The following is a 56662-nucleotide window of genomic DNA, read 5'->3' as shown; positions in this document are numbered from 1 at the left end:
CGGGAGCGGCGGGCGTACGCCGCGCGCGGCGCCGAACTGGGGGCCGAGCGGGCGGCCGAGCGCGCGGTCGCCGAGGAACGGCTGCGCATCGCCCGCGAGTTGCACGACGTGGTCTCCCACACGCTGAGCCTCATCGGGGTGAAGGCCGGGGTGGCGGCGCACGTGGCCGATCAGCGTCCGGAGGAGGCGAGGGAGGCGCTGCGGGTCATCGAGGACACCAGCAGACGTGCCCTCGCGGAGATGCGACAGGCGCTCGGCGTGCTGCGGGACGATTCTTCCGGCCGGTCCCCGGTTCCCGGTCTCGCGGCGCTGCCGGAACTGGCGGAACGGGCGGCCGCCGCGGGCGTGGAGGTCGACCTGGACATGCGCGTGACGGGCGCCCTGCCGGAGACGCTGGAGCTCGCCGTCCACCGGATCGCGCGGGAGGCCCTCACTAACGTCGTACGGCACGCGGCTCCCGCCCGGTGCCGGGTCCTCGTCGAGCGGGACGCGGCCGAGGTGCGGATCGAGGTGACCGACGACGGCCCCGGCCGCCGGACGCTGCCGCCGGGACCGCCCGGGCACGGCCTGATCGGCATGCGCGAGCGCGCCCTGCTGTTCGGCGGCGAGTTCACGGCCGGGCCACACCCCGAGGGCGGCTTCCGGGTGCTCGCCCGCCTGCCCGTCCCCGATCCCGGGAACTCCGCCGTCGACGGGGAGGACCGGTGATCGCGCCCGAGCCGCCCGAGATGCCCGAGACGCCTGGGCCGATCCGGGTGCTGCTCGCCGACGACCAGGACCTGCTGCGCGGCAGCCTGCGCCTGCTGGTCGACAGCACGCCTGGGCTGGTCGCGGTCGGCGAGGCCGGGACCGGGACGGAGGCCGTCGAGCTGGCCCGGCGGAGGTGCCCCGACGTCGTGCTGATGGACGTGCGCATGCCCGGCCTGGACGGCATCGAGGCCACCCGGCGGATCTGCGCCGAGTCCACCGCCGTGAAGGTGCTGATCCTCACCACGTTCGACCTGGACGAGTACGTCTACGCGGGGCTGCGCGCGGGGGCCGGCGGCTTCCTGTTGAAGAACACCCCGCCCGCCGACCTGCTCGCGGCGATCCGCGTCATCGCGGCGGGGGAGGGGCTGCTGGCGCCGAGCGTCACCCGGCGGCTGATCGCCGAGTTCGCCCGGACCACCCCGGCGACCCTCGCCGGCCCGCGACGGGACGCGTCGCTGGACGGCCTCACCGGGCGGGAACGCGAGGTGCTCACCCTCGTCGCGCGCGGCCTGTCCAACCAGGAGATCGCCGCCGCGCTGCACGTGAGCACGGCCACGGTGAAGACCCACATCGGTCACCTGATCGCCAAGCTGGGCGCCCGGGACCGGGCCCAGCTCGTCATCGCGGCCTACGAGGGCGGGCTCGTCTCCGTGACCTCGCGGCGCCCGTGACAGGGTGGACCACGGTACGAGAGGCACGGTACGAGAGGAAGGGTGACCATGCCGGAAGTCTTCGATGTGATCGTGGTGGGTGCGGGACCGGCGGGGGAGGTCGTCGCGGGGCGGGTGGCGGCGGCCGGGCTGAGCACCGTCATCGTCGAGCGTGAACTGGCCGGTGGGGAGTGCTCCTACTGGGCCTGCATGCCGAGCAAGGCGCTGCTGCGGCCGGTCGACCTCGCGGGCGAGGTGAGCCGGGTCCCGGGGATGCGGCTCGACGGCCCGATCGACGCCGTCGCCGTGCTGGCCCACCGCGACACCGTGGTCTCGAACTACGACGACAGCGGGCAGGCGAGGTGGCTCGACTCCGCGAAGGTGACGCTCGTACGCGGCACCGGGCGGCTGACCGGCGCCCGGAGCGTCGAGGTCGCGACGGCCGACGGCGGCACGCGCACGCTCACGGCGAACCACGCCGTCGTGCTGGCCACCGGCAGCGGCGCGGTCATCCCCCCGGTCGCCGGGCTGGCCGCCGCGCGGCCGTGGACGAACCGTGAGGTGACCGCCGCGCGCGCCGTACCGGACCGGCTCGTGGTGATCGGCGGCGGCGTGGTCGCGTGCGAGATGGCGCAGGCCATGCGCGGGCTCGGGTCGCGGGAGGTGACCATGCTGGTCCGGGGTGGCGGGCTGCTCGACCGGGTGGAGCCCTTCGCCGGGAAGGCGGTGGCGCGGTCGCTGACCGAGCAGGGCGTCGACATCCGCCTGCGCGAGAGCGCCGAGAAGGTCGAGCGACCGGAGCCGGGCGGCGTGGTGACGGTGCGGCTGAAGGACGGAGACACGATCACGGCCGAAGAGATCCTGGTCGCCACCGGGCGCAGCCCCGCCACCGGCGATCTCGGGCTAGAGTCGGTGGGCCTGCCGGAGTCGGGTCCGGTGGGCGTGGACGACAGCATGCGGGCCACCGGCGTCGCCGACGGCTGGCTCTACGCGGTGGGAGACGTCAACGGGCAGGCCCTGCTCACGCACATGGGCAAGTATCAGGCGCGGATCGCCTCGGACGTGATCGTCGCCCGGGCCCGGGGCGAGGCGGACGACCGGCCCTCGATGCGTGACCGCGCGGACAGGGTCGGCGCCCCCCAGGTGATCTTCACCGATCCCCAGGTCTGCGCGGTGGGCCGCACCGAGGCGCAGGCCCGTGCCGAGGGCTTCGACGTACGGGTCGTCGAGTACGACATGGGTCAGGTGGCCGGTGGTTACCTGCTCGGCGACGGTTACGAAGGCAGGGCCAAGGCGGTGGTCGACGAGCGCCGCCGGGTGCTGCTCGGCGTGACCTTCGTGGCGCCCGGCGCGGCCGAGTTGCTGCACGCCGCGACGATCGCGGTCACCGCCGGGGTCACCCTGGACGACCTGTGGCACGCCGTGCCCTCCTACCCGACCGTGAGCGAGGTGTGGCTGCGCCTGCTGGAGGAGTACGGCCTGTGAGAGAGGCGGGTTGAGTGGCCGGGGCGTGTCCCCGGCCTTTTTCATGTCGGCCGCCGGTGATTGATTTGGGTTTTATGTCGGATATCGAATAAGCGGCCTGATGTGACAGCGGCGACTAATTCGGACTCCCTCATTCTGAGAGTGGCAAACACCTGGGAAAACATGAGGGCAGTCGTTTGTGTCGGCAGAACCGGGGAGATTTACCGGCTGGCAGGATGTCACGCGGTGACACCGGGGAGGAACGTCCTCGCCGAGCTGCAATCTCGATTTCTCGAGCATCGCTGTTTGAAAGGTACGGAAATGCGCAAGCGCACGAATCTCGTCAAGGGGCTGCTGGTCGGCGCGGTGCTGGCCGGAGGCGCGGCCATGGCCGCGCCGGCGACGGCCGCGGTGGTCGCTCCGCAGGCTCTGCCGACGTGTGACACGATCACGATCACGATCACGGCCACCGTCTGCCCGCCGAGCGCGACGCCGACGCCAACAGTGACGACCTTGGAGGCGCCGGCGCCGACGTCGCCCAGCCCGAACCCGACCTGCACGCCGACCTGCGCCACCTGCGGCGGCCCGTCGACCGTGACCTACGGGAGGCGCCTCCTCAACGTGGGGCTCCTCGTCGGCCTGGGCATCGGCATCGGCTGAGTGAGAAACCGGGATCGGCGATTGTGCGGCATGGCCGTCGCGGCGCCGGTCCCGGTAATCGGCCGGCGGAATCCCACCCCGGCCGGGCCGCCATTCCGGCTCCGCGTATCGGAGAAGCGGCGAGCGCGTGCGGTTGACCAGATCGCACCCGATGTCACCTGACCGGCCAGGAAATGGCTCGGACATCGTCACTGCGAGGAAGAAGAGTTGAAGAACTGCATGGGCATGCGTGTGGCGGTCAGAGTGGGCGCCGTGTTCACCGGAGGGTTCGTGGTTCTGGGCGCCGTCGTCGCCGCCGCTCCGGCTCAGGCGGCACCGGGGGACGGGGTGCCGATCACCGTGCGTCGACCCGTCGTCAGCGTCCATCCGGCCGCCCGTCACCCCCGCCACCCCCGGCACGTCAAGCGTGCGCACAAGCAGCGGCCGCCGGAGCGGCAGCGCCCCCATGAGCGTCAGCCCCAGCATCCGCGACCGGCTCTCCCCCCGGCGGTCACACCCACCACGCCGGGGCCGAACAATCCGGTCATCCCGCCCGGCAACCAGCCGGGCCCCGGCGGACCGGGCTACGGCCCCGGGTGGACCCTACCGCCCATGCAGAACCTGCCCGGGCCGGAGGACACGCCGATCTTCACGACGCCGGAGCGGCTTCCGGCGCCCGACGTCCCGCAGGACGTCGTCGTCGTACCCCCGGAGAAGAACGTCGTGGACGTTCCCCACAACCCGCATAACCCGGACGGCCCAGGGACGCCACACGACCCGCCGCCCAGCACGCCGCCGGCGACTCCGATCGACCCGCCGATCGACCCACCGCCCGGCACGCCGACCGGCACTCCGCCGAGCCACTGCGCCTGCACCACCTGCTGCGCCGTGGGCTCGGAGGACGACGCCCCCTTGCTGGGGATCACGCTCGGCCTGGGCGCCGGGCTGGGACTACCCCTGAGCCTGGGCGGCCTGCTGTAGCGAAGCAGCGTCCGTCCCAGGGCACGACCTCACCCGGCCGCGGCCACCGGTTCAGCCCGGCCGGGTGACCACGGCGGGCCGGCGCGGGTCCTCGACGCGGACCACCACGTCGGCGGCCCGCGCCGGGCCCGTCTCGCGTTCGTACCGTTCGTAGGCGGGCAGCGTCCAGTGCTCCTCGGGCGGCGTGCGGCGCGCCAGCGCGGCCGGCGACAGGGACAGGTGGACGGCCAGGTCGAACGGCAGGCCGCGGCCGAGCAGCAGCGCGCCGTCCACCAGCGCCACCCCGCCCGGCGGCAGCGTGACGTAGCCGGCCCGGGTGGCCCGGTCCCGCGCGCTGTCCCACAGCGAGGGCAGCACCCGGCCCGTGCCGCCCGGCTCCAGCGGTCCCAGCACCTCGCGGACGAGGCCGGCCGCGTCCAGCCATTCGTCGTAGAACACGTCGGGGTCGGTCCGGCCGAACTCCAGCCGCAGCGAGGCGGGGCGCAGGAAGCCCGACGCGGGCGCCCGCAGCACCTCCCGGCCGCGCAGGCGCAGCGGGCCGGCCAGGGCGTCGGCCAGCCGTCCCGGCCCGGCCGCCGGGGCGCCGTCCACCGCGACGCGCACCCACGCGTCGCGCGGCCGGGCCGCGATCAGGTCGGCCAGTTCCTCCACGAGCAGGGACGGGGAGACGGGACGGGCACGCACCCGTCCATCATCCGCCACCTCCGTCACCACCGGCGGCGCGCGGGTAACGGCGGCCCAGCGCCGCCACCGCCTCCGACAGCTCGGGCGGGTCCAGCACCCGGAAGTCCACGCCGAGCAGGCCCAGGTGCAGGGCGAGCATCTCGAAGGTGTCCGCGCCCACATCGAGCAGGCACGACGTCTCGTCGACCGGCGTGAGGCCGCCGGGGACGCCGGGCCACCGCCTCCGGATCTCGTCCGCCGAGGCGTCGAGCCGTACGCGGGCCCGGTGGCGCCACAGGGCCGTGCCGACCTGGCGCAGCACGTGGGCGCCGACGTCGGGGTGCGGGAACCGCCTGGGCCGGAACCGCGGGCCCGTCGGCGGCCGCGGTTCGACCCGGTCGGCCCGGAACGTCCGCCAGTCGGCGCGGTCCACGTCCCAGGCCACCAGATACCAGCGCCGCCGCAGGTGCACGACGCGGTGCGGCTCGACGAGACGCCGTGACCGCCCGCCCCCGTGGTCGAGATAGTCGAAACGGAGCCGTTCGGCGTCCCGGCAGGCTCCGGCGAGCAGGGCGAGGACCTCGGCGTCGACCGTCGGGCCGGAGCCGCCGACGTCGAGGGTGAAGGACTGGATGGCGTTGACCCGCCGGCGCAGCCGCGCGGGCAGGAGCCGTTCGAGTTTGGCGAACGCGCGCAGGGCGCTCTCCTCGATGCCGGTGACACCGCCTCCGGCGGCGGTCCGCAGGCCGACCGCGACGGCCACCGCCTCCTCGTCGTCGAGCAGCAGCGGCGGCAGGGCGGCGCCGACCCCGAGCCGGTAGCCGCCGCCCACGCCGGGGGTCGCCGACACCGGATACTCCAGGGCGCGCAGGCGCTCGACGTCGGCGCGGACCGTGCGGGTGGTCACGCCGAGCCGGTCGGCCAGCTCGGGGCCGCTCCAGTGCGGCCGGGTCTGCAGGAGGGACAGCAGGCGGAGCAGCCGCGCCGCGGTATCGCGCATGATCCGATTGTCGCGCGCATCGCGGAAGGAACCCGTCCGCGATATGCGCGAGCCTGCCCGCATGACCACGAACCAGATCGAGCCCTTCCCCGTCGAGTCCTTCCATATCGAGATCTCCGACGACGACCTCGCCGACCTGCGCGCCCGCCTCGCCGGGGCCCGCCTGGGCGCGCAGATCCCCGGAACCGGCTGGGAGCGCGGCGTCCCGCTCGACCACCTCCGGCGGCTCGTCGCGCGCTGGCTGGAGCTCGACTGGCGCGCCGCCGAGGCCCGGCTGAACGCGTTTCCGCAGGTGCGCACCGTGATCGACGGACAGCCGGTGCACGCGTTCCACGTCCGCTCCCCGGAGCCGGACGCGTTGCCGCTCCTGCTCGCCCATGGATACCCGAGCCTGCCCGTGGAGTTCCTCGGCATCGCGGGCCCGCTCACCGACCCCGCGGCGTACGGCGGCGACCCCCGGGACGCGTTCCACCTCGTGGTGCCGTCGCTGCCGGGGTTCGGGTTCTCCACGCCCGTGAACGAGCCCGGCTGGGACCTCGGCCGGTCCGCCCGCGCGTTCGCCGAGCTCATGCGCCGCCTCGGCTACGACAGGTACGGCACGCACGGCGGCGACATGGGCGCGGGCCTCGTGGGCATGCTCGCGGCGTTCGACGCCGCGCACGTCGCCGGGGTCCACATCAGCAGCGACGTGCAGGTCGCCGTCGCGATGTCCGACGGGTACGTGCCGGTCGACGTCGGCAGGCTCAGCGCCGCGCAGCGGGCCCGCTACGACGCGTTCCGCGAGGCGCAGCGGGACGGCAAGGGCTACCTCGCGATCCAGTCCACCAAGCCCCAGACGATCGGGTACGCCCTGACCGACTCGCCCGCCGGGCAGCTCGCCTGGATCGCCGAGAAGTTCGAGGCGTGGACCGACCAGCGGAAGCTGAGCCCGGGTGACGCGGTGGACGTCGACCTGCTGCTCACCCTCGTGAGCCTCTACTGGTTCACCCGGTCGGGCGCGTCGGCGGCGCACGCGATCTACGAGAACTCCCATCCCCTGCCCGGCGCGCCCAACCCGTGGGCCGGGGCGGGCGCGCCCTCGGCGCCGGTCGGCTGGGCGGTGTTCGGCGGGCTCGACGACATCGTGCCCACCCTCTACAACCCCGGCGGAGAGATCGCCCACTGGTCGCAGTTCGACGAGGGAGGTCACTTCCCGGCGATGGAGACGCCCGGGCTGCTCGTCGCGGACCTGCGCGCCTTCTACCGCGGCCTGCGCGGCGCGACGGTCAGCGGTTGAGCCTGCGGCCGGAGATCTGCTCGGGGGCCATCACGATGAAGTGGTCGCGGGTCCCGGGCACCCACGGCGACAGCGGCAGCGTGGCCAGGCGGTCGATCTCCTCGGGTTCCGACACCGCGCGGGCGTGCCCCACCGCGGTCACCGACCAGCCCGTACGGAACGTCGCGTCGAACTCATCGGCCTCGAAGGCGACGACGGCGTTCCGCGCCGCCGCGGCGAGCTTGGAGCCCGCGGCGGTGCGGATGACGATGTTCCCGTCGAGCAGGCAGAAGTTGACGGGCTGGACGGCGGGGAGGGCCCGGTCGGTGAAGACGATCCTGCCGATGGGGGTGGAGGCCAGCAGGTCCAGACATTCCCCTCCGGTGAGAATCTCAAGGCCGGCCGAGTCGAGCTTCATGTCTGCAAGCCTGCGTGATCGGCCCGCCGGCGGGTTAGGGACGAAGGTCCCGTAATCGCCGTCGATCGGCCTCCCGCCCCGCTCCCTCGGAGCGCGGGAGTGCCGGCCCCGGGGCGTCATCCCCGGGGGTGCAGGCGGCGGAGGGCGTCGCGGATCCTGCCGCCGAGCGGCGCTCGCCGCCGGGGCTGCGCCTCCCGGGCGTCCCGCAGTTCGGCGAGGGCCGTCACCGCGTCCGGACGCTTGGCGGGCGTGGGGTCGCGCATCCGCCGTACGAGGTCCATGACCTCCGGGGCGACGCCCGCGGCGGCCGGCTCGGCGTCCATGCCGGGCATGGGGAGCTCGCCGGTCAGCAGCTGGAAGGCGATGACCCCCGCCGAGTAGACGTCCGAGGCGGGGGTCATCCGTTCGGGCCGCGCCCGGCACTCGGGGGCGACGTAGTGGACGTCGAGGATGTTGGGGAGCTCGTTGGCGACGGTGTGCTTGCGCGGGCCGGGCTTGGCGTAGTCGAAGCCGGTCAGCATGGCGTTTCCGTCGTCCGCGACGAGCACGCAGGCGGGGGTGAGCGCCCGGTGGATGACCTTGTTGGCGTGGACGTGGGCGAGGCCGTCCAGCATGCCCTCCAGCACGGCGAGCTTGGCGCCGACGTCCAGCCCGCGCCCGGTCAGATGCAGGTGCAGGGCCTGCCCGTGGACGTCGTCGAGCACGAGCACGAACCGGCTCTCGTCGTCGATGGCGAAGAAGTCCCGCGAGCGTACGACGCAGGGATGCGGCGGGATCTTGGCGAGCGCCTGGTAGGCGTTGGCGATGCGGCGCTGTTCGGCGACCCGCCGCTGCTGCTCGGCCATCGGGTCGGCGCGGTAGACCCGCAGCAGAACGGTCCCGCTGGTCGGCGCGGTCGCGTTGACGGCGCGATACTCGGTGACGCGGCTGTCGCCGCCGAGCTGCTCCTCGACCTCCCAGTTGCCGAACCGCGGCGGGGCGGTGGGCCGGCGCACGGTCCCGTTCAGCGCCTCGATGATCGCGGTCCGGTACGGCGCGGCGTCCCGGCTGCACCCGTGCCTGACCCGGCCCACGTCGCTGAGCATGGGGACGAGCCCGGCGATCGTCGTGACGTGCCGGGCGTCGCGCCCGCTGTGGTCGACGAGGACGGCTCCCGGGGCGGTCAGCACCACGACGTTGTCGACGTACAACCGTTCGAGCTCGCGGTGCTCGTCGATCAGCAGGCCCTTCAGCGCCCGCGCGGTGCCGCGCAGCTTGGCCACCGGCGAGCCGAACGCCTCGCGGTGCTGGGGGAACCACCGGTTGCCCGACACCTCGAACCGGCCCCGGGCGCCCTTCACGTCGATCACGACGAGCGAGTGGCCGGTCAGCACGACCACGTCCACCTCGAACAGGTCGGCGCCGCGCGGCACCTCGATGTTGTGCAGCAGCAGCCAGTCGTCAGGGGCGTTGTCCCGCAGGTGGGCGATGACCCGTCGCTCGGCGTCATTGACGGGGCGTCCGCCACCGACGATCTGAGCCATCTCCGCTGTTCCGCCTCTCTGACCACTATGAGAACTTAATCCTCCTAGGTAGCGGTATTCCCGCGCCACCACTGATTCCCCCGCATTGTCCCAGGGGAAATCTGGAGCTCCCGCATCCCCGAGGCAGACGGACGCATGATCGCGACTCTGCCGGGGATGGGGCTATCGCGACCTTTGGGGCGGTTTGTCGCGAAGGGTGTCAGGAAACGGAGAGCCTCATGCGAGTTGTCGTGGTTGGCGCGAGCGGGAACGTCGGGACCAGCGTGCTCACCGCCCTGGAGGCCGAGCCGAGCGTGACCTCGATCGTCGGAGTGGCCCGGCGCATGCCGGACTGGCGCCCGGCGAAGACCGAGTGGCGGACGGCCGACGTCTTCCGCGACGACCTCGGCCCGATCCTCACCGGGGCCGACGCCGTGGTCCACCTCGCCTGGCTGTTCCAGCCCACCCACGATCCCGTCACCACCTGGAACTCCAATGTGATCGGCAGCATGCGCGTCTTCGCCGCGGCGGCCCGGGCCGGGGTGTCGGTCCTCGTCCACTCGTCGTCCGTCGGGGCGTACTCACCGGGGCCGAAGGACCCGCCCGTCGACGAGGCGTGGCCGACCCACGGCTGGCCGAACGCCGCCTACGCCCGCGAGAAGGCGTACGTCGAGCGGGTGCTCGACATCTTCGAACGCGACCATCCGGCCATCCGGGTGGTGCGGATGCGCCCCGGCTTCATCTTCAAGGAGGAGGCGGCGACCGAGCAGCGGCGGCTGTTCGCCGGGCCGTTCCTGCCGCAGCGGCTGGTGCGGCCGGGGACGATCCCGTTCGTGCCGGACATGCCCCGCCTGCGGTTCCAGGCGCTGCACTCGCTGGACGCCGGCGAGGCGTTCCGCCTGGCGCTCACCCGCGATGTGCGGGGCGCGTTCAACCTCGCCGCCGACCCGGTCGTCGACCCCGCCGTGCTCGCGGACCTCCTCGGCGCCCGGCGCGTGCCGGTGCCGGCCACGCTCGTGCGTACGGCGGTGGCGGCGGGCTGGCACCTGCGGCTGATCCCGGCCTCGCCCGGCCTGGTGGAGATGGCCCTGCAGATCCCGATCATGGACATCACCCGCGCTCGCGAGGAGCTGGGCTGGCAGCCGCGCCACAGCGCGGTGGACGCGCTGCGCGCCGTGCTGGAGGGCATGCGGCGCGGCGCGGGCATGGGCACCCCGCCGCTCGCGCCCGACTCGGGCCGGGAACGGATCAAGGAAGTGACGACGGGCGTGGGCATCCGGCCCTGAACCCGTGTCCGGGAGGAGTCGCGATGGCGCTGCTCGACCCCGACTGCGTACGACGGCTGCTGGAGTCGGCCGACCCGGACGTCGCTCTGGTCTTCGTCCGGGGCGAGTGCCTGGTGCTGCCGCTCGACCAGATCGACGAGCGGCACCGGCCGCTGGTGATCGCGCGCCGCGCGGACCTGCCCGAGGCCGCCGGCGACCGGCCCGTCACCGAGGAGCGGGTCGAGACGCTGACCCGGTGCCTGGAGAACGTCGCCCGCGACCTCGGCGGGTGAGGTGTGGCGGCTGACGGCCGGGTTCGGCTCGCTTCCGGCTTGCCGGGGGTGCCCGGGTGTGCGTGACCACTCCGTCACATTCGGTAACATCGTCTCTGGAGCCTCCGTGCGCTTCCGGGGAGAACTCCGCGGCCGCTGTGTGCCGCCCCGGATTGCCGCCTGCCGCCGACCTCGGAGACAAATGACGGCGTGTCGCGAGCTGGTCCAAATTTCCGGAAAGAGCCGCGGACAAATCAGACAGCGAAGCGCGCTTTCTGGGACTTATCGGGGCGAAGACACCTCGCAAACTGTGACACGATCGTCACCCTTCGTATGGAACCTCAATTGCCCTGCGTGAGCATTGCGTGCACGCTGGGTCACCTGTGACCTTCGGGGAAAGGTCCGGGGGTCGCTTCCCGGACAGCGCATATGGGGGAGGGTGCCCCGATGAGTGCTATCAGACCCCGCGAGAGCGGGGAAAGCCGTCAGGAAGTCCGGTTCCACGACCCGGAGATCGGCTCGTGGGTCGGCGAGGTGGCCAGAGCGGTCCGGGACGTCGTCGACAGCACGCCCCGGACCATCCGCCTCTGCGTCCTGATCGCGGTCGCCGCCGCGTCATGGGCGTTCCTCAGGTAGCCGTCCAGCGTCCCTGGAGGAGGTGGTGGCGGGACCCAGGTTATGGCGCTCGGTCCGTCGCGTCGGCCCGGTTTACGGGATCGAGAGGATAACCAGGGTCAACGCGGGACCGGCCGAAGGCCCGGCCGCCGGTTCAGATCGGGCGGACGTTCCCTCGTACGGGAGCGGCGCCCGCTCCGGCGGCCGGGCCGCCGGTGTCGAGATGCCCGGTGTCGAGATTCATGGACAGCCGGATCGTCGACCGGCCGGGCACCTGCTCGATCGTCACCGAATCGCACAACTCGCCCATGAGCCACAGGCCGAAGCCCCGGACGCTCCGGCCGGTGGGCCGCCGGCCGGGCACGGCCGCGGGGGACAGGGTGCCCACCTCGTCGGCCACCTCGACGGCGAGCACGGCGCCGTCGGTGGACATCGCCAGCGTGCCCGCTCCGCCGCCGTGTTCGAGCACGTTGATCGCGGCCTCGTTGGCGGCGATGACGAGATCGTCCAGCCGGGCGCCGGCGAGTCCCGCCTGACCGGCGAACCGCTGGATGTCGTCGCGTAACGTCGCGAGGTCATCCGTTATCGGCCACTGCCGATGGTGGTCCACCACCTGTCCTCCTCGACGCCGCCCTGCCACGCCCTCACCGGGCTCTGCCGCTCAGTCTCACCTCGGCGTCACCGAGGCTACCTCTTTGTGACCCCTTCGATGCCCCTACCTGCCCTACTCGGATCCCGGCCGGGCGTTCAGCGCGCCGACGGCCTCCGCGAGATCCGGCTCGACGGTGAACGCGTGGATCAGCCCGGTCGTCCGGAAGATGCGCGCCAGCCGGGAGTTCAGGCCCGCCAGCGTCACCCCGCCGTCCCGCTCCTGCAGAAGCCTGCGTACGGACAGCAGGATCCGGATCCCGGTGGAGTCGCAGAAGTCCAGCGGGCTGAGGTCGAGGAGCAACTCGCGGTGGCCCTCGCCGACGGCCGCCGTGAGCTCCTCACGCAGCCGGTCGGCGTTGGTGTAGTCCAACGCGCCGTGGAGCGCCATGACCAGGACGTGGTCGGGGACGTGCGCGGGCACGGGGGTCACTACGACGGCGGCGGTCACTGGCACACCTCGGCGGGCTGCTGGCCTCGAACGTGGACATCGAACGTGGACATCGAACGTGGACATCGAACGTGGGCAACGGACTTGGGACTGGTTGACTGGGCGGCCTCGGTCAGGCGGTCAGTCTAGTGGGGCGGCACGCTCGGGCAGGGCCGTACGCACACGCGTCAAGAAACGGCATTTGTGGTTTTTCGCGGCATCGTTGGGGGGAATGGGGGACTGATTCACTGGACCCTCCTCCGAGAAAGACCACCGATGCCAGACGTGACAAGGGAGGGCCAGTTCGACACCGTTCACGGCTCTTCCCCCGTCACCCGGGCACCCGTGGACCCGGCGGCGCTCACACTCGGCGTCGAGGAGGAGTTCCTTCTCCTGGACCCCGGCACCGGACGGGTCGTCCCGGCGGCCGAGGAGGTGCACGCACGGCTGGCCGGGCCCGGGGCGGACCGGCTGGTGTTCGAACTGACGCGGTTCCAACTGGAGAGCAACAGCGCCGTGCACACCGAACTGCGTGCTCTGCACGGCGACCTGGTGGAGTCGCGACGCGCCGCCGCCCGCGCCGCCGCGGACGCGGGCCTGGGGCTGGCCGCGTGCGGCACGGCCCTGGACGGCAACCTCGGCGTGCCGCCCCTGTCGTCGTGCCCCCGCTACCACGCGATGCTCCGCGAGTTCGGGGCCGTGATGGAGGGCCAGGGGGTCTGCGGCTGCCACGTCCACGTCGGGCTCGGGGACCGCGAGGAGGCGCTCCGGGTCAGCAACCACCTGCGGCCCTGGCTTCCCGTCCTGCAGGCCCTGACGGCCAACTCGCCGATCGCGGACGGCAGGGACACCGGCCACGCGAGCTGGCGGGCGATGGTCATGGGCCGGTGGCCGAGCGCGGAGCCGCCGCCGTACTTCCGCTCGCGCCGGCACTACGAGAGCCTCGTCGCCGGGATGCTGACCGGGGGCACGATCCTCGACCGGGGGATGATCTACTGGCTGGCCCGCCTCTCCGACCATGTGCCGACGCTGGAGATCCGCGCGGCGGACGTGTGCCCGACCGCCGCCGAGACCGCGACGCTGGCCGGGCTCGTGCGGGGTCTCGTCGCCACCGCGCTCCGCGACGTACGGGCCGGTGTGCCCGCCCCCGATGTGGAGGACACCCTCCTGCGCGCGGCCTTCTGGCGCGCGGCGCACGACGGAGTGGAGGGCGAGGCGTACGACCTGCTCGCCGGCGCCCGCGTGCCCGGCTGGCACCTGGTGGACCGCATGCTGGAGCACGTGCGGCCGATGCTGGAGGAGAACGGCGACTGGGCGCCGCTCACCGTCCAGCTCGACCGTCTGCGGCGGTACGGATCGGGGGCCGTGCGGCAGCGGGCCGCCTTCGGGCGCGGCCGTCCGCGCGAGGTCGCCGAGATGCTCCTGGCGGAGACCGTCAGCTCCCGCTGGGCCTAGCTTTCGTCAGGACTGTCACTCCGCGACCACCCGGAGCGTCTTCAGCGTGGGGTCGCTCGCGTCCGGGATGTCCATGCCGCCGGCGAGCCCGGTGGTGAGGTAGCTCAGCACCGGCTCGGTGATGATCTCGCCGGGGCACAGGGCGGGCGCGCCCGGCGGGTACGGCGTGACCAGTTCGGCCGCGATCCGCCCCACCGCCTGACCGGTGGGCACGATCTCGACCCGGCCGAAGAACGCGTCCCTGGGGAGCATCGCGACCTCGAGCTCGAGCTCGCCCGGCTCGGGCACGTCGATCCTGGCCGCGGGCGGCAGGTCGCGGGCCGACGACAGCGTGCGCAGCGCGTCGAGCAGCACGCCGACCGTCTCGTCGTCGTCCGCGACGGTGATCTCGGCGCTGATTCTCCGATGGTCGCTCAGCGAGAAGTTGACGTGGCAGTGCTCGCGCAGCCAGTCGGAGGCGTGGTAGCCGTCGACGCCGAGGTCCGACACGTCAATCACGATCTTCAACGGGTCGACGTCGAACGCGCCGGTGTTCTCCTTGTCGAGCACCCAGAGCCCGTGCGTTTTGCCGATCTCGGCGCGGGCCGACGCCGCGAGCTCCAGCGCGCGGTCGAGCAGGCCTCTGCCGTGTTCCACCATCTGCCGGCGCCAGCCGTCGAGCGCCGCGTAGATCAGGGTGGAGGGGCTGGTCGTGCCGAGCAGGTCCTCGCGGGCCTTGAGGACGGCCGGGTCCACGCGGTCGCCCTGCAGGTGGAACACCGAGCTCTGCTCCAGCCCGTTGCCCATCTTGTGGACGCTCGTCACGCACAGGTCCGCCCCGATGTTCATGCCCCACTCGGGCAGGTCGTCGTGGAACGGCAGGTGGGCGCCCCAGGCCTCGTCCACGATGAACGTGCGGCCGAACCTGCGGCACACCTCGTTGATGCGGGCCAGGTCGGCGCAGGTGCCGTAGTCGACCGGGCTGGCGACGAGCAGGCCCTTGGCGTCGGGGGCGGCCCGGAACGCCTCCTCCACCGCCTCGGGGGTGGGCGGGTACGACATGTGGAGGTCGCCGTCCCAGTCTCCGTGGACCCACACCGGCTCGACGCCGCTCAGGATCAGCGCCGAGATGACCGACTTGTGGGCGTTGCGCGCCACCAGCAGGCGCTCGCCCGGACCGGCCACGGAGAGCATGGCGCTCTTGATCGACAGGGAGCTTCCGCAGGTGGAGAAGAACGCCTGCTCGGCACCGACCGCCTCCGCCATGAGTTGCTGGGCCTCTTCGAGCACCCCGTTGGACTGCAGCCGGTCGTCCAGGCCGTTCATGACCATCACGTCGTCGCGGAAGACGTCGCCGCCCATGATCTCCAGGACCCGCGGATCCACCCCACGGCCCTGCTTGTGTCCCGGAGGAGTGAAGCTGAGGTCTCCTCGCCTGCGGTAGGCGGCCAACGCCTCCAGCACGGGCACACGGGACTGGTCCATGGTGTCTCCCCCTGCACGGTCCGGTCGTTCCCTCGTCCGCGCGTACCCGGGCCCGACCGGCGCAAACGGCCGGTGGCGCGCGGTGGCAGGGGGGCCTGCGTACGAGAGCCCCCGCCCTCGGCGTGAGGGCGGGGGCGGGCGATCAGTGATCAGACTCCGGTGATCAGGGCTCTGCCGGTCAGACCATGGACACGTCGTGCGAGTCCGTCACCACCATGGCGGCGACGGCCTCGACGGGCGTGCCGTCGATCGAGAACGTGCCGCGCAGCCGGGTCGCCTCAAGGACGATCCTCAAGACGCCGTGAACTCCGGTGAGCCGCAGGCAACCGGCGGCCTTCTCGATGTCGTCCCGGGCGTCCAGCAGCGCTTCCAGGCCGCAGGAGTCGCAGAACCGCAGATCGGACGCGTCCACCACGATCTTCGCGCGACCCTGGTGGACGAGCTTCCTGATCACGCTCCGGAGACTGTCTCCGGTGGCGATGTCGAGTTCACCCCGCAGCACGACCAGGACGGCCGGCTGGTGATCGCTCACAGTGATCTCAAGCTGCTGCGTTGTCATATACGCGCCTTCATCCATATTTTTCGGGCGTACTGTCTTGAACGACGCTACCCGGAGGAGTGTCAGGTCCCAGTAATGTCCGGCAGTCGATGGCCTGCGAGTCCGTCCGGCAACCCCACTGGTGCGCCATATAGGGGCAAATAAGTAAAGAACAGGGGACTTATCCTGGTTGCTGTGGGGGGTCTCCCGCGCTACGGGGATCATGCAAAACCCCTGTTCCGTAAGGGTTTCCGTGACGTGAGCCGCTCGTCCGAGCCGGTGGCGCGGCGCAGCTTGGGGTCGGCGGGCCGATGCCTCGCCGCCGCCCGCCCTACCGGGGACTTGAGTCATTCAAACATACCAGCTAGCTGGATAAGCGGGCTATCCCTTATATCCCCCCTTAACGGATATTACGTTCAGGGGCTGCCCTTGGCATGACCATTACCGAATGGCGACCGGGAGCCGTGCTCCCGCGCCTCGCTTGATCGTGCTTGGCTCGCGCGTAGCCGGGTAGAGGGCGGTTCCCGGAGACGGGGGCACCCGGAGACACGGCGAGCGGGAGGATCGGCATGACGAACGAGATGACCGCGGGCAGGGGCGCGGCGCGGACCCTGGCGGCGAAGACGCCCGGCTGGATGGTCTGGTACGGCGAGCGCACCGGCAGCTTCTGGGCCGTCCCCCGGGTGACGACGCGGATCGTGGCCCGTCTGCTGGAGGCTCCCACGGCGGGCGACCTCGAAGAGGAGATCAGGAAGGCCGAGGGCCGGTCGCACCGCCAGGCCACCACCCCCGAGCAGCCGGCTCGCGAGCAGGCCGGGTCCGAGCAGCCGGCCCCCGAGCAGCCGGCGCCGGGCGGCCGGGTGCCGGATGACCGAGGCTCCGATGGGGACGCGCCGCGCCACCGGAGGCCCACCGCCGATCCCCAGGCTCCCCGAGTCCCCGTCACCCACTGACCCGCGCCCGGTACGCGCGACCGGGGATGCCGTGTCCCTGCCATACCCCTGGTCGCTCGGCGCGCTGTTCGGCCCACCCCGCTCGATGACCCTGTTGTCGTCGACGACCGCGGTACGCGTTCTGATGAACGGGCTTCGCCATACCGGATCGGATACCTGGATGAACTCTCCAGGCCGGTGACGCGTCTCTTGGGTGTGAAGAGATCGCGTCTGGCCGTCATCGCGGTGCTCGCGTCGTTGTGCGCCTGCGGCCCGTCTGGTGCCGGTCTGGTCTCCACTGTGGCCGGGACCGAGACGATCGTGTTGCCGCGGGCCGAGCAGCCCAGAGCGCACCGGCCCACCCTGGAGCGGCTCAAGCGAGAGGCGGCGTCGTCGGGCCGGCCCTTGGAGGAGGTCGTCAAGCGGTACGCGAGCCGGGTGGCTGCCACCTCGTCGCCCAAGCCGACGGACTTCGAGGGTTACGACCCCGCGGTGACCGACCCGGACGTGACGATCGACGGCATTCCCTACGCCGAGCTGGTCGACCTCGGGACCATCGCCAGATCGGAGGGCATCTCCTACGAGGAGGCCATCGACCGCTTCGGCTCACAGTCGTCCAACAGCCGGGTGATCGACAGACTGAATGCGGAGTTCCCCGACGAGATCTCCGGCGTCAGATACGTCGACGACCACCGGGGGCTGCGCGTCGGCTTCAAGGGTCCCATCCCGGCTCGTGCGATCGAGCTGGCTCGGACCCTCCCCATGGAGGTCACCCTGATCGGCGGCAAGGGATTCTCGGCCGCGGAGCTCCGGCGGGCCCAGGACACGGTCGTCTCCTGGCTCAGATCCCGTCCTGAGGTGGCCACGATGACGGCGCACCCAGATGACGAGACCGGGCAAGTCGAAGTCGCACTGCAGCCGAAGGTGATGCCGGGCGACGCGGAGGAGTTCACGCGTGGGCTTCAGCTGCCCCGGCTGGGCAATCCGTACATCACCGTTGAGGTCACACTCTCCGCCGAATCGGTCGCCGTTCGCCCGCTGTGAGGGTCACCGGCGCCACGCGGCGCGCCGCGGAATTGTGTCCGGGTGGATGGCCATCCCAGGGAATTAGGACCGGTCCAAAATTGACATGCGTCCGCAAACACGGTTGACATTGTCCGTAACGCCGGGGAATGACGGCCGGTGGCGCAACATTCAACTACTCGCGGGTACTACTTCTCCATCATGACCCCATCTGACCTGCGGAGATGCTGAAAATATCCAGATCCGCCGCCCAATACGCACCATTGTGGACGCATTTCCGGATGAGAATGACATAATGCGTGGGAGCGCTCCCGCGCTCGCGGCTGCATTCTTCGCAGCGCCCATACGGCACGCCTGCCCCAGGGGCATGGTGGAAGGAAGGTGCCGCGTCTCCATGACGGCATTCGGCGAAAGTCCTCCGTCCCGGCCGCGTCTCGACGGAAATCTTCCGGTGGACGTCGTCCGCGCCGGCTCCCGCCCCTGGGCGCCCCACGTGTGGTGGATGGCCCTGGTCGTCGGCGCCGCCGGCACCGGTTTCGTGTGGTTGGCCACGCCGCACACCAGGGAGATCCAGTCGCCCTGGCAGATGGTGGCCAAACTCCTCGCGTTCGCCTGCCTCTGTGTGGCGATCTCGGTCTTCCCCTGGGTGTCACCACGGCTGAACTGGCTGCTCTACGTCCCGTTCGTTCTCTTCACGGGTTATCTGATCCCGAGGATCAGCTGGTTCTACTACGGAGACGGCGCGCGGGCCCAGGGCGACAGCTTCTACACGCATCTGTATCTGCTGCTCTATCCGGGCATCGTGCTCACGGTCGCCGCCGCGTACCGGATCGGCGGGGGCACGCCGGGCCGCTGCCTGAAGATCATGGCGACCGGTGTCCTCATCGTGTTCTCCGGCTTCCTCGACATCATGTGGTTCGTCGCCAATCCCGTCGAGATCCCCGAGGTCATCGACGCGCCGCACATCAACCTGTTCACCGGGGGGCCGATCTCGTTCGGCGCGACGATCGTGTTCGCGCTCGTGCACGTCCCGGTCATCGTCGGGATCAACCTGCTTCCCCTGGACCGCTGGATCGGCCGTCTGCTCGGCGCGGACGACCGCTGATCCGCTCCCTCGTCTCCCCGCAATCCGATATATCCCGAGGAGGCCAGTGCTGTGGACATCTCCGTGGCCGCGCCCGCGTACAACGAGGCGGAGACCATCGCGGCCTCGGTCGGCGAGTGGCAGGAGTATCTGGAGAACAACCCCGCCGTCGGCGAGTGGGAGATCGTCGTCTGCGACGATGGCAGCGGTGACGCGACCGGCGAGATCCTCGCCGGTCTGCGGGCCCGGTGCCCGCGCCTCGTCGTCGTCACGCATCGGCCCAACCAGGGCGCGGGCGCGGCGATCGCCACCGCCATCGCCCACACCCGGCTCGACTGGGTCGTGCTGCTCGACTCCGACGGCCAGTTCCCGATCGCCAACCTCGACCGGATCATCCCGCGGATCGAGGCCGGGGAGGCCATGGCGTTCTCCGGCGCCCGGATCAGGAAGGCCGACGGCGCGGCGTACCGCTGGGGGTCGGCGGCCAGCGGCGCGGTCAGCAACCTGCTGCACGGCACCCGCTACCGCGACTTCAACTCGATTTTCAAGGTGGTGCACGGCCCGCTGTTCCGGGCCCTGCCCCTGGAGTCGGGCGGCATGAACTGCTCGACCGAGATCACCGCCCGGGTCGCCGAGATCGGCCACGAGTGGGTGGAGGTCCCCATCGAGCACCGCGAACGCGGCGGGGGACGGCGCGGCTGGCGGTTCTGGCGCGGTGCGCGCGACCGTGCCCTGTTCGTCGCCTATCTCGGGTTCCGCCACTGGCTGCTGCGCCGGGGGGTCCTGCGGCCGCCCGCCACCGGCGTCACCGGCGCCGTCGCGCCCGCGCCGGTCGCCGAGGAGGCCCGATGAGCGTCGCGGTCACCATGTTCAACGGCGGACGTGGAGCGGCCAGCATCGCGAGGGGCATGCTGAGCACTCCCGGCGTCGGTCTGTCGCTGGTGGTGAACGGCTACGACAACGGCCAGTCCACCGGCGCACTGCGGCGCTACCTGCCCGGGATGCTCGGGCCGTCGGACTTCCGCAAGAACCTGCTGCTCCACCTCGATCCCGCCGATCCGGCGCAGGCCGCGCTGACGACGGTGCTCGAACACCGCCTGCCGCCCGGGACCACGCCCGCCGGGCTGACCGAGGTCATCGACGCCGTCGCGGCGCGGCGCGGCCGGTTCGCCGCGCTGCCGGAGGAGGCGTCCGCGCTCGTCGCGGGGCACCTGCGCGCCTTCGCCCGGCGGCTCGCCGCCGCCCCGCACGGGTTCGACCTCGCCGACTGCGCGCTCGGCAACCTCGTGTTCGCCGGGGCGTACCTGCGGCTCGGCCGCGACTTCAACGCCGCCGTCGACGCCTGCGCCCGGGCGTTCGGCTCGCCCGTACGGCTGCTCAACGTGACCAACGGGGAGAACGCGTTCCTCGTCGCGCTGCGGCGGGACGGCACGCTGCTGGCCGACGAGGCCGACATCGTCGCGCCCCGGGACCAGCGGCGGCCGCAGGCGGCGATCACCGATCTGTTCCTGCTGCCCGAGCCGGTCGGCGGGCGGCGGCGGGCCCAACTGGAGGCGTCGCCTCCCGAATGGGCGAGGGACGATCTGCTCCGGGAGCGCGCCGAGGTCACGCCGAACCCGCGGGCGCTGGAGGCGATCATGACCGCCGACCTCATCGTGTACGGCCCGGGAACGCCGCACTCCTCGCTGCTGCCCAGCTATCTCACCCCCGGCGTGGCGGACGCCGTGGCGCGGAGCCGGGCCGCGGCGAAGGTCTTCGTCGTCAACACCCGCGACGACCACGACAGCCGGGGCCTGAGCGCGCCCGACCTCGTGGACCGCACGCTGACGTACCTCGGCGACCCCGGCAACCGGCGGCGCCTGGTGACCCACGTCCTCAGCCACCACGGTCCGGACGTTCCGGCGGTGCCACGCGGGGTGCTCGGGCGGGGCGAGTGGGCGGGGGCCCGCTGGCTCACCGCCGACCTGGAGGACCCCGGCCGCCCCGGCGCGCACCACGGGAGGCGTACGGCCGACGCGCTGCTCGCCATCAGGGACGAGGCGGCGCTGGCGGGGGCCCGGTGACCGATCTCCTGGCGGACGCCTGTGCCCGCCGCGTGTGGCTCTTCGACCTCGACGGCACCCTCGTCGACTCCTGCCCGGCCCACGAGGCGGCCTTCCGGCAGGCGATCGCCGAGGTCGCGCCCGGCCTGCTCGGCTCCTTCCGGTACGCCGATTACACCGGCGCGAGCACCCGTGAGGTGACGCTGCGCCTGCTGGGCGACACCGAGGAGGCGGCCCGGCTGGCCCGGCTCAAGCAGCGGCTCTACCGCGAGAACCTCGACACGGTGGCCGTGTTCCCCGGCGCGCGGCGGCTGCTCGCCCGCCTGACCGCCGCCGGCCGGGCGGCGTACGTGGTCACCGGCGGCAGCCGGGCCTCGGTCGAGCGGACGCTCGCGGCGCGGTCCCTCGACGCGTACTTCATCGACGTGCTCACCGGCGACGACCTCCCGGTGAGCAAGCCCGACCCGGCCTGCTACGCGTACGCCTGCGAGCACTGGGGGCTCGACCCCGGCGCGGTGGTCGTGCTGGAGGACTCCGCGCACGGCGTCGCGTCGGCGGTCGGCGCGGGCCTCGCGACCCTCCACGTCCACGTCGCCGAGCCGGCCCCCGGGGCGGTCGCGGCGCGCGACCTCGAGGAGATCGCCGCCCTGCTGGAGGCGGGCACGGGGACGAGCGCGGAGAGGGTCGCGGACACACACGTGGAGGTGAGCGGTGCGGGCTGAGCGGATCTGCGCGGTGATCCCGGCCGCCGGGCGGGGCACCCGCCTGGGGCTCGGCATTCCGAAGATCATGGTGGAGGTCGCCGAGGGCGTCACCGTGTGGCACGTGCTCCACCAGCGGCTCCGGCCGCACGTGGAGCACGTCCATGTCGTGATGTCCCCCGAGGGGGAGGGGCCGTTCCGCGCGCTCGCGGCGGCGGAGATCGCGGCCGGCGCGGTCTCGGTGAGCGTGCAGGAGGAGCCCACCGGCATGGGCGGGGCGATCTTCGGCGCGGCCCCGCACTGGAGCGGCCACGACGTGATCCTCGTGGTCTGGGGCGACCAGGCGAACCTGTCGCCGTCGACGGTCCGCCGGGTCGCCGAGACCCACGAGAAGGGCCTCACGCTGCCGCTCGTGCCGATGCCGGACCCGTACGTGGAGTACGAACTGGACGACCGGGGCGTGCTGACGCGGGTGCGGCAGTCCAGGGAGGGCGACGACTGCCGTCCCGGGGGGCTCGGCGACGTGGGCGTGTTCTGCCTCGACGTCGCCGGCCTGCACGAGGAGTGGACGCGCTACCTGGCGGAGGCGGCCGTGGGGGCGCGCACCGGGGAGGTCAACTTCCTGCCGTTCCTGCCGCACCTGTCGCGGGAGCGGGGCTGGCCGCTGACCGTGGTGCCGGTCGCCGATCCCGGCGAGGCGCGTGGCGTCAACACGGCCGACGACCTCGAGTTCGCCCGGAGGGCCTACCTGCGGTGGGCGCGCTGACGCAGCGGGCGGCCGCGCTGCTGGCCGCCCACCGCTGGGCCGCCGGGCCCACGCTGGTCAGCACCGTGGCCAGCGGCACGGCCGCCGCGACCACGCTCGTCATCGCCCGGGGCGCCGGCGCCGCGGCGTTCGGCCACTTCACCGTCGTCCTGTCGATCGCGTTGATCGTCACGGTCGGCATGCTGATGAGCGTCAACCTCGTCATGTTCCAGGAGCTGCCGCGGGCCGAGCCCGGCGAGCGGCCGGCCCTGGTGACCACGGCGCTGCTGTCGACGCTCGTGCTGGGCGCGGCCGTGTTCGCCGCCGGGCTGCTGGCCGCCGCGCCGCTGACCGCCGCGCTCGGCGTGGACGCCCGCACGCTGGCCTTCGCGCTCGCGCTGGCGTTGTCGATGACGCTCAACCAGCTCACCGAGAGCTTCCTGCGGGGGCTGAAGCGGTTCCGCCTCGTCGCGTGGCTCAAGCTCGCCGTGGCGGTCGCCTACCTGGGCACCGCCGTGTTCTGCCTGCTCGTCCTGGACGTGCGCGACGCGGAGCCGTACCTCGTCGCGCTGATCGGCACGAACCTCGTGTTCGCCGCGCTCTCCTTCGCCGGGTTCGAGGTCAGGCCGCGGCTCTGGTCGCGGGCGCTGGCCCGCTCGATGTACCGGCACGGCCTGTACGTCACCGCCATCGGCGCGCTCACCGCCGTGGCGTTCGGGGTCGATGTGATCTTCCTGAACCACTGGGCGCCCCGGGCCGACGTGGGCGTCTACTCCGTCTACAACGGCTTCCCCAAGCGGCTGCTGGGCGTGGTCTTCACCGACGGCGTCGGCCTGGTGCTGCTGCCCACGCTGGCGACCCTGGACAAGCCCGCGGTGATGCGGCGGATCGCCCGGCTCGGCCCGGCCGTCTTCGGGGCGACCGCGGTGTTCTCGTTCGCGGCGAGCACGGTCTTCTTCCTGCTGATGGGCGGGGAGTATCCGTACTCGCTCGGCCTGATGGCCCTGTCGGCGCTGGGGATCGGCGCGCACACGGTCTTCAACCTCTACCAGGTCGCGTTGACGATGGACGGGGTGCGGGGAGCCCGGGTGCTCATCGGCTGCCTGCTGGCCGGCACGCCGCTCGCGCTCGGCTGCCAGGCGGTGCTCATCGCCTGGCAGGGCCTGACCGGCGGGCTGGTGGCCTTCGCCCTGACCAATCTCATCCTCGTGGCCGTCGTGGTGGCCGCCTGCGCCCGGTTGTACCGGCCCGGCGGCACGCCGGCGGCCGTGACCGGCGTACGGGAGGCACGGCGATGAGGATCGCCTTCGTCATCAACCAGTTTCCGCCCAACATCACGGCGGGGCTCGGCCGGTACGCCGAGATGATCGCGCCGGACCTGTCGAGCGGCCACGACCTCGCCGTCCTCACCCTGAACGACGGCGGGCTGCCGGTGTGGGACCGGGCGGAGGGCGTCACGGTGTACCGGCCGCGCGGGCGGGTGCTCGCGTGGGTGCTCGGCGCGGTCGCCCGCGGGCGGCGGCTCAACCGCACCCGCGGCGCGGAGTTCCTCCTGCTCGCGCTGAGCGTCGTGGTGAGCAACTGGCGTTACTTCCTGCTGCTGCGGCGGCTGCCGCCCGCCCGGCGGCCGGACGTCGTCGCCGTCCACGACTCGACGAACTTCCTGTGCGGCCTGCTGAGCCACTATGTGCTGCGGCTCCCGGTGGTGTTCCACGTCCACACGACCGAGTACGGCGTGGCGCGGCAGCGCAGCATCACCGATCCGCTCGGCCTGTTCGCCGCGCTGGAGCGGTGGCTGGCGCGGATCTCCCGCCGGGTCGTGGTGGCCACCCCCGAGGTGCGCGAGCAGCTGCTCGCGGCGGGATGGGACCGGACGCCGATCGACGTCGTCCGACTGGGCGGCACGTACGAACGGGTGGTCGCCGCCCCCGGCTTCGACCGGGAGAGGCTGCGGCTGGGGGCGGCGGATCTCCGCGCCCGGCTCGGCATCGGCGCGCAGGACCCGGTGCTGCTGTTCGTCGGCCGGATCGAACGGCAGAAGGGCGTCTACGAACTGCTGGAGGCGATGCCCGCGATCGCCGCGGCCGTGCCCGGCCTGCGCCTGGTGATCGTGGGGGAGGGCGACGAGGACGGCGTGCGGCGCATCGCCGCCGGGTCGGGGCTCGGCGACCGGGTGCTGACCTCCGGCGGCTTTGTGGACGGCGAGGCCCTGCTGGAGCACTACGCGATGGCCGACGCCTGCGTCTTCCCCTCGCTGTTCGAGCCGTTCGGGCTGGTGGCGACCGAGGCGATGGCCCTCGCCCGCCCGGTGATCCTGGGCGACGGCTTCTCCCGGATCTTCCTCGGCGACCCCGCCGAGCCCGCCGTGCGGTTCGTACGGGCCGACGACCCCGGTGACATCGCCGAGGGGGTCGTCGAGGTCATGGGCGACGCGGACCTGCGCCGGGCGCTCGCCGAGCGGGGGGAGCGGCTGGTGCGCGAGACGCTGAGCTGGCGCCGCGCCGCCGACGAGACGCTCGCGGTGTACGCCGAGTCGGCGGGGAAGGACGGCGGCCGGTGATCTCCCTGGTGGTGCCCTGCTACAACGGCGCCAAGACCCTGCGGCTGTGCCTGGAGTCGGTGCTCGCGCAGACGCGGCGGCCCGGCGAGGTCGTCGTGGTGGACGACGCCTCCACCGACGGCTCGGCGGAGATCGCCGAGGAGCTCGGCTGCCGGGTCGTGCGCCTGCCGGAGAACCGGGGCGTCTCGGCCGCCCGGAACGCCGGGATCGACGCCACCACCGGCGATGTGATCTTCTTCCTCGACGCGGACGTGGCGCTGCGGCCCGACGCCGTGGCGGGCGCCATGGAGATCCTGGAGCGCGACCCGGAGGTCGGCTGTGTGCACGGCGTCTACGACGTCGAGCCGCTGATCGACGACGGCCCGGCCGAGTGGTACCGCATCCTGCACGCGGTCCACTGGCGGCGCCGCCACCTCGGAGAGGTCAACAGCGTCGTCTTCGCCCTCGCCGCGATCCGCCGCGACGTGCTGCTCGCCGCCGGCCGGTTCGACGAGCGGCTGCGCGACTGCGAGGACGTCGAATACAGCAGCAGGCTCGCCGTACGCAGCCGCATCGTGCTGACCGACACGGTCGTGGGCCGCCACGACGACGGCAGCCGCCTGCTGCCGATCCTCACCGAGCAGTGGCGGCGGGCCCTGCCGCTGATCCCGCTCGCCCTGGCCACCGCCCGGCGCGGCGCGGCCAAGCCCGAGCACGCCAACAGCCCGGCCGGCATCCTCTCCTGCGCACTCGCGCTCGCGTGCCTCGCGCTGGTGCTGCTGAGCGTGCCGTTCGGGCTGTTCCACCCGCTCGCGCCCGCGCTGCCCGCGGCGTTCGTCGCCGGGTTCGCGATCGCCGATCCCGTGCTGGTCGGGTTCGTCCGCCGGCAGCGCGGGGTGGCGTTCGCGGCCTACTTCATGGCCGTCCACCTCGCCGTACACGTCGTGCTGGTGACCGGCCTCGCGGCCGGCTCCCTGCGCCTGCTGTGCGGGAGCCGGACCGAGGCGGTGTGACGGGCCGGGCGTTGGAGATCAGGCGCAGCCGACGCGGCCGGCGCTCAGCGTGATGTCGTCCATCCAGAGGTCGTACGCCGAGGGGGTGGGGTTCGGCTGGTAGAGCTGCCAGCCGAGCTTCACCGTGTCGAACCTGGGGAAGACGAAGTCGACGTCGTTGCCGCCGTGCGAGCGGGTGGAGACGGTCAGGTCGGGCTGGGGGACGCCGTCGAACCACACGGAGATCTTGTTGTCGGAGGGGTCCATCCGCCACTCGACGCACTGCCAGACCCCGGCCTGGGAGGGCGCGGACTCGCGCCAGTTGGTCCAGTCGCCGGTGGGCCCGCCGTCCGCGCCGACGCCCCACAGGTCCTTGCGCAGCGTGGGGACGTACTGCCCGCCGAGCGGCCGGACGATCTCCGGGCCCGCGCCGGTGGCCTCGATCAGCGTGTAGTGCGCCCAGTCGGGCGCCGTGGGGAACGCCTTCACCCGCAGCCGGACCCGGCCGTAGAAGCCGTTGCCGGGTGCGGCGAAGTCGTCCACCCTGAGGAAGGCCCGGCCGTTGCCCTCGGTGTGGACGTGCAGCACCTTCTGGCCGCCCCCGGCGGGTTCGACGGTCAGCGTGCCGTGCTTGGTGTCGACGCCCCACTTGAGGCTGGCCGCGCCGCCGACGGGCAGCGACTGGAAGTCCTCGCAGAACAGGGCGGCCTTCTTCGCGCAGGTCGCCGGCCCGTGTCCAGCCGGCCCACCCCCGTCGTGTCCGCCTGAGGCGGAGGCGACCGAGGTCGCCGTCAGCGGCAGCAGCAGGGCCAGACCGGCGGCGGATAACAGACGTCTCACAACACGCTCCCTTTCCCGGTGACAACGGCAGAAGTAAGGTACGTCACTTGGGAGCGCTCCCATAGATGTCTGCCGAAGATCGATGAAAGCGGCGGATCGCGCGGATAATCTACGTGTGAAGGGACCTTCCCGGCGATTATTTCTCCAGTTCAGCGGGCTCGCCGTTCTCCTCACGGCCTGTGCTCCCCGCTCCGGGGTCGGTGCCGAGGAACTGACCGCGCTGGGCCGCCGCTGGCGGGAGGTCACGCTCGGCGCGGGGCTGTTCGATCCGGCGCGAGAGCCGTACCGGGCCCGGCTGGCGCGGCTGGGTGCGGCGGCCCGCCTGCACCGCGAGGCCATGACCCCCACCGGCCGGTCGCTCTGGCCGGATCTGCCCTTCCCGTCCCTCGGCGCCACCCCGGCGCGGCTGCGGGCCATGGCCCGCGCGTACGCGCTGCCCGGCACCGGGCTGACCGCCGAGCCGGGCCTCGGCTCGGCCGTGGCCACCGGGATCGAGCACTACGTGCGGCACGTGTACGCCGCGGACGCCGGCCAGACCGGCAACTGGTGGGACTGGCAGATCGGCGCGCCGAGGGCGCTCCTCGACGCGGCCGTGCTGGCCGGTCCGCACCTCACGGGCGGTCAGAACGCGGCGCTGTGCGAGGCTGTGGACAACTTCGTCCCCCCGGACCGCCTCGACGACTACGCGGGCAACAGCACCGGGGCCAACCGGGTGGACCTGTGCACGGTCACGCTGCTGCGGGCGATCGCCGGAGCGGACCCCGGCCGGGCCGCGCTCGCCGTCTCCGCGCTCTCGCCGGTCTTCCGGTACGTCACCGAGGGCGACGGGTTCTACCGGGACGGCTCGTTTATCCAGCACGGCTCGGTCCCCTACCAGGGCGGGTACGGCGCGGTGGCGCTGACCGGCCTCGCGACGCTGGCCGCGGTGCTGCGCGGCACGCGGTGGGAGATCGCCGACCCGGCCTTCCACAACGTTCTCGACGCGGTCGACAGGTCGTTCGCGCCGTTCGTCCACGACGGCGCGTGCCTGGACCTCGTACGGGGACGCGGCGTCGCCAGACGGCCGTACGGCGACCACGCGCGGGGCAGGGAGATCGCCGCCGCGATCCTGCTGCTGGCGGAGACGGCCCCGGCCGCCGACCGGGCCCGCTGGCGGGGCATGGTCAAGGGCTGGGCGGCGCGCGACACCGCGAAGCCCATGCTCCGGGCCGCCGAGGGCGATCAGGCGTTCCACGCGCGGCTCGCGGCCGTGCTGCGCGACGAGACGACACCGGAGGCGCCCGAGCCCTCCGGGCACCGCCTGTTCCCCAGGAGCGCCCGCGCCGTACACCGCCGGCCGGGCTGGTGCGCGGCGCTCAGCATGGCCTCCTCGCGGGTGGCGCACTACGAGCACGGCAACGGCGAGAACCCGCGCGGCTGGCACACGGGCGCCGGGATGCTCTACTGGTGGGGCCGGGGGCACGGCGACCAGTACTCCGACTCCTTCTGGTCCACCGTGGACCCCTACCGGCTGCCGGGAACCACCGTCTCAACGGTGCGCCTGCCCGACGGGGCGGGCGGCGCGTGGGGCGACACCCGCCCGCAGGCCGACTGGGTGGGCGGCGTCACCGACGGCGCGTACGCGGCCGTGGGCCAGCACCTGTACGGCCTGGAAAGCACCCTCGAGGCCTTCAAGTCGTGGTTCTTCCTCGATGACGCGGTCGTCTGCCTCGGCGCCGGGATCACCAGCCGGGACGGCGTGCCGGTCGAGACCGTGGTGGACAACCGCAGGACCGGCGCCGTGGACTCCCTCACCGTGGACGCAGCGGCGGGGTGGGCGCATCTGGACGGCCACGGCGGCTACGTCCTGCCCCCTGGCCAGCCGCTGCGGACGCTGCGCGAGACCCGTACGGCGGGCGGGGCGAGCCGGTCGTACGCCACGATCTGGCTGGACCACGGCGTGGACCCGGACGCGGCGGGCTACGTCTACCACCTCATGCCGGGGGCGAACCTGGCCGCGACGCGGGCCCGCGCCGCCGACCCCGGCTGGGCCCGCGTGCTCGCGAACACCTCCGGCCGGCAGGGGATCGCGGTGCCGTCGCTCGGGATCACCGCGGCCTGCTTCTGGGCCGGGGGACGGGCGGGCGACCTGGCCGCCTCCGATCCGTGCGCGGTCCTCGTACGGGACCTGGGCGACGGCACGGCGACGGTGACGGTCGCCGATCCCCGGTGTGTCCTTGACGGGCTGACCGTGACGTGGGACCACCCGGTGGCCGGGATCGTGGACGGCCATCCGATCCTGGCCAGTGCCCGGACGGGGGCGCGGCTCACGCTCGTCTTCGGCCGGCCGGCGGATCAGGCCGGGGCCTCCCACACGGTCACCGTACGGCTCGCGTGAGGCGCCGTTTCGACAGGCTGAGCAGGGGCGGGGCATCATGAGCGGTGTGTCCGTCCTCCCCGATGCCCTCGAAGACGCGCTGGAAGAGTCGCTCGGGCGCTTTCCCGTGCCGGAGCTGACGCGGAACGTCCAGACGCTCATCCGGCAGTACCGGGAGGGTTTCGACCGGAGTGTCCCCGCGCTGGGCTCCGAGGCCGCCGTCGCCGCGTACGCCGGCTACCGCATGCCGGCGACCTACAGCGCCGTGGCCGCGGCGCTGCGCCAGGTCGCCCTGCTCGCGCCCGGCTTCGCGCCGAGGACGCACGCCGACGTGGGGGGCGGGACGGGCAGCGCGGTGTGGGCCGCGAACGCGGTCTGGCCCGGCCTGACGGACGTCACCGTCCTCGAACAGTCCGCCTCCGCGATCGCCTTCGGCCGGCGGCTGGCCGCCCGCGCGTCCGCGGCGGCCGTACGGGAGGCCCGCTGGCGGCAGACGGTGCTCGACCGGGGGACGGCCGCGCCCGCGGCCGACCTGGTCACGATGTCGTACGTGCTGGGGGAGCTGTCACCCGCGGTCCGGGACGACGTGGTGCGGTCGCTGGCGCTGGAGTCGGCGCGGCACACGGGGATGCTGGTGATCATCGAGCCCGGCACGCCCGCCGGGTACGCCGGGATCGCCGCGGCCCGGAGGCTGCTGGCGGAGGCGGGCCTGCACATCGTCGCGCCCTGCCCGCACGACGGTGAGTGCCCGATCGTGGAGGGCCGCGACTGGTGCCACTTCGCGGTCCGGCTCAACCGCAGCGCCCTGCACCGCCGGGTCAAAGACGGAACGCTGAGCTTCGAGGACGAGAAGTTCTCCTACGTCGCGGCGTCGGCCCGGCCGTGGCCGCGCGCCGAGAGCCGGGTCGTGCGCCACCCGCTGAAGCGCAAGGGGCTGGTGACGCTGCGCCTGTGCACGAACGGCGACGGGCTCGCCGACCACCCCGTCTCGAAGCGGCAGGGGGAGGCCTACCGTGAGGCGCGTGACGTCGCCTGGGGCGACGCCTGGCCCCCGCCCGCCGTCTAGGACCCCATCCCTCAGGACCCGATCCCGTGGACCGTGGTGACCTGCACGAGGCCGGAGATGGTGAGCACCGGGGCGAGCAGGTCGTTGGCGACGAGCTCGATGCGCGGGGCGTGCGCGAACAGCACGGTCAGCCCGGCGCTGTCGAGGTACTCGACCGCGCTGAGGTCGACCAGCAGGGCGTTGCCGTCCACGGAGACGCCGGACAGCGCACCGGACAGCGCGGCGTCGAGCTCGCCCGCGTTGCTCATGTCGATCTCGCCGCTGACGGTGAGGACCGGGGTGCCGTCGGGACGGCGAGACGGAGCCATGGTCAGGGGAGTAGTCAACGGGGGATCCTCGCGTGCATGTCGACGGTGGTGCCGGCGGCACCGGGATGGATGGTGACGCGCTGCATCAGGGCGCGCATCAGGGCGACCCCGCGGCCGCGGTGCGTGTTGGCCTCCGGTCTCGGCGGTTTCCAGTTGCCGCTGTCGGCCACGGTCAGGTAGAGATCGCCCGCGGTGGCGACCGCCCGCAGCCGCACGGTGCGCCCGGGGGCGTCGCGGTGGCCGTGCTCGATCGCGTTGGCGCAGGCCTCGCCCGCCGCGACCAGGATGTTCTGGATCATCGCGGGGTTCAGCTCGCACCGGTTCAGCCAGTCGCGCAGGGCCGTGCGGACCGGGGCGAGCTGGCTCGACTCGGCGGGGAAGGCCACCTCCAGTGGCGCGGGCTGGCGGTACAGCAACAGCGCGACGTCGTCGCTGTATCCGGTGTCCGGCGCCATCCGGCGCATGACCTGTGTCGCGAGGTCCTCGATCGGGGCCGAGCGGCCGTCCTGCACGGCGGCGCTCGCCTGGTCGATGCCGGTGGTCAGCGCCCTCCGGCGGCGTTCGACGAGGCCGTCGGTGTAGAGCAGCAGCGTCGACCGCGCCGGCATCGTGCGCACGTCCTCGGGCCGGGGACGGCCGGGCCAGACCGCGAGCGGCGTGGAGCGCGCGCCCTCCAGCAGTTCGGTCCTGCCGTCGGAATGGGCGAGGATGCCCGGCAGGTGACCGGCGCTGGAATAGACGAGACGGCCGGTCGTGGTGTCGAGGACGCCGCAGAAGACGGTCGTGCACCGGGCGCCGGGCACCAGGGCGGCGAACTTGTCGAGGGCGGTCAGCACCTGGGCCGGCCCCGCCTCCTGCAGCAGCAGGGCCCGGCAGGCGCTGCGGAGCTGGCCCATGACGGCGGCGGCCTCCAGACCGCGCCCCACGCAGTCGCCCACCACGATGCCGATGCGCTCGTCCGGCAGCGGCACGATGTCGTACCAGTCGCCGCCCACCTCCAGCGGGCGGGTGGCCGGCTCGTACCGTACGGCGAAGCCGGCGGGCAGGTGGGAGGGGCCGAGGATGGCCCGCTGCAGGGCGACCGCGGCCTCACGCTGCTGGTCGAGCTGGTGCACCCGGTGCAGGCCCTGGCCCAGATGACCGGTCAGCAGCGCGAGCAGCGTCTGGTCCTCGGCCGTGAAGGGCCGGTTCTGGCCGAGATCTATCCACAGGGTGAGGATTCCGGCGGGATGCTCCAGGCTGACGCCCGCGCCGTCCGCCTCGCTCGCGAGCGGGCGCAACGGCGGGTAGCCGCGCAGCTCGGCGAGCCGGTCCCGCAGCTCCGCGGGCAGGTCGAGCCAGCCGGTCCCCTTCCCGGTCACAGCTTCGGGTCCGGCCTCGCTTACGGGGCCGGCGAGGAACAGCGTGGGTTCCGCCTCGTCATGCCACAGCGCGGCCGTCACGTGCCGGGCCCGCCAGACCTCGCGCAGCTCCGCGAGTGCCCCCGTCAGCGCGTCGGACACGCTGCCCGCCTCGGAGACGCGCACGCTGAGCGCGGCGAGCGCGGTCTCCCGCTGGACGAGATAGTGCTCGGCGGTGACGTCGCGCAGGGTGCCGACGATCCGGCGCTCGCCGGTGCCGGGGTCGGCGACGGCGACGAAGGTGGCCGCCACCCAGACCTGGTGCCCGTCGCCGTGGCGGAGCGGCACCACGCAGCTTCCGCTGCCGTGGCTCGTCACGCGCTGGTACGCCTCGGCGAGCCTCCGGTACGTCACCGGGTCGTCGGCCTCGGCCGGCAGCCAGGGATGACGCGGAAGATAGGGGAGCCCTTCGGGGCCGTACCCGACGATGTCGGCGAAGGCCGCGTTGACCTCGATGACCGCGCCGTTCTCGTCGGCGACGAAGAACGCCTCCTGCAACGACTCGATCATGGCGGCGTGCCACCGGAGGTGGTGGGCGCGCAACCGCGCCCGCTCCACGGTGGCCCGCACCCGCGCGAGCAGTTCGTCGGCGGAGAACGGCTTGACCAGGTAGTCGTCCGCGCCCGCGTCCAGCCCCTCGATGCCGGCCTCCTGTCCCGCGCGGGCCGACAGCAGCAGGACCGGGACCGCGGCGGTGCGGGGGTCGGCCCGCAGCGCCGCCACCAGCCGCAGGCCGTCCAGGCGGGGCATCATCACGTCGCTGACGACAAGGTCGGGAGCGTCGGCGCGGACGGCCTCCAGCGCGGCCTGGCCGTCGGTGACCACGTCGACCTCGTACGCGGGCCGCAGCAGGCGCCGCAGATAGTCCCGCATGTCGGCGTTGTCGTCGGCGACCAGGATCCGCGGCCGCGGCCCGTCCGCACGTGCCGGAAGGGCCTCGGTCTCGTCCTCCGGCGCCTCCGGTCCCTCGGGAAGCCAGCGCAGGGCCTCCTCCACGTACGGAGCGGCGGTGCTCGGCACAGTGTCCGTCGAGGCGGTGTCCGGGGGCGGTGCCGCGACCAGGCCGTCGGGCGGCAGATGCGCGGAGCCGAAGGGCAGGCGGATGGTGAACGCGGTGCCCTCGCCCTCGGCGCTGTCGGCGTCGATCGTGCCGCCGTGGAGGCCCACCAGCTCCTTGACCAACGCCAGCCCGATGCCGCTGCCCTCGTTCGACCGCGACCGCGCGCTGTCGACGCGGTGGAAGCGCTCGAACAACCGGGGCAGTTCGTGCCGGGGGATCCCGATCCCGGTGTCGCCGACGGTGACGACCGCGTGGCCGTCCTTCGCGCGCAGCGTGACCCGTACGGAGCCGTCGAAGGTGAACTTCAGGGCGTTGCTCAGCAGGTTGAGCACGACCTTCTCCCACATGCCCCGGTCGACGTACACCGGTTCGTCCAGGGGAGGACAGTCCACCTCGAAGGCGAGCCCGGCCTTCTCGACGGCCGAGCGGAAGACGCCGGCGAGGTCGGTGGTGACGGCGGCGAGGTCCACCGGTTCGTAGCGGGCCCGCATGCGGCCGGCCTCGATGCGGGAGAAGTCCAGCAGGGTGTTGACGAGCTTGCCCAGCCGCAGGCCGTTGCGGTGGACGACGTCGAGCTCGGCGCGCAGCCGGTCCGCGGGCACCCGCTCGCCGTCTCCGGCCAGCGCGGTGCGCAGCTCCTCCACCGGTCCCATGATCAGGGTCAGCGGGGTGCGGAACTCGTGGCTGACGTTGGAGAAGAACGCCGTCTTGGCCCGGTCGAGCTCGGTCAGCTCCTCGGCGCGGCGCTGCTGGAGCTGGTAGGCCACGGCCGCGTTGACGAGGGCGGCGGTCTGCCGGGCCACCAGCCCGAGGAACGACTCGTACGCCTCGTCGAGGGCCCGGCCCGCGCTGGCCGCGAGCACCATCACCCCGACCATCCCGCCGCCGGTCTCACCGGCCAGCGGCAGCACCACGGCCTGCGTGGGAGGGGTCTGCCAGCCGCCCGAGGGAAGCGCCCCGAACCGCTCCGCCACGTCCGTCAGCACGACGGGCTCCCCGGTGCGCAGCACCTCGTCGACCGGCCAGCCGCCGGGGCCGCCGGGCAGCGGGGAGACGTTCGCGTCGCGCGGGCTCGTCGCGGCCGGCGTCAGCTCGTCCGTGCCGGGACGGCGCAGGTAGATCGCCGAGAAGGGCACGTCGGCGCCCGACCGCTCCAGCGCCTCCGCGACGAGCCGGCACGCCTCGGCGACGCTGCGGGCGTGCCCGGCCTGGGCCCCGAGGTCCTGCAGCACCGCCAGGCGCCGCTCCCCGATGAACCGCTCGGTGGTGTCGCTGACCGCGGTGAACACTCCCCGTACGACGCCGTCGTCGTCGTGCAGCGGGCTGTAGGAGTACGTCCAGTACGTCTCCTCCCAGTAGCCGTGCCGGTTCATCGGCAGCAGCAGGTCCTCCGACCAGGTCGCCTCGCCGGAGTCCATCACCGAGCGCAGCATCGGGCCGATCGTGTGCCAGATCTCCGTCCAGACCTCGTCGCCCGGCTTGGCCAGGGCGGGGTGCTTGGACCCGAGCAGCGGCAGGTAGGCGTCGTTGTAGAGGAACCGCAGCTCCTCGCCCCACCACACGATCATGGGGAAACGGGAGGTGAGGCAGATCCGGCAGGCGGTGCGCAGGCTCGCGGGCCAGGTGCCCGGGTCTCCCATGGAGATCCCGGACCACGGATAGCCGCGCATCCGCCGCGCCATCTCGCTGCCGCCGGGGAACAGGAGCTCCATCGGCTGACCGTCCTCGGCGGACATCGGTCCCGTTGCTTGCTCGTCGCCCACGCGTCTTCTCCCTCGACGGCCGGGCCGCCGCGGGCCGGCCCGGGTCGTGCCGCCCTGTCGGGCGAGTCCGGCAGGTCAGGGAAGGAACAGTTCAATGGTTTCGTAGGATAGGGCAAACGTTTGACGGGTGACGCGGGCCCCCTCGGGGCGTGCCCCGGTGACAGGTGAGGAGCCCGAGGTCAGCACGGTCGAGGAAGCACCCGGCAGGCCCGCCGTGGCGGACTCCGACGAGGAGGAGCGCCGGCTGGAGGCCGTGCGCCGCTACGCGGCCCTGGAGACCGCGTCCGGCGGCGCGTTCGACCGGGTGGCCGCCCTGGCCGCGCGGATCTTCCAGGCGCCCTTCGCCACGGTGACGATCGTCGGGGACGACCTGGTCCGCGTGATCGCCGCGCACGGCCCGCCCGCGCGCCGCACGATCGGCGAAGTCTCGATCACGGAGCCCGTGATCGTCGAGTCCCCGATCGTCGGGACCCTGTGCGCCGCGGCCGTACGGCACGACGGCCCGCACGCCGTCCCCGACGCCCGGCTGCACCCGGGGGCGGCCGGCGACCCGGTGGTGCGTGGCGAGCCGGGGATCAGGTTCCACGCGGCGGCGCCGATCGTGACGCCCGACGGCGAGCCGCTGGGCAGCGTCAACGTCATGGACACCCGCCCGCGCGAGGCCGGCGATGAGGAGCTCGCCTGCCTGCGGGACCTGGCCGACCTCGTGATGGACGAGCTCCAGGTGCGGCTGGTCACGCAGCGCACGGTGGAGATCGAACGGCAACTCCGCGCGGGCGCGGAACGGCTGGCCCGCACGTTGCAGCGGACCCTGCTGCCGCCCGCGCTGCCCCGGGTGCCGGGCCTGCGCGCGGCCGCCGCCTATCACCCCGTCTCCGCCGACGAGGTCGGCGGAGACTTCTACGACCTGTTCCCCCTCGACGGCGACCGGTGGGGGTTCTTCCTGGGCGACGTCTGCGGCAAGGGAGCCGGGGCCGCCTCCCTCACCTCGCTGGTCCGCTACACCCTGCGCGCCGCGGCGGTGTACGACGCCGATCCGCACGCCGTGCTGGCCAATCTCGACGCGGTGCTGCAGCAGGAGCACGCGGGCGGCGACATGCCGGCGCCGTACTGCACCGCGGTCTTCGGGGTCCTGCAACCCGATGGCGACGGGTTCGGTGTCACGCTCGCCACCGGGGGTCACCCCCCGGCGCTCGCGGTGCGGGCGGACGGGGTGGTCGAACCCATCCACCCGGCCGGCGGGCAGTTGATCGGCATCCTCCGGAACCCGCACTTCGCCCGGGTCAGCGCCCGCCTGAACGCGGGGGACGCGTTGTTGCTCTACACTGACGGCCTCACCGAAGCCCGCACCGAGACCGGCTCGATGCTCGACGAGGACGGCCTGACGGCCTGCCTCGCCGCGGCCGGGCCGACGAGCGCCGACGCCCTGCTGGAGACGGTGCACGATCTGATCACGGCCCTGGGCGAGGGAGTGTCCGACGACACCGCGGTCCTCGCCCTGTCCGTCCCGCCCGCCACCCGATCATCGTCCTCCGGGAGCCAAGGTGCAGCATGATCACGGCCTGACCGTCACCCTTCAACCGGACGCCGCGGGGCCACGCGTGCTGGTGGTGACCGGCGATCTGGATCACCACACCACTCCCCGGCTGCGCGCTGCCCTGGAGGAGGTGCCCTTCGCTCCCGGCGTCGACCTGGTGATCGACCTGTCCGGCCTGACCTTCTGCGACTCGACGGGCATCGCCACGCTGGTGGCCGCACACCAGCGCGCGCACGACGCCGGTGGCGCCCTGCTCCTGGCGGGCCTGGAGCAGGACATCGCCCGGGTCTTCCACATCATGGGCCTGGACCAGCTGCTCGCCTTCTACGACTCCCCCGAGGAGGCCGTACGCGCGGTGAAGGACCGGCGCGAGTCGACGGCGTGACGTGACTCAGGAGGCCGCGGCGCCGATGACGACCGTGAGGTTCTGCCTGATGTCACAGTTCGTGACCCGGCGACAGAAGCCGTCCTCCACGTTGCTCGCGCCACCGGCGGTGCTGGCTCTGGTGTGCTGGTGACCACGGCTGTGGGTGGGGCTGTCCAGGAACACGACGTTCCGGTCGCGGGTGCCGTTCCCGATCGAGGCCGGGCCTCGTCCCCCCGGCGGATCCTGCGCGGCCCGGCCGGCCGCCGCCGCGGGGAGGGCGAGGAGGGCCTGCGTGATGACCGCGCCGGAGAGCAGCCCCGCGAGGAGCGGGACGCGGCGGCGCCCGCCGCGCGCTCCGCGGTATGACCGAGCCATTCGCCACCGTCCTGTGCACGCAATCCCGATCCGGGTCGGCCACAGCGTAATATCGGCGGTCGTCGAGCGGATTCCCCGGCGCGCGTCTTGTCATATTCTTGCCCATCGCGAATAGGCGACCGCGAACAAGCGGCCGATATCCGCCGGAGGACGGGCCGGATGCCGGGGAGCAGGGCCCGATCAGTGTCCTCCCAGCGTCACGTTTCCCCGGGTGGTGGGGAAACTCGTGTTGCTGCCCCAGATGTGCTGCGGGACGCCGCAGCCGGGCCGGTGCCTGCAGTTGGCGGCCTGCGTGTTCACCGCCGCGTCCACGCCCGCGACGACCTGCTGGACGCCGAAGGCGTTCCGCTGGCTGCCGGTCAGCAGGGAGGTGCGGTTGTTCAGGCCGTTGTTGATCACCCATCGCGTGCCCGATGCGTTGGCGTCGCCGCCACCGCCGCCCCAGCCCCGGCCCGCCGCCGCGGCGCTGCCCGGCGAGAGCGCGACGCCCGCGCTCGTGACCGCCAGCGCGCCCAGCGCCAGCAGGCGTGCCGCCGGGCCGATGAGCGCGTTTCGCGCCTTGTGACGAGCCATTGTCCTTTACGCCCTCTCGGTTCAGCATCCAGGTGGAATACACCGGGCATCTACCCCGTGGGGCCGCGCACGTCACCGCCGCATGGAAATGATTACCGCCGCACTGACCTCATGGCGGTCTTTTTGGCGTCACGTCGTCTTTTGGGGGATATACCCCCCGAAAATTCCTGCTCCGACGCCCATATTCTCTGGGTCGCCTCACAGCGGCGGAACCACCGCCGGCAGGCCGTGCTCTGGGCGTTGGAGACGCCGCCGACGCCGATCGTCTGCTGCTGGATGCCGCCGTTCCTCGCGCTGCCCACCGCCAGGTGGCTGGTGTTGTCGATGCCGTTGCCCACGCGGACCAGGGCGCGGTTGCCGTTGCGGTCGCCGCCGCCGGCCCGGAGCGCCACCGCGTCCGCGGCGGGCGGCGCGACGGACCAAGCGATCGCGATCGCCAGGACCGTCACGATCGCCAGGGCCAGGGGGACGAGAACCCGTACGGCGGCCGGCCGGTCACGCACGCCGTTCACCCGTCCGGGTGCGATCGCGACGACCGGCACGCGCGGTGCCCGGCGACGCGGAGGCGGACGCCTGCACCTTCTGCGTCAGCACGCAGTGGCGGACGTGCGGCTTGCACTGGCCGCCCTGCACGCTGCTCACCCCGCCGATCCCCGCGGAGAACTGGTACAGGACCCCGCTGATGCGGCTGCTGCCGATCGTCACCATGTTCCGGTTGTCGGAGCCGTTGCCCACGCGCACGACCGAGTCGTTCCCGTTGCCGTCGCCGGTCCCCGTGTGTTGACCGGCGGGCGTGCGGGACCAGGCGGAGGCGGCGGCCGTGCCCGCGCCGGTCACCAGGGCCGGCATCAGGGCCATCATCAGGGCCGGCGCGAGCGCGATCGCCACCGCGGCGGGCCGTACGACGGCACGGCGCGAGCGCACGCGAAGGGTGTCGGAGGTGGGAGTGATCGGCATCGCTGTGCCTCTACCCCGCCGACCGGCCCCCGTCTCCACTCTCGCCGAACCCGGGCCCGATGATTGCCACCCCTTGGCAGAACCGAGGACCTCGCGCGGCAGTGGTGCTTCGAGCACGCCTCACGCGACACGCTCGGCGGCGTCGCGAGCACGGTGCGCCCGACGGAACTGCCGTGCCGCGAGCACCGCCGGGGGCACGAACTCGACGTCGTCGTCACGGAGACCACGTCCTTCGCCGCCGACCGGATCACCGCGATCGGGGAGGCCAAGAGCACCGAGGCGCCGGTCGACGTACCTGAGCTGGAACGCCTGGAGCACCTGCGCGGGCTGCTGCCCGCCGGCAAGGTCGGCGCCCTACCGAAGCTGATCCTCTTCGCCCGGTCCGGGTTCTCGGCGGCGCTGGTGCGCCTCGCCGGCAGACGGCCCGACGTGGAGCTCGTCCACCTCGGCCGTCTGTACGGCGGAGACTGAGGGGCCGGGGCCCGCCGGGGGCGGCCCCCGGCGGGTTCTACTTGCCGAAACCGGCGGTCAGGCCGCTGAGCAGCTGACGACGGCCGACGGTGTAGAGGACCAGGATCGGCACGATGGTCAGCACCACGGAGGCGAGCACGGCGGGCACGTTCACGCCGTACGGCCCGCCCTGGAAGGCTGCCAGCCCCAGCGGCAGGGTGCGCTTGTCGGGGCTCTGGGTGAGGATCAGCGGCAGCAGGAACCCGTTCCAGACGTTCAGCGCGTTGTAGATCGACACCGTCACCACGGCCGGCCGGGTCAGCGGGAAGGCCAGGCGCCACAGTGTCATCCACTCGGTCGCGCCGTCCATCCGCATCGACTCGAAGAGCTCCTTGGGCACGTCCCGGATGAAGTTGGACAGCACCAGCACCGACAGCGGGATCGCGAAGGCGATCGACGGCAGGACCAGCGCCGTCAGCGAGTCGTAGAGGCTCAGCTTGATGATCAGCAGGTAGATCGGGATGACGGTCGCCTGCAGCGGGATGGCCAGGCCCATGAGGAAGAGCGAGTTCACCCCGCGGAGGAACCGGCTGGCTCTGCCGCTCCGGACGATCGCGTACGCCGCCATGAACGAGAACAGGACCGACGGGATCACCGTGCCGACGGCGACGAGGAGGCTGTTCAGGAAGTACAGCGGGAAGTCCATCTCGATGACGAGCCGGTAGTTGTCCAGCGTCGGATCGGAGGGCGGCAGCAGCGGGTTGGTCACGTAGTAGTTGCTCTGCGTCTTGAAGCTGGTGATCACGATCCAGTAGATCGGGACGATCACCACGGCCAGCCACAGCCAGCCGATGAGCCCGCCCAGCCAGTTGGGGCGCTGGCTGGGCGTTGCGGGGCGGCGTCCGCGCGAGTGGGCCGCGGTGGGGCGCTTCGCCGCCGCCGGCGTGTGGGTCGCGGTCACGGTCAGGCCCCTTCGAGCTGGCTGGCGTTGGGGTCGCGGCCGCCGAGCCGGCGCAGCAGCAGCGCCAGGGCGAGGCCGACGAGGACGAGGATGACGCCGATCACGCAGGCCGCTCCCATGAGGTTGGCCTGGAAGCCGCGCTTGTACATGTCCAGGGCGAGCGCGCGGGTGGCGTCGGAGGGACCGCCCTCGGTCAGCACGAAGATCAGGTCGAAGAAGGTCAGGGAGCCGACGATCATCAGCGTGGACGACGTGATGATCGTGTACTTGAGCTGCGGCAGGGTGATGTTGAAGAACATGCGGACCCGTCCCGCGCCGTCCAGCTCCGCGGCCTCGTACAGCGAGCGTGGGATCTGCCGTACGCCGCCCTGGTAGAGCAGCGAGTGGAACGGGATGAACTGCCACGACACCACGAAGATCACGACGCCGAGGGCCAGGCCGGGCTCGCCGAGCCAGTCCTGGGTGAGCAGGTCGATGTGCAGCCCCGCGCCGAGCCCGAAGTTGGGGTCGAGCAGCGCCTTGTAGGTGATCGCGATGGCCGCCGAGCTGAGCAGCAGCGGGATGAAGTACAGGACCGCGAGCAGTTCGCGGTAGCGCTGGTGTCCCGCGAGGAACACCCCGATCAGGATGCTGGCCGGGGTCTGGACCGCCCAGGAGAGCGCCGTGATCAGGAACGTCACCCACAGCGCGTGCGGCAGGCCGGGGTCGGACAGCACGGACTGCCAGCTCTCCAGCCCGGTCAGCTGGATCGTGCCGAGCGTGTCCCAGGACGTGAAGCTGAGCAGCAGCACCCCGATCAGCGGAATCACCGCGAAGGCCACGAAGGCCAGCAGGGCCGGAAGTGCCAGCCACGGCAGGACGCCGCCGCCGCGCGCCTTGGGCGCGGCGGCGGACGACGTCCGTCCGGTGGCGGTCGCGGACATGCTCACTTGCCGATGACCGCGTTCATGTTCGTGGCGAACTGCTGCGGCGAGATCGAGAGCTGGAACAGCTTGGCGATGTTGTCCAGCAGCACCTCGGCCGCGGTCGGGCTGAGCGCCTGGTCCCAGGACTGGGCGAACACCTTGGCCTTGCTCGAGACGCCGTAGATGAAGTTCAGGAACTCGGCGTCCTTGGACCCGGTGAACAGCTTGTCGGAGCCGTTGACGATCGGCACGCCGCCGGTGCCGACCCACTCCTTCTGCTCGGCCTCGTCGAGGACCCCGCTGGCGAAGAACTTCTTCGCGATCTCCTTCTGCTCGGGCGTCGCCTTGGAGGAGATCGACAGGTACTGGCCCGGGTTGCCGACGGTGTCGCTCGGGTCGCCCTTGCCGCCGTCGATCGGCGGGAAGTTCATGAAGCCGAGGCCTCCGCTGGAGACGAAGTCGCCGCCCTGCGCCTGCTGGATGCCGTACGACCAGCTGCCGTGCAGCATCATCGCGGCCTTGCCGGTGTAGAGCAGCGCCTGGTCGGCGTTCGAGTCGGCGGTGATCGAGGAGAAGCCCTTGATGAACCCGTTGGCCTTGATGAGCTCCTGCATCTTGGTCAGGGCCTCGATGGACGCGGGGTTGTTCCAGGCGTCCTTCTCGCCGTCGAAGACGGCCTGGAACACCTCGGAGCCGCCGGTGCGGTCGAAGAGGAACTCCAGCCACATCATGTTCGTCCAGCGGGACTGGCCGCCCAGCGAGAACGGCGCGATGCCCTGGGCGTTGAACTTCTTCACCAGGTCCAGGATGTCGCCGTACGACTGCGGCGGCTGCACCCCGACCTTCTCGAAGACCTTCTTGTTGTAGAACAGGACGATCGGCTGCACCGTCTCGCACGGCATCGCGTAGATCTTGCCGTCGATCGTCGCGGCGCCGAAGGCGCCGGGGAACAGCCGGTCCTTCACGGCGGCGTTCTCACCGAACCACGAGGTGAGGTCCTCGACCTGGCCGGCCTGCACGTAGCTGCGCAGACCGCCGCCGCCCCAGCCCCAGATGATGGTGGGCGCCTGGCCCGCGCCGATCGCGGTCTTGATCTTCGTCTTGTACGCGTCGTTCTGGATGACGTTGAAATCGATCTGGCCGTTGGGGTTGGCCTGGTTGAACCGCTTCACGGCCGCGGTCCGCGGCGCCTCACCGGGCGGGCCCGAGAGGAACCAGTAGCTGGCCTTGGCCCCGCCCCCGTTTCCGCCCGCGGCGGCGCCGCTCGCGGCACCGCCGCTCGGGGCCGGGCCGGACGTGCCACAGGCCGCCAGCGCGGCGCCCAGGGGAAGGCCCATCGAAAGGGAAAGGAAAGCACGGCGAGATGTAGACCTGGACTCCACGCTGTTCTCCGTACGTCGCATGCCGAGGCTGAGCGCGGCTCGCCGAACATCGGATGCGGTGGCCGGCGAACTGGATCAACATCGTGATCAGCACCGTGGGCGCCTCCGCCCCACTCCTCCTTGAAGTCAGGCCGTCGAAACATTTCGACACAAGCCGCGTGGCACGCCAATTTAGATAGGCGTTACCAACGTGTCAAGGCTCCTCTCACACCCTCGGCACAGGCGGGTTAGCCGTGTGTAGAGTACTTTCGCATGGGCGTCTAGCTGGTGATCTCGTGAAACATCCGTGTTTCAACAGATTCCGCGGCCAGGCCTCGAAATGTTTCGAAACTCTTTCTTGAGGAGAGCAGATGACGGCGCTCGACCGGACCCCCGCGACGGACCGGATCCTCCGGCCGTGGCAGGACCCCGCGCTTCCCGTGGCCGACCGGGTGGAGGCCCTCCTCGAGGAGATGACCCTTGAGGAGAAGATCGGGCAGCTCGGCAGCCGGTGGATCGGCAACGACATGCAGGACGAGCAGGTCGCCCAGCCGGAGGACGACACCGGCACGCACAACGTGGCGCCCATGCAGGACGTGTTCGCGGCCGCGGGGACGGTGCCGTTCGAGGAGTCGGTGCGCCACGGGCTCGGCCATCTGACGCGGGTGTTCGGCAGCACCCCGGTGACCGCGGCGGAGGGCGCCGCGGAGGTGGTGCGGCTGCAGCACGAGGTGGTGAAGCACTCCCGGCTGGGCATTCCGGCGCTGGTGCACGAGGAGTGCCTGACCGGTTTCACCACCTACGGCGCGACGGTCTACCCGACCGCCATCGCCTGGGGCGCGACGTTCGACCCCGGCCTGGTCGAGCGGATGGCCTCGGCCATCGGGCGGGACATGCGCGCCGTGGGCGTCCACCAGGGCCTGTCGCCCGTGCTCGACGTGGTGCGCGACTACCGCTGGGGGCGGGTCGAGGAGACCCTGGGCGAGGACCCGTACCTCGTCGCGATGCTCGGCTCGGCGTACGTGCGCGGCCTGGAGAAGGCGGGGGTCATCGCCACGCTCAAGCACTTCGCCGGATACTCCGCGTCCCGGGCGGCCCGCAACCACGGTCCCGTGCCGATGGGCCGGCGCGAGCTGATGGACATGATCCTGCCGACGTTCGAGACCGCGATCGCGGAGGGCGGCGCGCGCTCGGTCATGAACTCCTACTGCGACCTGGACGGCGTTCCCTCCGTCGCCGACCCGTGGCTGCTGACCGAGGTGCTGCGCGAGGAGTGGGGCTTCACCGGGACCGTCGTGTCGGACTACTGGGCGGTCGCGTTCCTGGCCACGATGCACCAGGTCGCGGCGGACGCCGAGGACGCGGGCGTGCAGGCGCTGAGCGCCGGGATCGACGTCGAGCTGCCCGACACGCTCGGCTTCGGCCAGCACCTGGCCGACCGGGTGCGGCGGGGCGAGCTGCCCGAGGCCCTGATCGACCGGGCCGCGCGCCGGCTGCTCACCCAGAAGATCGAGCTCGGCCTACTCGACCCCGACTGGACTCCGGAGAAGTCGGTGGCCGAGTCGGAGACGGTGGACCTGGACTCGGCCGGCAACCGGGAGCTGGCCAGGGAGCTGGCCGAGCGGTCCGTCGTCCTGCTCGACGCGGGCGCCGCGCTGCCGCTGCTCGGCGAGGGGCGCCCCGAGCTGCGCCGGGTGGCGGTGGTCGGGCCCTGCGCCGACGACCCGCGCACGTTCATGGGCTGCTACTCCTTCCCCAACCACGTGCTGCCCCGCTACCCCCGGCTCGGGCTCGGCGTGGAGGCACGCGACCTGCTCGACGCGTTGCGGGCCGAGCTGCCGGACGTCGAGATCGTCCACGAGCGGGGCTGCGACTGGCGGGACGCGGACCGCTCCGGCTTCGCGGACGCGACGCGGGCGGCCCGCGAGTCGGACCTGTGCGTGGCCGTCGTCGGCGACCTCGCCGGGATGTTCGGGCAGGGCACCTCGGGCGAGGGGTGCGACGCCGAGGACCTGCGGCTGCCCGGGGTCCAGGAGGACCTGTTGACCGAGCTGGCCGCTACCGGCACGCCGGTCGTCGTGGTGGTCGTCTCGGGCCGGCCGTACGCGCTGGGGGACGTGCACGACAACGCCGCCGCGCTCGTGCAGGCGTTCATGCCCGGGCAGGAGGGCGGGGCGGCGATCGCGGGCGTCCTGTCCGGCCGGGTGCAGCCGTGCGGGAAGCTGCCGGTGCAGATCCCCCGCAGCCACGGCGGCCAGCCCGGGACCTACCTCCAGCCGCCGCTCGGCGCCGACAGCCACGGCATCAGCAACCTCGACCCGAGCCCGCTGTTCCCGTTCGGCTACGGCGCCTCCTACACCACCTTCGAGATCGGCGAGCTGGAGATCAGCGCGACCGAGGTGCCCACGGACGGCGAGTTCACCGTGTCGGTGCGCGTGCGCAACACCGGCCCGCGCGCGGGCGAGGAGGTCGTCCAGCTCTACCTGCACGACCTGCTCGCCCAGGTCACCCGGCCGGTGCGGCAGCTCACCGGCTTCGCCAGGGTCCGGCTGGAGCCCGGCGAGAGCGCGCGGGCGACCTTCACCGTCCACACCGACCGCACCGCCTTCACCGGACGCGACCTGCGGCGGGTGGTCGAGCCCGGGGATCTCGACGTCCTCGTCGGCACGTCGGCGTCGGACCTGCCCTGCCGGGGCCGTGTGCGGCTGACCGGCCCGCTCCGCCACGTCGGCCGTGGCCGCCGGCTCGTCACCCCCGTGGAAGTGACCCCTGTGGGAGTGACCCCGGCGCCGGGGGCCGGCGCCACGCGACAGGGAGGATCAGATGGCGGCCAGTCGTAGACGGGCCACGCTGGCGACGGTCGCGGCCTCGGCGGGGGTCTCGGTCGCGACCGTGTCGAAGGTGCTGAACGGCCGCAGCGACGTCGCCCCGGCGACGCGTTCCCTGGTGCTGTCGCTGCTCGCGCAGCACGACTACGTCGCGCCGCCGCAGCGCCGGGGCGAGCCGGCCGCCTCCGACACGGTCGAGGTGGAGTTCGACGACGACCTCAACCCGTACTCGACCGAGATCGTCCAGGGCGCGGTGGAGGCCGGGGCCGAGCTCGACGCGTCGATCGTGGTGAGCATCCGGCGCTCCGCCGACCGCACGGGGGGATGGGCCCGCGGGCTGGTCGCGGCCGGGCGGCGGGCGCTGGTGGCCGTCACCGGCGAGCTGACCGGGGGGCAGCTCGGCGCCCTGTCCCGGGCGCGGCTGCCCCTTGTGGTGATCGATCCGCTGAACCTGCCGAGGACCCGGGTGACCAGCGTCGGCTCCACGAACTTCGCCGGAGGCCTGGCCGCCACGCAGCACCTGCTCGGGCTGGGCCACCGGCGCGTCGCCCACCTCGGCGGCCCGGCCACCGCGGCCTGCACCCAGGCCAGACTGCACGGTTACCGGGCCGCGATGGAGGCGGCGGGCGTCTCCGTACCCGCCGGGTATGTGCGGACGGCGCACTTCCACTACCAGGACGGGATCGAGGGCGGCGCGGCCCTGTTCGATCTCCCCGAGCCACCCACGGCGATCTTCGCCGGGTGCGACGAGATCGCGTTCGGGGTGCTGGAGGCCGCCAGGGCGCGCGGGCTGCGGGTGCCGGAGGACGTCAGCGTCGTGGGTTTCGACGACACCCAGATCGCCCGGATGGCCTCGCCGCCCCTCACGACCGTACGCCAGCCGCTGCGGGAGATGGGCGCCGTCGCGGTGCGTACGGCGCTGCGCCTGGCGGCGGGGGAACGGATCGAGTCGCACCACGTCGAGCTCGCCACCGAACTCGTGGTGCGCGGGTCGACCGCGCCCGTCGCGACCGTGGACACCCCCGCGGACGCCCCGGAAGACACCCCGGCGGACTCTCAGGTGGACTCCCCGGTGGACGCGGCCGCCCGCCGCTGAACCGCACGGCCGCAGGGGTGCGCCGCAGGGGTACGACAGGCGTCTCCGGGATGGGGCGTACGCGCCTCACCAGGACGAACGTAGGCTGAGACAGAAGGTCCGCCCGGGGGGACGGGTCGCCCCTGAGGCCACGCGATCGCTGGGGGGAGGCGGACATGCCCGATCAGCTGATGCCGCTTGCCACGCATTGGCGGCTGCACACGCACGACGCCGACGAGGCCCGGGTGCGGATCGGGGAGGCCATCGGTGCGCACGAGCTGCGACCCGTGGGGGCCGGCGCCCGGCTCGACGTCCGATTGCACGGGGTCCGGTTCGACTACTTCGGACTGTACGTCCTCGGCTACGGAGCGGAGGTGTCGATCACGCCGTCGATCGCGGAGGACTCCCTCTTCGTCGAGATCCCGTCTGTCGGAGCGGCCGAGGTGCGCCATGGCCGGGAGTCGATCCGATCCTCGCCCGAGCTCGCCGCCGTGATGTCGACTCACCCCAGGTCCATGCGGTGGTTGGCCGGGAACAGGCAGTACATCGTGCACTTCGATCGCGGGGCGCTCGAGGCTCACCTCGGCAGGCTGTTGGGGAGGCGGCCGGATCGGCCGCTCACGTTCTCGCTGGGGATGGATCTGACGCGGCCGCCCGCTCGGTCCTGGCGGTCGGTGGTGGAGCTTCTCCGTGTCGAGGCCGAGGCCGGTGGGGGCATGCTGGAGCAGCCGCTGGTCGTCAGGCAGTTGGAGGGGCTGTTGATGACGCAGCTTCTGATGGCCCAGCCGAGCAACTACAGCGAGGCGCTGCGGGGAAACCAGCCGCGGGTGGCGCCGCCCACGGTGCAGCGGGCCGTGCGGCTGATCGAGGAGCACGCGGCCGAGCCGTTGACGGTGGAGGACATCGCCGAGGCCGTGGGGGTGAGTGTGCGGGCGTTGCAGGAGGGGTTCCGGCGCCATGTGGAGAAGACGCCCATGGGTTTCCTGCGGGAGGTCCGCCTGGAACGGGCGCGTGCGGAGCTCGCGGTCACCGATCCGGTCGCCGCGACCGTGACCGACGTCGCCTTCCGGTGGGGGTTCGCCCATCTCGGCCGGTTCTCCCTGACCTACCGGCAGCGGTTCGGGGAGTCGCCCTCCGAGACCCTCCGGCGCTGACCTGACCCCGGCCTGGGTAGGGCGTACCCGACCTGACCAGGACGAACGTAGGCTGAGATGAACTGTCCGGCCGGGGGACGTGCCACGTCCGCGCATTCCGGATCGCGCGACCGCTGGGGGAGGCGGAGATGTCCGATCGGTCATTACCATTCGCCGCGCATCCGCGGGTGTGCACCCAGGACGTCGACGAGGCCCAGGCCAGAGTCGGCGAGCTCCTCGGCCGCTACAAGCTGCGTCCCGTGGAGCCCGGCGCTCACATCGACGCCTGCATGACGGGCATCGAGTTCGACGGCATCGGTCTGTACTGTCTCGGCTACGGTGCGGCGGTGTCGATCATTCCTCAGATGATCGACAGGCACCTCCTCGTCTCGTTGCCGCTCGCCGGTGTCGCCGAGGTGTCCCACGGGTCCGAGCGGATCACGTCGACCCCCGAGCTCGCCTCCGTGCTGTCGCTGACCAGGCCCATGTCGGTGCGGTGGTCGGCCGGGCACTGCGGGCTGTTCACCCGGTTCGACCGCGGAGCGCTCGAAAACCAGCTCGGCAGGCTGCTCGGGCGGCGGCCGGACCGGCCGCTCGCGTTCTCACTGGGCATGGACCTGACGCGGCCCCCCGCCCGTTCCTGGCGGTCGGTCGCCGAACTCCTCCGCAACGAGGCCGAGACCGGCGGCGGCATGCTGGAGCAGCCGCTCGTCGTCAGGCAGCTGGAGGGGCTGCTGATGACGCAGCTTCTCATCGCCCAGCCGAGCAACTACAGCGACGCGTTGTGCGACGGGCAGCGGAGGGTGGCGCCGCCCACGGTGAGGCGGGCCGTGAGCCTGATCGAGGAACACGCGGACGAACCGCTCACCGTGGAGGACATCGCCGAGGCCGTGGGGGTGAGCGCGCGGGCGTTGCAGGAGGGGTTCCGGCGGCACCTGGAGAAGACGCCCATGGGTTACCTGCGCGAGGTGCGCCTCGACCGGGCGCGGGCCGAGCTCGCGGTCACCGATCCGGTCGCCGCGACCGTCACCGACGTCGCCTACAGGTGGGGGTTCGCCCATCTCGGCCGGTTCTCCCTGGCCTATCGGCAGCGGTTCGGGGAGTCGCCCTCCGACACCCTGCGTCGCTGATCACGGCCCGGTCCCGGGCTGATGCGGGCCCGAGCCGGTCAGCAGGCGGGCAGTTCCGCCCAGTAGGTCGCGGAGTCGGAGCGGACGTCGGCGCCGTGACTGAGCGCCAGCGCCTCGACGACGTCGGCGCCGCGTCCCCGCTCGTCCGACGCGGGCGCGCTGCCCGGCCACACGGGGGCTGCTCCCGAGTCGCCGACCTCGACGCGTACGACGTCTCCGTGGAGGAACAGCCGCAGCTCGGCCGGTGGCAGGGCGTGGAGCACCGCGTTCGTGACCAGTTCCGAGATCACGAGTATGGCGTCCTCAGTGGTGTCCCGGGACAGGCCCCACTCGGCCAGCACGTCGCGTGCCCGGCGGCGCGCCCCGCCGACCGCCTGGAAGGAGTGGGACACCGGATATGTGTAGACGGCCGTCGCGGCCGTGGAGATATCGGCACGATCCATGATCTGTACGTTCATCGTCTTGTGCTCCCTGATCACCAGCGCGGGACCCGTCCGGAGAGCCCCGCCGTGACCCTCCCGGCGAGGAGGCGTCCAGCTGGTGAGAGCGTGCATATCCCCACGTTATGTGGGTTGCTCAATGTGTGCTATCCCGAAGACGAGGCATGACGTCCACATTACGAACCCCCCGTTCCCTCCCGGACTCCACCAAGGCCGATCTCCCGCGTCCCGGCCTCGGCCCGTACCGCCGCAGGTGGCCGCCGGAGCGTGAATTGTCCCTTCTACCAGGGGGAACGTAGGCTGAGTTCGTGTCGGTCCACACAGAACGCGCCTCGCCCGGATCGTGTGACCGCAGAGGGGCTGGGGGCACGCCCGGTCAGCCGCCGGCGCTCGCCGCGCGTCCGCGGCTCCGCACACATGACCTGGAGGAGGCCCGGGTCAGGATCGGAGAGGTGCTTGGCGCACACCAGGTGCGCGTCGCGAACACCGGCGCCCATGTCGACGCCTGGCTGAACGGGTTCCAGCTGGAGAGCGTCGGCCTCTTCAGCTTCGGCTACGGGCCGGAGGTGCTGGTCACACCCGAGGTGCAGGACAGCCATCTCCTTGTCGGGATGCCGCTTGCCGGCCACGTGGAGGTGTCCCAGGGCCGGGAGCTGATCGAATGTACCCCCGAAGTCGCTTCCGTGCAGTCGCTGACGCGGCCCACGTCCATACGATGGGCCGAGGGCAGGCAGTTGATCGCCAGGTTCGGCCGTCCGGCGATGGAGGCCCACCTGGGCAGGCTGCTCGGGCGGCGGCCGGATCGGCCGCTCACATTCTCCCTGGGGATGGATCTGACGCGGCCCCCGGCCCGTTCCTGGCGATCGCTGGTCGAGCTCCTCCGCAACGAGGCCGAGGCCGGCGGCGGCATGCTGGAGCAGCCTCTCGCCGTCAGGCAGCTGGAGGGACTGCTGATGACGCAGCTGCTGCTGACCCAGCCGAGCAACTACAGCGACGCGTTGTCCGGCGGGTGGCGGAGGGTGGCGCCGCCCACGGTGAGGCGGGCCGTGAGCCTGATCGAGGAGCACGCGGACGAACCGCTCACCGTGGAGGACGTCGCCGAGGCCGTGGGGGTGAGCGCGCGGGCGTTGCAGGAGGGGTTCCGGCGTCACCTGGAGAAGACGCCCATGGGCTACCTGCGAGAGGTCCGCCTCGAACGGGCCCATGCCGAACTCGCGGTTCGCGGTCCGGAGACCGCCACGGTCACCGATGTTGCGTACCGTTGGGGATTCACCCATCTTGGCCGGTTCTCCCTGGCCTATCGGCAGCGATTCGGGGAGTCTCCCTCGCGGACCCTGCGGCACTGAAGCCGGCCCGAGGGCTGTGCCCGCAGCTCCACCCAGTGAATGACGGACTTCGGCCGGATGTCGGCGCCGTACCTGACCGCGAGCGCTCCGACGACGGCGTCGCCGCGTCCGCAGTACACCGGCGCGAAAGTGCCGCCGGGCCGCACGGGTGCCGTCCCCGAGTCCGCGACCTCGATCCGTACGAGGTCCTCCAGCAGGCAGAGTCGCAGCTCGGTCGGGGGAAGAGCGTGGAGCACGGCGTTCGTGACCAGCTCGGAGACCACGAGCAGGGCCTCCTCCACGGCATCCTCCGACAGTCCCCATGTCGTGAGCGGGGCGCGCGCCCGGTGCCGTACGGCGGCGACCGCCTGCGGCGTGTGGGGCACCGGACTGGTGTACACAGCCGTGGGCGCCGCGGCCCCGGCGACGTAGGCAGGGTTCATGAGTTGTGCGTCCATCGTGGCGTCCTGCTCCTCGGCCACCGGCCGGCGGACTCCTCACGGAGCCGACCCGCGGCCGGAGTGTCTGGGCGTCGTCACTGGTCGGTGTGCGCGAGGAGCTTCCCCTCGCCCACCTCCGCGGCCACCCCGCCGGGACCCTCCCGACGGGAAGTCACCCGGCTGGTGGAAGCGGCCGTATCTGCACGTTATGTGTGCTCGGCAGGGCTGACTATCCCGGAGACGAGGCTTCGGTGTCCACGGTACGAACCGCCGCCTTCCGTCAAGCCGCAGATCAGGGCCGTGCCGTGCCCCGGCGGCCGGCGGCGCGCACGGTGTGCGCCCTCCACAGCAGGCGTGCGGACGGGCGGCCGTCACCGCCCAGGGCCTGACGAGCCGGGCCCCTACTCGGCCAATCGGGCTGTGAGGGCTTAGCGTATGAGTCATGATTCGCGTGTTCCTGGTGGACGACCACGAAGTCGTACGGCGAGGCGTGGCCGCGCTGCTGGATGCCGAGGACGACATCGAGGTAATCGGCGAGGCGGGGACGGCGGAGTCGGCCGTGGCCCGTATCCCGGCCCTGCGGCCCGACGTCGCGGTGCTGGACGTGCGCCTGCCCGACGGCAACGGCGTGGACGTCTGCCGGGAGGTCCGCTCGAAGGTGCCCGGCCTCGCCTGCCTGATGCTGACCTCCTTCGCCGACGACGAGGCGCTGTTCAACGCGGTGATGGCCGGCGCGGCCGGCTACGTGCTCAAGCAGATCCACGGCTCCGACCTGGTCGGCGCGGTGCGGACGGTGGCCGCCGGGCAGTCGCTGCTCGACCCGCAGACCACCGCCGCGATGCTGCACCGGCTGCGCGACCAGGCCACCAGGAAGGATCCGCTGGCCGCCCTGTCCGACCAGGAGCGCCAGATCCTGGAACTGATCGGTGAGGGCCTGACCAACCGGCAGATCGGCGAGCGGATGTTCCTGGCCGAGAAGACGGTCAAGAACTACGTGTCGAACCTGCTCGGCAAGCTCGACATGCAGCGCCGCACCCAGGCCGCCGCCCTGGCCGCCCGCCTCAAGGCCGAACACGACTAGCCGCCGCGCGGCGGCGGTCATTCGCGGAGGGGGATGGTCCACTCCAGGCGGGTGCCGCCGCCGGGGGGCGAGGTGAGGGCGAAGGCCCCGCCGAGCCGTTCGGCGCGGTCGGCGAGGTTGCGCAGGCCGCTGCGGCGGCCCTCGGCGGGGACGCCGACGCCGTTGTCCTCGACCACGAGCGTCAGCCGGTCGCGGGCGGCGTCGAGGGTGACGTCGGCCCGCGAGGCCCTGGCGTGGCGGACGATGTTCGACAGGGCCTCGCGCAGCACGGCGAGCAGGTGCTCGGCCGCCTGCGGGGGCACCCGGCTGTCCAGATGGCCCTCCAGGCTCAGGCCCGGCATGAAGCCCAGGTGTCCCCGGGCGCTCTCGACCAGGTCCACCACCTGGGCCCGCAGGCTGGGAGAGCTGTCCTCGCGCGGCGTCTGCAGGGCGAAGATGGTCGAGCGGATCTGCCGGATGGTGGTGTCCAGCTCGTCGATCGCGGTCTGGAGGCGGGAGGACGCCTCGGGGCGTTCGACCAGCCGCACCGTGCTCATCAAGGTCATCGCGACGGCGAACAGCCGCTGGATGACCACGTCGTGCAGGTCCTTGGCGATGCGGTCGCGGTCTTCGAGCAGGCCGAGCCGCTCGGCGTCCCTGCGGGTGTCGGCGAGCTCCAGCGCCACCGCCGCCTGCCCGGCGAAGGCGTGCAGCATGCGCAGCTCCGACCGGCTGAAGGGCATCCGCCCGGCACGCTTCACCAGGGCCAGTACGCCGCGGACCGCGCCGGGCGCGCCGAGCGGCACCGCCGCCACCGGCCCCGCGGGAGCGCTGATCGCCCAGGCGAACGTCTCCTCGTCCTCGCCGTCGTCGTCGTCGAGCATCAGCGGCTCACCGCTGAGGAAGGCCCGCCCGGCCAGCGAGCCCTGGATCGGCACCTGGCCGTCGTACGCGGAGCCGTCCGGGCCCGTCCGCTCCTGATCCGCGGGGTCGGCGGGGTCGTGCGAGTCGCCGGGATCGGCCGGGTCCGCTGAGCCGGTGCGCTCCAGCGCCAGGTGCAGCGCGTCGCTGCCGGCGCGCGGCAGCAGGATCGCGACGCCGTCGGCGGCGCTCATCTGGTGGGCCCGGTGCGCGATGAGGGTGAGCACCTCCTGCGGTTCGGCGCCGGAGAGCAGGCGGGTGGTGATCTCGGCGGACGCGTGCAGCCAGGTCTCCCGGCGGCGGCTCTCCTCGTACAGGCGGGCGTTCTCGATGGCGACTCCGGCGGCGGTGGCCAGGGCGACCACGATCGCCTCGTCGTCCTCGTCGAACTGCCCGCCGCCGCGCTTCTCGGTCAGGTAGAGGTTGCCGAACACCTCGTCGCGGACCCGGATCGGCACCCCGAGGAAGCCGCCCATCGGCGGATGGCCGGGTGGGAAGCCGTACGACTCGGGGTGCTGGGAGATGTCGGCGAGGCGCAGCGTCCGCGGCTGCTTGATCAGCAGGCCGAGCAGGCCGAGGCCGTGCGGCCAGTGCTCGATCCGGGCGATCTCCTCCTCGCTCAGCCCGACGGGGACGAACTGGACCAGCGTGTTGTCCTCGCCGATCACGCCCATCGCACCGTAGGTCGCGTCCACCAGGGTGGCTGCGGTCGCCACGATGCGGCGCAGCACGACTTCCAAATCCAGGTCGCTGCCGATGGAGACCACCGCCTCCAGCAGCGCGTGGACGCGGTCGCGGGTGGCCAGCACCGCTTCGAGGCGTGCCTGCAACTCGGCCAGCAGGTCGTCCAGTCGCATGCTCGGAATCAGCGACCGGGACAGCTCGTGGTCGGTCATAGGGGGCAGTGTCGCATCGCGGACAGGCCAATGCCCACTCCCAGGGGGCGGGGAGTGGGCACTGGAGCCGGAGAGTCTCACCTGAGGATCGGGAAGCGGCGCACGAGCGGGGTGGCGGCCCACCATCCGCCGAGGCCGAACGTCTCGCCGGCCCGGGTCAGCGCCAGGCCCGCGAGGACGAGGGCGTAGACGATGTGCTCGTCCATGAAGGGGTTGGTGGTCAGCGGCAGCTCGGCGGCCCACATCAGGACCAGCAGCAGCCCGCCGGCGACGGCGGCGATCCGCATGCCCACGCCGAGGACGAGGGCGGCGCCGACGCCGAGCAGGCCGGTCATGAACAGCCAGTCGACCCAGCCCTGGCCGGCCAGGGCGCCGAACAGGCCGCCGAAGGTGTGGTCGGCGGTGCCCTTCAGGAAGCCGGTGGTAGGGCTGCCGCCGTTGACCCAGGCCTTGGCGGCGGTGGTGGCGAAGCCCCAGCCGAACAGCTTGTCGAGGAAGGCCCACAGGAAAACCCAGCCGACGGCGATGCGGGCGGCGGCCCAGACATATCTCGCCGGGTCCGTTCCGGTCGCAGGGCCGGTCGTCGGGCCGGTCATCTGGAAAGCGGGGGGAGTGGCGGGAAAGAGGGGGGTCCTCTGGTGCCGCCCTTCGGTGATGGCCATGACCGGCCCCTTTCGCTGCGGTGGTCGCTTCTTTGTGCACTCCAAGCACATCGCGACACCACCTGCGCGGAGCAGAGCCGTACGGCACCCTCCGATCACTCCGAAGTCCCGTGATCGTGGGACCTTCGGCCCCCTCGGTGAACCCCCGCGAAACCCATGCGCGGGGCCGCACGAGATCGGGGGGTGACCAACCACCCCGGTCTCGCACGACCCCGCAGCGCACTCTCGACGTGCGTCTACCCAACGGGTCCGACGTCATGCACGAGAGCGTTCTTCGTCATCTGCTCCAGGTCCACTTCTGGTTGGTGCCGCCGTGGCAGCTGTAGAGCTGGAGCTTGGTGCCGTTGCCGGTGCCGGCTCCGGCTGCGTCGAGGCACAACCCGGACTGGACGCCCTGGATGCTGCCGTCGGAGTTGACCCGCCACTTCTGGTTGGTGCCGCCGTGGCAGGAGTAGATCTGGATCTTGGCGCCGTTGCCGGTGCCGCCGGCGTCGAGGCACTTGCCGCTGTAGACCCGGATCTCACCGGCCGAGGTGGACGTCCAGGTCTGGTTGGCCTGGCCGTTGCAGTCCCACAGCTGCACCTGGGTGCCGTCGTTCTGGCTGGCGCCGGTCACGTCCACGCAGCGGCCGGAGGCCACACCCTTGATCGCCCCGCTGCCTCCACCGGAGGTCGGAGTCGACGACGGCGTCACAGTAGGCGTGACGGTCGGCGTCACAGTGGGCGTCACGGTCGGAGTGGCCGACGGGGAGGTGCTCGGCGCGTCGAGGCCGAAGAACCGGATCGCGTAGATCCCCATCCCCTGGTGCGGCAGGTCGTGACCGGCCCCGGAGATGGTGTACGCCTCGACCTGACCCGAGCCGAAGGTCCGCCGGGTCCAGCCGGACTGCGGGGAGCCGGTGGAGGTGGGCGTCTGGCTGATGCCCCACACGTTCGTCCACTGGTCGACCTCCTCCTGCAGCATGGTGTAGTTCAGCACCGAGTCGTTGGTGCCGTGCCACGCCTGCACCCGCGGCCGGGGTCCGGTGTACCCCGGGTAGGCGTTGCGGGCCAGGTCGCCCCACTGCTGCGGCGTCTTGTCGCCGCACCCGGCCGGGCCGAGGCAGCCGTAGGGGACGCCCGAGAACGGCGCGCCGGCCTTGAACACGTCCGGGTAGGTGGCGAGCAGGTTGTTCGTCTCCATCGCGCCGGAGGAGAAGCCGGTGGCGAACACCCGCTCCGGATCGCTGTTGTAGCGCTGCTGGACGTAGTTCACCATCGACACGATCGAGCCCGGGTCACTGCCGCCGCCGTGGCGCAGGGACTCGTTCGACCACACGTCGAAGCAGTTCGACATGCCGTTGGCGCTCTTGTTCGCCTGTGGATAGATGACGATGAATCCGTACCGGTCGGCCAGCGAGGCGAACTCGGTGCCCTGGTAGAAGCCCTGCGCCCAGCCGTTGCAGCCGTGCATCGCCACCAGGACTCCCGGCCGGGCCGCGACGTTGTTGGGGACGTACAGGAACATCCGGATGTTGCCGGGGTTGGAGCCGAAGTTCGTCACCTCCGTCAGCGTCGCGGCCGACGCTCCCGGCACCGGTCCCACGAGCATGGACAGCGCCGTGACCACCGCCGTGATCAGCGCCGCCACGGCGGTGCCGGCGAGTTTCCTGAGATGTCGTCTCATCGTTCTGCTCTTTCCGGGGGGTTCGTGTGAGGGGGTTCGTCCGGGTTATCGGGTCCAGGTCCACTTCTGGTTGGTGCCGCCGTGGCAGCTGTAGAGCTGGAGCTTGGTGCCGTTGCCGGTGCTGGCTCCGGCGGCGTCGAGGCACAACCCGGACTGGACGCCCTGGATGCTGCCGTCGGAGTTGACCCGCCACTTCTGGTTGGTGCCGCCGTGGCAGGAGTAGATCTGGATCTTGGCGCCGTTGCCGGTGCCGCCGGCGTCGAGGCACTTGCCGCTGTAGACCCGGATCTCACCGGCCGAGGTGGACGTCCAGGTCTGGTTGGCCTGGCCGTTGCAGTCCCACAGCTGCACCTGGGTGCCGTCGTTCTGGCTGGCGCCGGTCACGTCCACGCAGCGGCCGGAGGCCACACCCTTGATCGCTCCACTGCCTCCACCGGAGGTCGGAGTCGACGACGGCGTCACGGTGGGCGTCACAGTCGGGGTGACGGTCGGAGTGGCCGACGGGGAGGTGCTCGGCGCGTCGAGGCCGAGGAAGGAGATGGCGTAGGCGAGCTGGCCGCTCATGGGGAGCTGGTGGCCGACGCCGGAGATGCTGATGCCCTCGACGGTGGCCTGGGTGCCGGTGTTGCCGTAGCGGGTGCGGGTCCAGCTGGACTGCGGGTGGTCGGTGAAGGCGGGGGTCTGGCTCAGCCCGTTGAGGTTGGTCCACTGCTTGATCTCTTCACCGAAGTTGTTGTAGT

General features: G+C 72.3%; 55 protein-coding genes (1 of these 55 cut by a window edge). 31 read left to right on the top strand and 24 right to left on the bottom strand.

Translation table 11 applies throughout. From position 1 onward, the window contains the following. The 5 genes from F5972_RS11340 to F5972_RS11320 all read left to right on the top strand — a co-directional run. A protein-coding gene (locus tag F5972_RS11340) for a sensor histidine kinase (RefSeq protein ID WP_225311375.1) crosses the window boundary here: on the top strand, window positions 1-708 show its 3' portion. It extends 477 nt beyond the left edge of the window; only the last 708 of its 1185 coding nucleotides appear in the window; its start codon lies off the left edge, out of view; it ends in the stop codon at window positions 706-708. Window positions 709-728: 20 nt separating this feature from the next. Beyond that, entirely contained in the window at window positions 729-1421 is a 693-nt protein-coding gene (locus F5972_RS11335; protein WP_150933913.1) for a response regulator, read from the top strand. Between the two features lie 48 nt (window positions 1422-1469). Next, window positions 1470-2885, top strand: coding sequence for a dihydrolipoyl dehydrogenase family protein (locus tag F5972_RS11330; RefSeq protein ID WP_150933441.1), 1416 nt, complete (start codon window positions 1470-1472; stop codon window positions 2883-2885). Window positions 2886-3185: 300 nt separating this feature from the next. Then, a complete protein-coding gene (locus tag F5972_RS11325) occupies window positions 3186-3524 on the top strand; it encodes a hypothetical protein (RefSeq protein ID WP_150933440.1) in 339 nt (112 codons plus the stop codon). Window positions 3525-3743: 219 nt separating this feature from the next. Next, window positions 3744-4484 (top strand): hypothetical protein, encoded by a 741-nt coding sequence (locus F5972_RS11320; protein ID WP_150933439.1) that lies wholly within the window; start codon window positions 3744-3746, stop codon window positions 4482-4484. Window positions 4485-4535: 51 nt separating this feature from the next. On the opposite strand, the gene F5972_RS11315 is transcribed toward F5972_RS11320, so the two are convergent. Next, complete coding sequence (locus F5972_RS11315) at window positions 4536-5168, bottom strand: nucleoside/nucleotide kinase family protein (RefSeq protein WP_150933438.1); 633 nt, start codon at window positions 5166-5168, stop codon at window positions 4536-4538. Between the two features lie 7 nt (window positions 5169-5175). After that, window positions 5176-6147 carry a helix-turn-helix transcriptional regulator gene (locus F5972_RS11310; RefSeq protein WP_150933437.1) on the bottom strand — a complete coding sequence of 324 codons (972 nt, stop codon included), beginning with the start codon at window positions 6145-6147 and terminating at the stop codon, window positions 5176-5178. Window positions 6148-6208: 61 nt separating this feature from the next. Here F5972_RS11310 and F5972_RS11305 point away from each other — a divergent pair, with 61 nt between their 5' ends. Next, window positions 6209-7423: an epoxide hydrolase family protein gene (locus F5972_RS11305; RefSeq protein WP_150933436.1), complete on the top strand. Its 1215-nt coding sequence runs from the start codon at window positions 6209-6211 to the stop codon at window positions 7421-7423. Here the strand turns inward: F5972_RS11305 and F5972_RS11300 are convergent. Further along, window positions 7413-7820, bottom strand: coding sequence for a pyridoxamine 5'-phosphate oxidase family protein (locus tag F5972_RS11300; RefSeq protein WP_150933435.1), 408 nt, complete (start codon window positions 7818-7820; stop codon window positions 7413-7415). The genes F5972_RS11305 and F5972_RS11300 overlap by 11 nt on opposite strands. Before the next feature lie 116 nt (window positions 7821-7936). Continuing rightward, window positions 7937-9343, bottom strand: coding sequence for a methylation-associated defense system protein kinase MAD6 (mads6, locus tag F5972_RS11295; protein WP_150933434.1), 1407 nt, complete (start codon window positions 9341-9343; stop codon window positions 7937-7939). Between the two features lie 218 nt (window positions 9344-9561). Between mads6 and F5972_RS11290 the strand changes: the two genes are divergently transcribed. From F5972_RS11290 to F5972_RS11280, 3 genes are all read left to right on the top strand, one after another. Continuing rightward, complete coding sequence (locus tag F5972_RS11290; RefSeq protein ID WP_150933433.1) at window positions 9562-10608, top strand: NAD-dependent epimerase/dehydratase family protein; 1047 nt, start codon at window positions 9562-9564, stop codon at window positions 10606-10608. A 23-nt stretch (window positions 10609-10631) separates the two neighbouring features. Continuing rightward, window positions 10632-10880 (top strand): hypothetical protein, encoded by a 249-nt coding sequence (locus tag F5972_RS11285; protein WP_150933432.1) that lies wholly within the window; start codon window positions 10632-10634, stop codon window positions 10878-10880. 426 nt (window positions 10881-11306) lie between these two features. Beyond that, window positions 11307-11495: a hypothetical protein gene (locus F5972_RS11280; RefSeq protein ID WP_150933431.1), complete on the top strand. Its 189-nt coding sequence runs from the start codon at window positions 11307-11309 to the stop codon at window positions 11493-11495. Window positions 11496-11628: 133 nt separating this feature from the next. Here the strand turns inward: F5972_RS11280 and F5972_RS11275 are convergent, their stop codons facing one another. Both F5972_RS11275 and F5972_RS11270 read right to left on the bottom strand, forming a co-directional pair. Further along, window positions 11629-12087: an ATP-binding protein gene (locus tag F5972_RS11275; protein WP_191910066.1), complete on the bottom strand. Its 459-nt coding sequence runs from the start codon at window positions 12085-12087 to the stop codon at window positions 11629-11631. A 111-nt stretch (window positions 12088-12198) separates the two neighbouring features. After that, window positions 12199-12573, bottom strand: a complete 375-nt coding sequence (locus tag F5972_RS11270; protein WP_225311374.1) for an STAS domain-containing protein — start codon at window positions 12571-12573, stop codon at window positions 12199-12201. 255 nt (window positions 12574-12828) lie between these two features. Here F5972_RS11270 and F5972_RS11265 point away from each other — a divergent pair, with 255 nt between their 5' ends. Next, window positions 12829-14007 carry a carboxylate-amine ligase gene (locus F5972_RS11265; protein WP_150933428.1) on the top strand — a complete coding sequence of 393 codons (1179 nt, stop codon included), beginning with the start codon at window positions 12829-12831 and terminating at the stop codon, window positions 14005-14007. 15 nt (window positions 14008-14022) lie between these two features. Here the strand turns inward: F5972_RS11265 and F5972_RS11260 are convergent, their stop codons facing one another. Continuing rightward, window positions 14023-15471, bottom strand: coding sequence for an aminotransferase class I/II-fold pyridoxal phosphate-dependent enzyme (locus tag F5972_RS11260; protein WP_150933427.1), 1449 nt, complete (start codon window positions 15469-15471; stop codon window positions 14023-14025). Window positions 15472-15649: 178 nt separating this feature from the next. Beyond that, window positions 15650-16030 carry an STAS domain-containing protein gene (locus tag F5972_RS37135; RefSeq protein WP_191910065.1) on the bottom strand — a complete coding sequence of 127 codons (381 nt, stop codon included), beginning with the start codon at window positions 16028-16030 and terminating at the stop codon, window positions 15650-15652. 548 nt (window positions 16031-16578) lie between these two features. On the opposite strand from F5972_RS37135, the gene F5972_RS11250 reads away from it, so the two are divergent. From F5972_RS11250 to F5972_RS11205, 10 genes are all read left to right on the top strand, one after another. After that, window positions 16579-16962: a hypothetical protein gene (locus tag F5972_RS11250; protein WP_150933425.1), complete on the top strand. Its 384-nt coding sequence runs from the start codon at window positions 16579-16581 to the stop codon at window positions 16960-16962. Window positions 16963-17157: 195 nt separating this feature from the next. Beyond that, window positions 17158-17985, top strand: a complete 828-nt coding sequence (locus F5972_RS11245) for a hypothetical protein (protein ID WP_150933424.1) — start codon at window positions 17158-17160, stop codon at window positions 17983-17985. Between the two features lie 430 nt (window positions 17986-18415). Beyond that, complete coding sequence (locus F5972_RS11240; protein WP_225311373.1) at window positions 18416-19069, top strand: hypothetical protein; 654 nt, start codon at window positions 18416-18418, stop codon at window positions 19067-19069. Between the two features lie 51 nt (window positions 19070-19120). Next, window positions 19121-19900 (top strand): glycosyltransferase family 2 protein, encoded by a 780-nt coding sequence (locus F5972_RS11235; protein WP_225311372.1) that lies wholly within the window; start codon window positions 19121-19123, stop codon window positions 19898-19900. Continuing rightward, window positions 19897-21111 carry a 2-phospho-L-lactate transferase CofD family protein gene (locus F5972_RS11230; protein ID WP_150933422.1) on the top strand — a complete coding sequence of 405 codons (1215 nt, stop codon included), beginning with the start codon at window positions 19897-19899 and terminating at the stop codon, window positions 21109-21111. The genes F5972_RS11235 and F5972_RS11230 overlap by 4 nt, the downstream gene beginning before the upstream one ends. Beyond that, complete coding sequence (locus F5972_RS11225) at window positions 21108-21812, top strand: HAD family hydrolase (RefSeq protein WP_225311371.1); 705 nt, start codon at window positions 21108-21110, stop codon at window positions 21810-21812. Before F5972_RS11230 ends, F5972_RS11225 begins: the two co-directional genes overlap by 4 nt. After that, window positions 21802-22557 (top strand): NTP transferase domain-containing protein, encoded by a 756-nt coding sequence (locus tag F5972_RS11220; RefSeq protein ID WP_225311370.1) that lies wholly within the window; start codon window positions 21802-21804, stop codon window positions 22555-22557. The genes F5972_RS11225 and F5972_RS11220 overlap by 11 nt, the downstream gene beginning before the upstream one ends. Further along, a complete protein-coding gene (locus F5972_RS11215; protein WP_150933421.1) occupies window positions 22545-23834 on the top strand; it encodes a lipopolysaccharide biosynthesis protein in 1290 nt (429 codons plus the stop codon). The genes F5972_RS11220 and F5972_RS11215 overlap by 13 nt, the downstream gene beginning before the upstream one ends. Continuing rightward, window positions 23831-25096: a glycosyltransferase family 4 protein gene (locus tag F5972_RS11210; protein WP_150933420.1), complete on the top strand. Its 1266-nt coding sequence runs from the start codon at window positions 23831-23833 to the stop codon at window positions 25094-25096. Before F5972_RS11215 ends, F5972_RS11210 begins: the two co-directional genes overlap by 4 nt. After that, a complete protein-coding gene (locus F5972_RS11205; protein WP_225311369.1) occupies window positions 25093-26088 on the top strand; it encodes a glycosyltransferase family 2 protein in 996 nt (331 codons plus the stop codon). The genes F5972_RS11210 and F5972_RS11205 overlap by 4 nt, the downstream gene beginning before the upstream one ends. Before the next feature lie 18 nt (window positions 26089-26106). Here the strand turns inward: F5972_RS11205 and F5972_RS11200 are convergent, their stop codons facing one another. Beyond that, complete coding sequence (locus F5972_RS11200; protein WP_150933419.1) at window positions 26107-26907, bottom strand: hypothetical protein; 801 nt, start codon at window positions 26905-26907, stop codon at window positions 26107-26109. A gap of 115 nt (window positions 26908-27022) precedes the next feature. Between F5972_RS11200 and F5972_RS11195 the strand changes: the two genes are divergently transcribed. Together F5972_RS11195 and F5972_RS11190 are read left to right on the top strand one after the other, a co-directional pair. Next, window positions 27023-29284, top strand: coding sequence for a polysaccharide lyase 8 family protein (locus F5972_RS11195; RefSeq protein ID WP_225311368.1), 2262 nt, complete (start codon window positions 27023-27025; stop codon window positions 29282-29284). Window positions 29285-29321: 37 nt separating this feature from the next. Next, the gene (locus F5972_RS11190) at window positions 29322-30329 is read left to right on the top strand and encodes a small ribosomal subunit Rsm22 family protein (RefSeq protein ID WP_150933417.1); all 1008 of its coding nucleotides are present in this window, start codon (window positions 29322-29324) and stop codon (window positions 30327-30329) included. Between the two features lie 11 nt (window positions 30330-30340). Here F5972_RS11190 and F5972_RS11185 read toward each other — a convergent pair whose 3' ends face one another. Both F5972_RS11185 and F5972_RS11180 read right to left on the bottom strand, forming a co-directional pair. Continuing rightward, complete coding sequence (locus F5972_RS11185; protein WP_150933416.1) at window positions 30341-30655, bottom strand: STAS domain-containing protein; 315 nt, start codon at window positions 30653-30655, stop codon at window positions 30341-30343. Then, entirely contained in the window at window positions 30652-34860 is a 4209-nt protein-coding gene (locus F5972_RS11180; protein WP_225311367.1) for a SpoIIE family protein phosphatase, read from the bottom strand. Before F5972_RS11180 ends, F5972_RS11185 begins: the two co-directional genes overlap by 4 nt. A gap of 157 nt (window positions 34861-35017) precedes the next feature. Here F5972_RS11180 and F5972_RS11175 point away from each other — a divergent pair, with 157 nt between their 5' ends. Beyond that, window positions 35018-36415 (top strand): PP2C family protein-serine/threonine phosphatase, encoded by a 1398-nt coding sequence (locus tag F5972_RS11175; RefSeq protein WP_225311366.1) that lies wholly within the window; start codon window positions 35018-35020, stop codon window positions 36413-36415. Beyond that, window positions 36405-36782: an STAS domain-containing protein gene (locus tag F5972_RS11170; RefSeq protein ID WP_225311365.1), complete on the top strand. Its 378-nt coding sequence runs from the start codon at window positions 36405-36407 to the stop codon at window positions 36780-36782. The genes F5972_RS11175 and F5972_RS11170 overlap by 11 nt, the downstream gene beginning before the upstream one ends. Before the next feature lie 6 nt (window positions 36783-36788). Here the strand turns inward: F5972_RS11170 and F5972_RS11165 are convergent, their stop codons facing one another. The 4 genes from F5972_RS11165 to F5972_RS11150 form a co-directional block, all read right to left on the bottom strand. Further along, a complete protein-coding gene (locus F5972_RS11165; protein ID WP_150933415.1) occupies window positions 36789-37139 on the bottom strand; it encodes a hypothetical protein in 351 nt (116 codons plus the stop codon). Between the two features lie 180 nt (window positions 37140-37319). Further along, window positions 37320-37712 carry a hypothetical protein gene (locus F5972_RS11160; RefSeq protein WP_150933414.1) on the bottom strand — a complete coding sequence of 131 codons (393 nt, stop codon included), beginning with the start codon at window positions 37710-37712 and terminating at the stop codon, window positions 37320-37322. 92 nt (window positions 37713-37804) lie between these two features. Then, a complete protein-coding gene (locus F5972_RS11155) occupies window positions 37805-38215 on the bottom strand; it encodes a hypothetical protein (RefSeq protein WP_150933413.1) in 411 nt (136 codons plus the stop codon). Beyond that, window positions 38208-38669, bottom strand: coding sequence for a hypothetical protein (locus tag F5972_RS11150; RefSeq protein WP_150933412.1), 462 nt, complete (start codon window positions 38667-38669; stop codon window positions 38208-38210). The genes F5972_RS11155 and F5972_RS11150 overlap by 8 nt, the downstream gene beginning before the upstream one ends. A gap of 63 nt (window positions 38670-38732) precedes the next feature. Here F5972_RS11150 and F5972_RS11145 point away from each other — a divergent pair, with 63 nt between their 5' ends. Further along, window positions 38733-39140 (top strand): hypothetical protein, encoded by a 408-nt coding sequence (locus F5972_RS11145; protein ID WP_150933411.1) that lies wholly within the window; start codon window positions 38733-38735, stop codon window positions 39138-39140. Window positions 39141-39177: 37 nt separating this feature from the next. Here F5972_RS11145 and F5972_RS11140 read toward each other — a convergent pair whose 3' ends face one another. From F5972_RS11140 to F5972_RS11130, 3 genes are read right to left on the bottom strand one after another with little or no spacing between them, the layout of a single operon-like run. Further along, window positions 39178-40080, bottom strand: coding sequence for a carbohydrate ABC transporter permease (locus F5972_RS11140; RefSeq protein WP_150933410.1), 903 nt, complete (start codon window positions 40078-40080; stop codon window positions 39178-39180). 2 nt (window positions 40081-40082) lie between these two features. Then, window positions 40083-41003, bottom strand: coding sequence for a carbohydrate ABC transporter permease (locus tag F5972_RS11135; protein WP_150933905.1), 921 nt, complete (start codon window positions 41001-41003; stop codon window positions 40083-40085). A 2-nt stretch (window positions 41004-41005) separates the two neighbouring features. Continuing rightward, on the bottom strand, window positions 41006-42322 hold the full coding sequence (locus tag F5972_RS11130) for an extracellular solute-binding protein (protein ID WP_225311364.1): 1317 nt from the start codon (window positions 42320-42322) through the stop codon (window positions 41006-41008). 395 nt (window positions 42323-42717) lie between these two features. Between F5972_RS11130 and F5972_RS11125 the strand changes: the two genes are divergently transcribed. From F5972_RS11125 to F5972_RS11110, 4 genes are all read left to right on the top strand, one after another. After that, a complete protein-coding gene (locus F5972_RS11125) occupies window positions 42718-45186 on the top strand; it encodes a glycoside hydrolase family 3 N-terminal domain-containing protein (protein ID WP_150933408.1) in 2469 nt (822 codons plus the stop codon). Further along, window positions 45170-46270, top strand: a complete 1101-nt coding sequence (locus F5972_RS11120; RefSeq protein WP_150933407.1) for a LacI family DNA-binding transcriptional regulator — start codon at window positions 45170-45172, stop codon at window positions 46268-46270. Before F5972_RS11125 ends, F5972_RS11120 begins: the two co-directional genes overlap by 17 nt. Before the next feature lie 155 nt (window positions 46271-46425). Next, the gene (locus F5972_RS11115) at window positions 46426-47403 is read left to right on the top strand and encodes an AraC family transcriptional regulator (RefSeq protein WP_150933406.1); all 978 of its coding nucleotides are present in this window, start codon (window positions 46426-46428) and stop codon (window positions 47401-47403) included. Between the two features lie 167 nt (window positions 47404-47570). Then, on the top strand, window positions 47571-48512 hold the full coding sequence (locus F5972_RS11110) for an AraC family transcriptional regulator (protein ID WP_225311363.1): 942 nt from the start codon (window positions 47571-47573) through the stop codon (window positions 48510-48512). A gap of 38 nt (window positions 48513-48550) precedes the next feature. On the opposite strand, the gene F5972_RS11105 is transcribed toward F5972_RS11110, so the two are convergent. Then, window positions 48551-48970 carry an ATP-binding protein gene (locus F5972_RS11105; RefSeq protein ID WP_225311362.1) on the bottom strand — a complete coding sequence of 140 codons (420 nt, stop codon included), beginning with the start codon at window positions 48968-48970 and terminating at the stop codon, window positions 48551-48553. 290 nt (window positions 48971-49260) lie between these two features. Between F5972_RS11105 and F5972_RS11100 the strand changes: the two genes are divergently transcribed. After that, window positions 49261-50298 (top strand): AraC family transcriptional regulator, encoded by a 1038-nt coding sequence (locus F5972_RS11100; protein ID WP_225311361.1) that lies wholly within the window; start codon window positions 49261-49263, stop codon window positions 50296-50298. Here the strand turns inward: F5972_RS11100 and F5972_RS11095 are convergent. Continuing rightward, window positions 50250-50759 carry an ATP-binding protein gene (locus F5972_RS11095; RefSeq protein ID WP_225311360.1) on the bottom strand — a complete coding sequence of 170 codons (510 nt, stop codon included), beginning with the start codon at window positions 50757-50759 and terminating at the stop codon, window positions 50250-50252. The two genes, F5972_RS11100 and F5972_RS11095, sit on opposite strands and share 49 nt — an antisense overlap. A gap of 400 nt (window positions 50760-51159) precedes the next feature. On the opposite strand from F5972_RS11095, the gene F5972_RS11090 reads away from it, so the two are divergent. Next, window positions 51160-51798: a response regulator gene (locus F5972_RS11090; RefSeq protein WP_150933404.1), complete on the top strand. Its 639-nt coding sequence runs from the start codon at window positions 51160-51162 to the stop codon at window positions 51796-51798. A 17-nt stretch (window positions 51799-51815) separates the two neighbouring features. On the opposite strand, the gene F5972_RS11085 is transcribed toward F5972_RS11090, so the two are convergent. From F5972_RS11085 to F5972_RS11070, 4 genes are all read right to left on the bottom strand, one after another. Then, entirely contained in the window at window positions 51816-53594 is a 1779-nt protein-coding gene (locus tag F5972_RS11085) for a sensor histidine kinase (RefSeq protein WP_150933403.1), read from the bottom strand. Between the two features lie 77 nt (window positions 53595-53671). Then, window positions 53672-54190 carry a hypothetical protein gene (locus F5972_RS11080; protein ID WP_225311469.1) on the bottom strand — a complete coding sequence of 173 codons (519 nt, stop codon included), beginning with the start codon at window positions 54188-54190 and terminating at the stop codon, window positions 53672-53674. A gap of 343 nt (window positions 54191-54533) precedes the next feature. Next, entirely contained in the window at window positions 54534-55922 is a 1389-nt protein-coding gene (locus tag F5972_RS11075; protein WP_150933401.1) for an extracellular catalytic domain type 1 short-chain-length polyhydroxyalkanoate depolymerase, read from the bottom strand. Window positions 55923-55967: 45 nt separating this feature from the next. Further along, window positions 55968-56662: RICIN domain-containing protein (locus tag F5972_RS11070; RefSeq protein ID WP_150933400.1), on the bottom strand; the 695-nt coding region annotated here is incomplete at its 5' end.

The organism is Microbispora cellulosiformans, from assembly GCF_008728085.1.
Taxonomy (GTDB): domain Bacteria; phylum Actinomycetota; class Actinomycetes; order Streptosporangiales; family Streptosporangiaceae; genus Microbispora; species Microbispora amethystogenes.
This window is presented reverse-complemented; position numbering and strand designations above follow the sequence as displayed.

Coding starts and splice junctions, on each gene's coding strand:
- F5972_RS11310 (WP_150933437.1), bottom strand. CDS start 6,147: ATGCGCGATACCGCGGCGCGGCTGCTCCGCCTGCTGTCCCTCCTGCAG.
- F5972_RS11135 (WP_150933905.1), bottom strand. CDS start 41,003: ATGTCCGCGACCGCCACCGGACGGACGTCGTCCGCCGCCGCGCCCAAG.
- F5972_RS11115 (WP_150933406.1), top strand. CDS start 46,426: ATGCCCGATCAGCTGATGCCGCTTGCCACGCATTGGCGGCTGCACACG.
- F5972_RS11250 (WP_150933425.1), top strand. CDS start 16,579: ATGACGAACGAGATGACCGCGGGCAGGGGCGCGGCGCGGACCCTGGCG.
- F5972_RS11085 (WP_150933403.1), bottom strand. CDS start 53,594: ATGACCGACCACGAGCTGTCCCGGTCGCTGATTCCGAGCATGCGACTG.
- F5972_RS11090 (WP_150933404.1), top strand. CDS start 51,160: ATGATTCGCGTGTTCCTGGTGGACGACCACGAAGTCGTACGGCGAGGC.
- F5972_RS11105 (WP_225311362.1), bottom strand. CDS start 48,970: ATGAACGTACAGATCATGGATCGTGCCGATATCTCCACGGCCGCGACG.
- F5972_RS11280 (WP_150933431.1), top strand. CDS start 11,307: ATGAGTGCTATCAGACCCCGCGAGAGCGGGGAAAGCCGTCAGGAAGTC.
- F5972_RS11265 (WP_150933428.1), top strand. CDS start 12,829: ATGCCAGACGTGACAAGGGAGGGCCAGTTCGACACCGTTCACGGCTCT.
- F5972_RS11300 (WP_150933435.1), bottom strand. CDS start 7,820: ATGAAGCTCGACTCGGCCGGCCTTGAGATTCTCACCGGAGGGGAATGT.
- F5972_RS11210 (WP_150933420.1), top strand. CDS start 23,831: ATGAGGATCGCCTTCGTCATCAACCAGTTTCCGCCCAACATCACGGCG.
- F5972_RS11335 (WP_150933913.1), top strand. CDS start 729: ATGCCCGAGACGCCTGGGCCGATCCGGGTGCTGCTCGCCGACGACCAG.
- F5972_RS11305 (WP_150933436.1), top strand. CDS start 6,209: ATGACCACGAACCAGATCGAGCCCTTCCCCGTCGAGTCCTTCCATATC.
- F5972_RS11320 (WP_150933439.1), top strand. CDS start 3,744: ATGGGCATGCGTGTGGCGGTCAGAGTGGGCGCCGTGTTCACCGGAGGG.
- F5972_RS11165 (WP_150933415.1), bottom strand. CDS start 37,139: ATGGCTCGGTCATACCGCGGAGCGCGCGGCGGGCGCCGCCGCGTCCCG.
- F5972_RS11150 (WP_150933412.1), bottom strand. CDS start 38,669: ATGCCGATCACTCCCACCTCCGACACCCTTCGCGTGCGCTCGCGCCGT.
- F5972_RS37135 (WP_191910065.1), bottom strand. CDS start 16,030: ATGACAACGCAGCAGCTTGAGATCACTGTGAGCGATCACCAGCCGGCC.
- mads6 (WP_150933434.1), bottom strand. CDS start 9,343: ATGGCTCAGATCGTCGGTGGCGGACGCCCCGTCAATGACGCCGAGCGA.
- F5972_RS11160 (WP_150933414.1), bottom strand. CDS start 37,712: ATGGCTCGTCACAAGGCGCGAAACGCGCTCATCGGCCCGGCGGCACGC.
- F5972_RS11260 (WP_150933427.1), bottom strand. CDS start 15,471: ATGGACCAGTCCCGTGTGCCCGTGCTGGAGGCGTTGGCCGCCTACCGC.
- F5972_RS11230 (WP_150933422.1), top strand. CDS start 19,897: ATGAGCGTCGCGGTCACCATGTTCAACGGCGGACGTGGAGCGGCCAGC.
- F5972_RS11080 (WP_225311469.1), bottom strand. CDS start 54,190: ATGACCGGCCCGACGACCGGCCCTGCGACCGGAACGGACCCGGCGAGA.
- F5972_RS11330 (WP_150933441.1), top strand. CDS start 1,470: ATGCCGGAAGTCTTCGATGTGATCGTGGTGGGTGCGGGACCGGCGGGG.
- F5972_RS11285 (WP_150933432.1), top strand. CDS start 10,632: ATGGCGCTGCTCGACCCCGACTGCGTACGACGGCTGCTGGAGTCGGCC.
- F5972_RS11325 (WP_150933440.1), top strand. CDS start 3,186: ATGCGCAAGCGCACGAATCTCGTCAAGGGGCTGCTGGTCGGCGCGGTG.
- F5972_RS11190 (WP_150933417.1), top strand. CDS start 29,322: ATGAGCGGTGTGTCCGTCCTCCCCGATGCCCTCGAAGACGCGCTGGAA.
- F5972_RS11120 (WP_150933407.1), top strand. CDS start 45,170: ATGGCGGCCAGTCGTAGACGGGCCACGCTGGCGACGGTCGCGGCCTCG.
- F5972_RS11290 (WP_150933433.1), top strand. CDS start 9,562: ATGCGAGTTGTCGTGGTTGGCGCGAGCGGGAACGTCGGGACCAGCGTG.
- F5972_RS11125 (WP_150933408.1), top strand. CDS start 42,718: ATGACGGCGCTCGACCGGACCCCCGCGACGGACCGGATCCTCCGGCCG.
- F5972_RS11075 (WP_150933401.1), bottom strand. CDS start 55,922: ATGAGACGACATCTCAGGAAACTCGCCGGCACCGCCGTGGCGGCGCTG.
- F5972_RS11130 (WP_225311364.1), bottom strand. CDS start 42,322: ATGGGCCTTCCCCTGGGCGCCGCGCTGGCGGCCTGTGGCACGTCCGGC.